The sequence below is a fragment of the Chryseobacterium sp. UNC8MFCol genome, from assembly GCF_000482305.1.
Taxonomy (GTDB): domain Bacteria; phylum Bacteroidota; class Bacteroidia; order Flavobacteriales; family Weeksellaceae; genus Chryseobacterium; species Chryseobacterium indologenes.
The window spans coordinates 230,686-288,356 of record NZ_AXUZ01000004.1; the positions used below are offsets into that span (position 1 = coordinate 230,686).

Annotated in this window: 47 protein-coding genes and 1 pseudogene (2 of these 48 only partly in view); 19 read left to right on the forward strand and 29 right to left on the reverse strand. The window is 37.5% G+C overall.

Features of this window, described 5'->3' with window-relative positions; translation table 11 throughout:
• The 6 genes from M030_RS0104230 to M030_RS0104255 all read right to left on the reverse strand — a co-directional run.
• Nucleotides 1–299 carry the start of a LytR/AlgR family response regulator transcription factor gene (locus M030_RS0104230; protein WP_034722088.1) on the reverse strand. 403 nt of this gene lie to the left of the window's left edge, so 299 of the gene's 702 nt are visible here — the first part of the coding sequence; its start codon is at nucleotides 297–299; the stop codon falls past the left edge of the window.
• Entirely contained in the window at nucleotides 280–1,353 is a 1,074-nt protein-coding gene (locus M030_RS0104235) for a sensor histidine kinase (RefSeq protein ID WP_027372403.1), read from the reverse strand. The genes M030_RS0104230 and M030_RS0104235 overlap by 20 nt, the downstream gene beginning before the upstream one ends.
• 264 nt (nucleotides 1,354–1,617) lie before the next feature.
• On the reverse strand, nucleotides 1,618–2,001 hold the full coding sequence (locus M030_RS0104240; protein ID WP_027372404.1) for a hypothetical protein: 384 nt from the start codon (nucleotides 1,999–2,001) through the stop codon (nucleotides 1,618–1,620).
• Between the two features lie 138 nt (nucleotides 2,002–2,139).
• Nucleotides 2,140–2,643 carry a TlpA family protein disulfide reductase gene (locus M030_RS0104245; protein WP_034722145.1) on the reverse strand — a complete coding sequence of 168 codons (504 nt, stop codon included), beginning with the start codon at nucleotides 2,641–2,643 and terminating at the stop codon, nucleotides 2,140–2,142.
• A gap of 1 nt (nucleotide 2,644) precedes the next feature.
• On the reverse strand, nucleotides 2,645–3,073 hold the full coding sequence (locus M030_RS0104250; RefSeq protein WP_027372406.1) for a rhodanese-like domain-containing protein: 429 nt from the start codon (nucleotides 3,071–3,073) through the stop codon (nucleotides 2,645–2,647).
• 75 nt (nucleotides 3,074–3,148) lie between these two features.
• Nucleotides 3,149–3,421 (reverse strand): hypothetical protein, encoded by a 273-nt coding sequence (locus tag M030_RS0104255; RefSeq protein ID WP_027372407.1) that lies wholly within the window; start codon nucleotides 3,419–3,421, stop codon nucleotides 3,149–3,151.
• A 196-nt stretch (nucleotides 3,422–3,617) separates the two neighbouring features.
• On the opposite strand from M030_RS0104255, the gene M030_RS0104260 reads away from it, so the two are divergent.
• Together M030_RS0104260 and M030_RS0104265 are read left to right on the forward strand one after the other, a co-directional pair.
• Nucleotides 3,618–5,279: an FAD-binding dehydrogenase gene (locus tag M030_RS0104260; RefSeq protein WP_027372408.1), complete on the forward strand. Its 1,662-nt coding sequence runs from the start codon at nucleotides 3,618–3,620 to the stop codon at nucleotides 5,277–5,279.
• A gap of 19 nt (nucleotides 5,280–5,298) precedes the next feature.
• Nucleotides 5,299–6,102, forward strand: coding sequence for an SDR family oxidoreductase (locus M030_RS0104265; RefSeq protein ID WP_027372409.1), 804 nt, complete (start codon nucleotides 5,299–5,301; stop codon nucleotides 6,100–6,102).
• A 93-nt stretch (nucleotides 6,103–6,195) separates the two neighbouring features.
• On the opposite strand, the gene M030_RS0104270 is transcribed toward M030_RS0104265, so the two are convergent.
• The 6 genes from M030_RS0104270 to M030_RS0104300 form a co-directional block, all read right to left on the reverse strand.
• On the reverse strand, nucleotides 6,196–7,002 hold the full coding sequence (locus M030_RS0104270) for a phosphatase PAP2 family protein (protein ID WP_027372410.1): 807 nt from the start codon (nucleotides 7,000–7,002) through the stop codon (nucleotides 6,196–6,198).
• Between the two features lie 33 nt (nucleotides 7,003–7,035).
• Complete coding sequence (locus M030_RS0104275; protein ID WP_027372411.1) at nucleotides 7,036–9,453, reverse strand: TonB-dependent receptor domain-containing protein; 2,418 nt, start codon at nucleotides 9,451–9,453, stop codon at nucleotides 7,036–7,038.
• Nucleotides 9,454–9,491: 38 nt separating this feature from the next.
• Nucleotides 9,492–10,244 (reverse strand): membrane protein, encoded by a 753-nt coding sequence (locus M030_RS0104280; RefSeq protein ID WP_027372412.1) that lies wholly within the window; start codon nucleotides 10,242–10,244, stop codon nucleotides 9,492–9,494.
• Between the two features lie 126 nt (nucleotides 10,245–10,370).
• On the reverse strand, nucleotides 10,371–11,663 hold the full coding sequence (locus tag M030_RS0104290) for a sensor histidine kinase (RefSeq protein WP_228375183.1): 1,293 nt from the start codon (nucleotides 11,661–11,663) through the stop codon (nucleotides 10,371–10,373).
• 18 nt (nucleotides 11,664–11,681) lie between these two features.
• Entirely contained in the window at nucleotides 11,682–12,356 is a 675-nt protein-coding gene (locus tag M030_RS0104295) for a response regulator transcription factor (RefSeq protein WP_027372414.1), read from the reverse strand.
• Nucleotides 12,357–12,440: 84 nt separating this feature from the next.
• Nucleotides 12,441–13,430: an aldo/keto reductase gene (locus tag M030_RS0104300; protein WP_027372415.1), complete on the reverse strand. Its 990-nt coding sequence runs from the start codon at nucleotides 13,428–13,430 to the stop codon at nucleotides 12,441–12,443.
• A 202-nt stretch (nucleotides 13,431–13,632) separates the two neighbouring features.
• Here M030_RS0104300 and M030_RS23730 point away from each other — a divergent pair, with 202 nt between their 5' ends.
• The 3 genes from M030_RS23730 to M030_RS0104325 all read left to right on the forward strand — a co-directional run bounded on the left by M030_RS23730 (nucleotide 13,633) and on the right by M030_RS0104325 (nucleotide 17,963).
• The gene (locus M030_RS23730; protein ID WP_034722089.1) at nucleotides 13,633–14,916 is read left to right on the forward strand and encodes an NAD(P)/FAD-dependent oxidoreductase; all 1,284 of its coding nucleotides are present in this window, start codon (nucleotides 13,633–13,635) and stop codon (nucleotides 14,914–14,916) included.
• Nucleotides 14,917–14,950: 34 nt separating this feature from the next.
• A complete protein-coding gene (locus M030_RS23735) occupies nucleotides 14,951–15,943 on the forward strand; it encodes an SDR family oxidoreductase (protein ID WP_034722090.1) in 993 nt (330 codons plus the stop codon).
• 172 nt (nucleotides 15,944–16,115) lie between these two features.
• Complete coding sequence (locus M030_RS0104325; protein WP_027372416.1) at nucleotides 16,116–17,963, forward strand: chloride channel protein; 1,848 nt, start codon at nucleotides 16,116–16,118, stop codon at nucleotides 17,961–17,963.
• Nucleotides 17,964–18,075: 112 nt separating this feature from the next.
• On the opposite strand, the gene M030_RS0104330 is transcribed toward M030_RS0104325, so the two are convergent.
• From M030_RS0104330 to M030_RS0104340, 3 genes are all read right to left on the reverse strand, one after another.
• Complete coding sequence (locus M030_RS0104330; protein WP_027372417.1) at nucleotides 18,076–19,023, reverse strand: aldo/keto reductase; 948 nt, start codon at nucleotides 19,021–19,023, stop codon at nucleotides 18,076–18,078.
• 182 nt (nucleotides 19,024–19,205) lie between these two features.
• Nucleotides 19,206–21,032, reverse strand: a complete 1,827-nt coding sequence (locus M030_RS0104335; RefSeq protein ID WP_027372418.1) for a hypothetical protein — start codon at nucleotides 21,030–21,032, stop codon at nucleotides 19,206–19,208.
• 306 nt (nucleotides 21,033–21,338) lie between these two features.
• A complete protein-coding gene (locus tag M030_RS0104340) occupies nucleotides 21,339–22,307 on the reverse strand; it encodes a hypothetical protein (protein WP_027372419.1) in 969 nt (322 codons plus the stop codon).
• A 146-nt stretch (nucleotides 22,308–22,453) separates the two neighbouring features.
• Between M030_RS0104340 and M030_RS0104345 the strand changes: the two genes are divergently transcribed.
• Nucleotides 22,454–22,954, forward strand: coding sequence for a hypothetical protein (locus tag M030_RS0104345; RefSeq protein WP_027372420.1), 501 nt, complete (start codon nucleotides 22,454–22,456; stop codon nucleotides 22,952–22,954).
• A gap of 55 nt (nucleotides 22,955–23,009) precedes the next feature.
• Here M030_RS0104345 and M030_RS0104350 read toward each other — a convergent pair whose 3' ends face one another.
• From M030_RS0104350 to M030_RS0104360, 3 genes are all read right to left on the reverse strand, one after another.
• Nucleotides 23,010–24,041 carry a threonine aldolase family protein gene (locus M030_RS0104350; RefSeq protein WP_027372421.1) on the reverse strand — a complete coding sequence of 344 codons (1,032 nt, stop codon included), beginning with the start codon at nucleotides 24,039–24,041 and terminating at the stop codon, nucleotides 23,010–23,012.
• A 96-nt stretch (nucleotides 24,042–24,137) separates the two neighbouring features.
• A complete protein-coding gene (locus M030_RS0104355; RefSeq protein ID WP_027372422.1) occupies nucleotides 24,138–24,569 on the reverse strand; it encodes a hypothetical protein in 432 nt (143 codons plus the stop codon).
• 85 nt (nucleotides 24,570–24,654) lie between these two features.
• A complete protein-coding gene (locus M030_RS0104360) occupies nucleotides 24,655–27,666 on the reverse strand; it encodes a zinc-dependent metalloprotease (RefSeq protein ID WP_027372423.1) in 3,012 nt (1,003 codons plus the stop codon).
• Between the two features lie 236 nt (nucleotides 27,667–27,902).
• On the opposite strand from M030_RS0104360, the gene M030_RS0104365 reads away from it, so the two are divergent.
• The 3 genes and pseudogenes from M030_RS0104365 to M030_RS26045 form a co-directional block, all read left to right on the forward strand.
• Entirely contained in the window at nucleotides 27,903–28,556 is a 654-nt protein-coding gene (locus tag M030_RS0104365) for a metal-dependent transcriptional regulator (RefSeq protein ID WP_027372424.1), read from the forward strand.
• A gap of 526 nt (nucleotides 28,557–29,082) precedes the next feature.
• Complete coding sequence (locus M030_RS0104370; RefSeq protein WP_027372425.1) at nucleotides 29,083–29,814, forward strand: subclass B1 metallo-beta-lactamase IND-15; 732 nt, start codon at nucleotides 29,083–29,085, stop codon at nucleotides 29,812–29,814.
• Nucleotides 29,815–30,845: 1,031 nt separating this feature from the next.
• Nucleotides 30,846–30,953, forward strand: a pseudogene (locus tag M030_RS26045) (hypothetical protein); the annotation flags it as partial.
• A 140-nt stretch (nucleotides 30,954–31,093) separates the two neighbouring features.
• Here M030_RS26045 and M030_RS0104380 read toward each other — a convergent pair.
• Nucleotides 31,094–31,996, reverse strand: coding sequence for a TssN family type VI secretion system protein (locus tag M030_RS0104380; protein WP_027372427.1), 903 nt, complete (start codon nucleotides 31,994–31,996; stop codon nucleotides 31,094–31,096).
• Nucleotides 31,997–32,050: 54 nt separating this feature from the next.
• The gene (locus M030_RS0104385; protein WP_227533075.1) at nucleotides 32,051–32,968 is read right to left on the reverse strand and encodes a type VI secretion system baseplate subunit TssG; all 918 of its coding nucleotides are present in this window, start codon (nucleotides 32,966–32,968) and stop codon (nucleotides 32,051–32,053) included.
• Nucleotides 32,969–33,463: 495 nt separating this feature from the next.
• Between M030_RS0104385 and M030_RS0104390 the strand changes: the two genes are divergently transcribed.
• The 6 genes from M030_RS0104390 to M030_RS23740 all read left to right on the forward strand — a co-directional run bounded on the left by M030_RS0104390 (nucleotide 33,464) and on the right by M030_RS23740 (nucleotide 39,950).
• Nucleotides 33,464–34,255: a S1/P1 nuclease gene (locus M030_RS0104390; RefSeq protein WP_027372429.1), complete on the forward strand. Its 792-nt coding sequence runs from the start codon at nucleotides 33,464–33,466 to the stop codon at nucleotides 34,253–34,255.
• A gap of 323 nt (nucleotides 34,256–34,578) precedes the next feature.
• On the forward strand, nucleotides 34,579–35,445 hold the full coding sequence (locus tag M030_RS0104395) for an RNA polymerase sigma factor RpoD/SigA (RefSeq protein ID WP_002979276.1): 867 nt from the start codon (nucleotides 34,579–34,581) through the stop codon (nucleotides 35,443–35,445).
• A 187-nt stretch (nucleotides 35,446–35,632) separates the two neighbouring features.
• On the forward strand, nucleotides 35,633–36,226 hold the full coding sequence (locus M030_RS0104400) for a hypothetical protein (RefSeq protein ID WP_027372430.1): 594 nt from the start codon (nucleotides 35,633–35,635) through the stop codon (nucleotides 36,224–36,226).
• Between the two features lie 8 nt (nucleotides 36,227–36,234).
• Nucleotides 36,235–36,735: a GNAT family N-acetyltransferase gene (locus M030_RS0104405; RefSeq protein WP_027372431.1), complete on the forward strand. Its 501-nt coding sequence runs from the start codon at nucleotides 36,235–36,237 to the stop codon at nucleotides 36,733–36,735.
• 23 nt (nucleotides 36,736–36,758) lie between these two features.
• Nucleotides 36,759–37,877, forward strand: a complete 1,119-nt coding sequence (locus M030_RS0104410; RefSeq protein ID WP_027372432.1) for an FAD-dependent monooxygenase — start codon at nucleotides 36,759–36,761, stop codon at nucleotides 37,875–37,877.
• A 39-nt stretch (nucleotides 37,878–37,916) separates the two neighbouring features.
• Nucleotides 37,917–39,950: an alpha/beta hydrolase family protein gene (locus M030_RS23740; RefSeq protein ID WP_051584889.1), complete on the forward strand. Its 2,034-nt coding sequence runs from the start codon at nucleotides 37,917–37,919 to the stop codon at nucleotides 39,948–39,950.
• 101 nt (nucleotides 39,951–40,051) lie between these two features.
• On the opposite strand, the gene M030_RS0104420 is transcribed toward M030_RS23740, so the two are convergent.
• The 9 genes from M030_RS0104420 to M030_RS0104460 all read right to left on the reverse strand — a co-directional run bounded on the left by M030_RS0104420 (nucleotide 40,052) and on the right by M030_RS0104460 (nucleotide 53,831).
• Nucleotides 40,052–42,814, reverse strand: coding sequence for a multicopper oxidase domain-containing protein (locus M030_RS0104420; RefSeq protein ID WP_027372433.1), 2,763 nt, complete (start codon nucleotides 42,812–42,814; stop codon nucleotides 40,052–40,054).
• Nucleotides 42,815–42,903: 89 nt separating this feature from the next.
• Nucleotides 42,904–43,377 carry a DUF3347 domain-containing protein gene (locus tag M030_RS0104425; RefSeq protein ID WP_027372434.1) on the reverse strand — a complete coding sequence of 158 codons (474 nt, stop codon included), beginning with the start codon at nucleotides 43,375–43,377 and terminating at the stop codon, nucleotides 42,904–42,906.
• Between the two features lie 119 nt (nucleotides 43,378–43,496).
• Complete coding sequence (locus tag M030_RS0104430) at nucleotides 43,497–43,877, reverse strand: HYC_CC_PP family protein (RefSeq protein ID WP_027372435.1); 381 nt, start codon at nucleotides 43,875–43,877, stop codon at nucleotides 43,497–43,499.
• Nucleotides 43,878–44,098: 221 nt separating this feature from the next.
• On the reverse strand, nucleotides 44,099–44,506 hold the full coding sequence (locus M030_RS0104435) for a GNAT family N-acetyltransferase (protein WP_027372436.1): 408 nt from the start codon (nucleotides 44,504–44,506) through the stop codon (nucleotides 44,099–44,101).
• A 245-nt stretch (nucleotides 44,507–44,751) separates the two neighbouring features.
• Nucleotides 44,752–46,989: a TonB-dependent receptor plug domain-containing protein gene (locus M030_RS0104440; protein WP_027372437.1), complete on the reverse strand. Its 2,238-nt coding sequence runs from the start codon at nucleotides 46,987–46,989 to the stop codon at nucleotides 44,752–44,754.
• Between the two features lie 43 nt (nucleotides 46,990–47,032).
• Nucleotides 47,033–47,842: a 3-deoxy-8-phosphooctulonate synthase gene (kdsA, locus tag M030_RS0104445; protein WP_027372438.1), complete on the reverse strand. Its 810-nt coding sequence runs from the start codon at nucleotides 47,840–47,842 to the stop codon at nucleotides 47,033–47,035.
• 304 nt (nucleotides 47,843–48,146) lie between these two features.
• Entirely contained in the window at nucleotides 48,147–48,674 is a 528-nt protein-coding gene (locus M030_RS0104450) for a DUF1697 domain-containing protein (protein WP_027372439.1), read from the reverse strand.
• A gap of 87 nt (nucleotides 48,675–48,761) precedes the next feature.
• Nucleotides 48,762–50,255 carry a hypothetical protein gene (locus M030_RS0104455; protein WP_027372440.1) on the reverse strand — a complete coding sequence of 498 codons (1,494 nt, stop codon included), beginning with the start codon at nucleotides 50,253–50,255 and terminating at the stop codon, nucleotides 48,762–48,764.
• Between the two features lie 90 nt (nucleotides 50,256–50,345).
• Complete coding sequence (locus tag M030_RS0104460; RefSeq protein WP_027372441.1) at nucleotides 50,346–53,831, reverse strand: DUF2723 domain-containing protein; 3,486 nt, start codon at nucleotides 53,829–53,831, stop codon at nucleotides 50,346–50,348.
• 222 nt (nucleotides 53,832–54,053) lie between these two features.
• Between M030_RS0104460 and M030_RS0104465 the strand changes: the two genes are divergently transcribed.
• From M030_RS0104465 to M030_RS0104480, 4 genes are all read left to right on the forward strand, one after another.
• The gene (locus M030_RS0104465) at nucleotides 54,054–55,091 is read left to right on the forward strand and encodes a PLP-dependent cysteine synthase family protein (RefSeq protein ID WP_027372442.1); all 1,038 of its coding nucleotides are present in this window, start codon (nucleotides 54,054–54,056) and stop codon (nucleotides 55,089–55,091) included.
• A gap of 83 nt (nucleotides 55,092–55,174) precedes the next feature.
• A complete protein-coding gene (locus M030_RS0104470) occupies nucleotides 55,175–56,446 on the forward strand; it encodes an aminotransferase class I/II-fold pyridoxal phosphate-dependent enzyme (protein ID WP_027372443.1) in 1,272 nt (423 codons plus the stop codon).
• A 76-nt stretch (nucleotides 56,447–56,522) separates the two neighbouring features.
• Nucleotides 56,523–57,401 carry a DMT family transporter gene (locus tag M030_RS0104475; RefSeq protein ID WP_027372444.1) on the forward strand — a complete coding sequence of 293 codons (879 nt, stop codon included), beginning with the start codon at nucleotides 56,523–56,525 and terminating at the stop codon, nucleotides 57,399–57,401.
• Nucleotides 57,402–57,411: 10 nt separating this feature from the next.
• Nucleotides 57,412–57,671 carry the 5' end (the start) of a hypothetical protein gene (locus tag M030_RS0104480; protein WP_027372445.1) on the forward strand. It continues 481 nt past the right edge of the window, so the window shows 260 of its 741 coding nt (coding positions 1–260); the start codon lies at nucleotides 57,412–57,414; the stop codon falls past the right edge of the window.

A 57,671-nucleotide genomic window follows, 5' to 3' on the forward strand; every position in this document is an offset into this window, starting at 1 on the left:
ATATCTAACTCATAGCCTTCTACGGCATACTGATGATATGCTGTTGTAACAATAACAAACGGCGGATTTTTTAACTTCCTCAAAAAGTCAAATCCTTTTACTACAGGAAGATGAAGATCCAGGAACATAAGATCTACCTCATGAATACTCAAAAGACTGCTGGCATATACAGCATCTGCGCATTTGCCAACCAGATTAAGTTCCTTATCTCTGGAGATAAAATTTTCCAGGATCTCTGCAGCGATAGGCTCATCTTCAACAATGATGCAGTTGTATTTTTTATATTCTGAATGTATCATGGAAATCAATCATTAATTGTATACTATATCTGTCAGTTGTATCCTGAACAATAAGACTATGCTTAGGATAAAGCAGCTCAAGTTGCCTTCGGATATTTTTTAATCCTATTTGGGTAGAATCCTCATGAGATCGTTCTTCTTTGGAATTTTCTACGCTGTAGACAAGAATTCCTTTTTCCAGCTGAATACTGATATTGATAAATGATGCTCCAAGGCTTTCTGATACACCATGTTTAAAGGCATTTTCTACAAACTGGATCAGTATCAGCGGGGAAATTTCCTGAGAAGGATCATCAATTTTTTCCCTAAAGTTTACCCTAAGGTCGCGATGACGAATTTTTTGAATCTGGATAAAATCTTTAATATTTTCTACATCTTTTTCTATAGAAATACTTTTTTCAGCCGCTTCATAGATATTGTACCGCATCACTTTTGAAAGCTGTAAAATGGCATCAGGAGTTTCATCAGCCTTCTTCATAGCCATTCCATATATATTATTGAGGGTATTAAACAAAAAATGTGGATTAATCTGAGCTTTTAACATCGTCAGTTCCTGATCAAGTTTCTCCGATTTCAATTGAGAAAGCTGTTGTTTCAAAACATTTTTCTGCCTTGTGATTTCAACTCCAAAAACAAGCCCTACCATAAAGATCAGATCCATAAAAGAATTAAAAGCCACAAGCCCATTGATATACCCGGATAATTCTTTTCCATCCTGGGTTTCAACAACACCATAAATGTAAGGATACATGATATAATGGGCAAAGAACCGATGGGCAAATACAGCCGATATAACAATAAGAATGTACAGAATGTATTTGAAAAAACTTTTAAAATGCCCATTCTCATAGACATAAAGCAAAGAATAAGCAAGCGGAACTTTTATAAAAAGATACCCCAGCTCCAGCATCAAGGTATTCTGAAGTCTTATTGGCCAATTGACATCAGGAAACTGATACCTTGACCAGTAAAAATCAAGATAAACTTCCAGAATATAATACAATATCCAAAAAAGCAAATGAACACGGAGTTTGGATTTTCCGATCGTTTTCAAAGGTATACTAATTTAAATGTACAAAGTAATATCGTTCAATCAAATATAATCATATAAAGTCTACAAAATAAAGATAATCATCTATGAGTGAAATGTTTTATTACTCCTTAATGGTTTGGATGTAAAACTATTTAAAAACCACAAGCCTTATAGGTTTTTGAAACCTATGAGATTAAGAAAGTATAGGATGAAAATTTTCGGTTTTCAAAACTTTTGTGATGTTGTGGTTTATTTTCCCACAGTACAAATAAGCTCTTACTACATCTATACCCTGTTTTTCAAACTAATTTCAGGATAGATAAGATTGAAAAAACAAAAAATAAGCAGGATGTTAAATTCAATACCGTTGATGCCTCCTCCTACCACAAACCAGCCATTCTGCCAATGAATAAGATAGATTCCCAGCATAAAGATAAGTATATTAGAAAACGCCACAGGTTTGATATACCGGTCAAACCAAAGCAACGGAACAGATAAAAGATGGGTAAGCTTTACTGTCCAGGCGAGATACAGCCCGAAAGGGCTAAAACCTATCGTATCCAGATAAAGGTGTCCAAAATTATGAACATCACCACTGAAGATAGAAATCACACTATGCATCAGTAAAATCGCTGACAGCGCAATACGGAGATAGAAATTCTTTGTCATAGCATCAAAAATATGAGATACCCGAGACAGAAATTCCATCTTGTATATCAACGTCATTTATTGATATATAAATGTACTTTTATGGCATTATAAAGTAAAAAAAGTGGCAACAATTACCACTTTTTCTATTGAATATATTTAATTCCGGTTCAGATTTTTCTTTAAAAAGTCTTGGAGATCTTTTCCGTGAATATTTTTAGCCATGATAGTTCCTTCTCCATCGATAATAACATTAAAAGGAAGCTCATCTACTTCGTACAACTTTGCTACGGGACTTTTCCAAAATTTTAAATCGCTGACCTGTATCCATTTGATCCCAAAACGATCAATGGATTTTTGCCAGCTCTCTTTGTTTCTGTCTAAGGAAACACCGAGAATTTCAAACCGGTTGTTTTTGACCTGGTCTGCGTATGTTTCATACAAGGTTTTTAGTTCAGGCTGTTCTTCAACACAGGGAGCACACCAGGTTGCCCAAAAATCGATCAATACAAGCTTTCCTTTTAATGATGAAAGCAGGAACGGGTTGCCATCAACTTTGGACATTGCAATTTCAGGAGCTCTCTTTCCTATTTCAATTTTATTTTGAGAAAAAATATTCCCTGAAAACAGGACACCCAATAATATTATAAAACGGATTTTCATATTAATCATTTGTTGGATACTCTTTATCTAGCCAGTCTGTTTTAATATTTTTTGGAAGGTTTAGTAGTTTGGCATTCTTAAAGCCCATTTCCATCAGCAGATTAAATGCAGGGCGTATATTCGGGCACTTTACAAAAGGACAGCAGCCACAATAAATAACGACTTCTCTGTCTTTAGGAATATTATTAAGATAATTTTTTAATTTTTCGAGATTTTCAGGCTCATGAGTGGGGCCGATATCCACAGAACCTTTGATAATTGCTTCAGGCCCTACAGAAATAATCACCAGGTCTTTCGTTTTATTTTTTACAATACGGGAAGCCAGTAATGCCGGGTCCATCAGCTGACTGTCTTTCCATGGGTCCTGTTTTTGCTGAGCCTGACTTAACATGGAGCATACAAAACATGCCACAATAAACAAATACTTCATAGTTTTCTTTTTCACAAAGATAGAAAAAGTGAAAAGTAGGGAACGTGAAAATCTTATTTTTCCTTTATATTTTAACTACACGTGATTTTTTTTAACACTGATATGAAGAACGTTTGATGCTCCGGGTTCGATAATGAGTTGAGTCCCCAGACCTCTTTCACTTTCTCGTCCCCGGATTGCTGACCCCGTTGTCAATGTTAATCTTCCATTGAAAACAGGATGAGGAGGCACCAGAGAAATCTCGATTTCCTCTTCTCCCACCTGCAATAGAATAGACTCTGTTTCAATGGGTTGCTTTGTTCCGTCTTTTTTGATAGCCCACGCCTGATATTGTTTTATTTCCTCCATCTTATTGATTTCCGGCAAAGATAAAAAAAAGCTATGTATTCGGTAGCCAGTACATCATACTCATCGTTAACATATTCAGTAAACTACTGCTTCCGGATATGGAATGTATAGAAAGTCCAAAATAAATTGGCGGTTCAGGTGTAAATATTTTATACATTTATGTAAAGTATTGTCAAATAAAAAAACGTAACACAAAATGGAGGAAATATTCCAGCCTGACGTAATTATCATAGGAGCGGGATTGGCAGGACTGACCGCTGCTATGGAGATAACCAATGCAGGAAAAAAAGTTTTGCTGCTGGATCAGGAAACTGAACAGAATATCGGCGGGCAGGCATTCTGGTCGTTCGGAGGTCTTTTTTTAATCAATTCTCCTCAGCAGCGAAGAATGGGAATCAGGGATTCTTATCAACTGGCTTTGCAGGATTGGAAAGGAACTGCGGGTTTCGACAGGGATGAAGACTATTGGCCCCGTAAATGGGCTGAAGCTTATCTGAAATTTGCTGCCGGTGAAAAATATGCATACATTACCAGACTGGGAATCAAACTTATGTTTATGGTAGGATGGGCAGAACGTGGTGACGGAAGAGCCAATGGTCACGGAAATTCAGTACCCCGTTTCCATGTGAGCTGGGGAACCGGAACCGGAGTGATCAGGCCTTTTGTAGAAAAAGCCTATCAGGCTAAAGAAAAAGGCTTACTACAAATGAAATTCAGACATCGGGTAACTGAATTAATGCTTGAAAATGGAAAAATAGCAGGACTTAAAGGTGATATTCTGGAAAACGATTCCAAAGAAAGAGGAATGGAAACCAATAGAAATATCATTTCCTCATTCGAATATCATGCCTCTCATATTGTTATTGCTTCAGGGGGTATCGGGGCAAATCATGAATTGGTACGAAAAAACTGGCCTGAAAGATTAGGCAGCCCTCCGGAAAATATGGTCTGCGGGGTTCCGGCATATGTGGATGGAAAAATGATTGGTATTGCTGAACAGACGGGAGCTCATATCATCAATCCCGACAGAATGTGGCATTACACAGAAGGCCTCCGGAACTGGAATCCGATATGGCCGAATCACGGAATCCGGATATTGCCGGGCCCCTCTTCCCTTTGGTTTGATGCTAAGGGAAAACGGCTACCACCGCCATTTCTTCCTGGATTTGATACGCTGGGAACCTTAAAATATATTCAGGATACAGGTTTACCGTACTCGTGGTTTATTCTGACTCAAAAGATTATTAAGAAAGAATTTGCCCTTTCCGGATCAGAGCAAAATCCCGATATCACCAATAAAGACTACTCTCTTTTCCTGAAAAGGATCTTTGGAAAAAAAGCTCCGGGCCCTGTAGAAGCATTCAAAGAGCACGGAGAGGATTTTATCGTATCTGATAACCTTAAAGACCTTGTAGAAAAAATGAATCAACTGGCCGGTAATCATCTTTTACATTATGAAAAGATATTAGAACAGATTGAAGCACGGGATAGGGAGCTTGACAATAAATTTTCAAAAGATACCCAGGTGAACTATATCAGAAGCACCCGGAAGTATCTGGGAGATAAACTTGGGCGTGTAGCCGCTCCCCATAAGATTCTTTCCCCTGAAAACGGCCCTTTGATTGCCGTTCGGCTCAATATATTAACCCGTAAAACGTTAGGAGGAATTAAAACCAATCTGAATGCACAGGTATTACGGCATGATGAAAGCGTTATTGAGGGGCTTTATGCGGTAGGAGAAGCGGCAGGCTTTGGCGGAGGCGGAATGCATGGCTACCGTGCCCTGGAAGGAACATTTCTCGGAGGCTGTATATTTTCGGGAATGAAAGCCGGTCAGTATATTGCCGGATTAGAGTGAATATTTTAATAAAATGAATATGAATAAATATTTCGATGATAAGGTAATCTGGATCACCGGGGCATCATCTGGAATCGGAGAAGCATTGGTTAAAGAACTCGCGGAAAGCACCACTGCTAAGATTATACTTTCCTCAAGGAAGGAAGAACAACTTTATCATGTTGCGGGAAAAGTGAACCTGGCGGCTGAAAGATATGCTATAATTCCTCTGGACCTCATGAATTATAAAGAGATGCCTGATATCGCTGCTCAGGCATTGAAAAAATTTGGAAAGATTGATATCCTGATCAATAATGCAGGCCTGTCCCAGCGTTCTTTAGCCCTGGAAACAGATATAGAAGTAGATAAACACCTGATGGAGGTAGATTTTATCGGAACCGTGGCCCTTACAAAAGCTGTTGTACCTTACATGATCAAAAATGGCGGCGGTCAGATTGCTGTGGTTTCAAGTCTTATGGGGATTTTTGGAGCTCCGATGCGCAGTGGTTACGCCGCAGCAAAACATGCTTTACATGGTTTTTTTGATGCTCTACGTGCAGAATTGTACAGGGATAAAATTTCAATAACCATAATTTGTCCGGGATTTATACAAACCAATATTTCTATTAATGCAGTTACAGGAAATGGTTCAGAACAAGGCACAATGGATGATGCTACGCTCAATGGTATGCCACCGGATGTTTTTGCCCGAAAAATGCTAAAAGCTATTGAACAAAAAAAGAATCAAACAGTTATTGGAGGCAGAGAGATAATGGCTGTTTATCTGAAAAGGTTTTTCCCCGGGCTGCTGGCAAAAGTGGTTCGTAAGGCGAAAGTAGTATAAAAGATAACAGAGTGAAATCAGGAAGTTTAAAATCATAAATCGCCATCCGTTTATGAATGGCGACTTCTTATTGTACAGTTATTATATCCTGGTCTAAAAATTCTTTATCAATCCTATTCCTACAGTATTATTCTGATAAAATGGCATTACCATCGTGGAAGATAAGGAAGTTTTGGTTTTATTTTTTCCGCGAAGAAGACTGTCTATTTTTGGAAATAACCAGTACGCAAGTTCTGTGGAAAGAATTCCGAATCCGGCACCTGCAACAACGTCACCCACCCAGTGTTTATCATTGATAATCCGATATATACCGGTAAAAACAGCAAAAGGATATCCTGAAAGACTCAGCCAAAAATTGGTATCCTTATATTCCCTGAACATAAATTGGGCATTGGAAAATGCTATTGCTGCATGCCCCGATGGAAATGACAGCCTATTTGAACGGTCCGGTCTCTCCTCTTTAACCATATACTTTAAGGGAGTGGTAAATGCTGTAACAATCAACTGTGAAGAAGCATAGATAATCGTCCGGTCCCTGAAATTGTGTTTTCCCTTTACACCTGCCATATTTAATCCATATACCATAAGGCCCGGGATAAACTGAGTATAATCATCAAATCTTGTACGGGCAGGCCTGTGCTCATCGACTTCTGTTTTTGTATCCCGATTAATTTCTTTAAGACTTCTGACTGATAACCCCGCTACTCCGTAACCTATAAAGGCGGCAGGAATAATCAAACTCTTATAGTTCAGTGTATTTTTTTGAATAGCAGCAGTGGTGATACTATCTGTAGGCTGTTGAACTGCAATAGAATCATTATTGTTTTGTGCATTGACTTTACCGGCAGCTGATATCAAAACAATTACATAAATCAGCATTCTTTGACTGTGTTTTTTCATCTTATGGTATATTTATAATAATCCGAATTTATCTTAAAACTTGTAACTGTATCCCATTCTCACGACCTGGGTTTCGTAGTAATTGTTGCTCGCATACGCGAATCCCATTCCCTGAATTTTTTTTCGCATAACCATTGTATTCAATACATCAGAAGCGTTCAGAAATACCTCTCCTTTGCCTTTCTGAATGGCTTTTTTCACCCCTACATCCATTGAAAACCTTGAACTCACCCTTCCCTGCGGAATAATATCCGGTGCCAGGTATACCAACGTACACTGTGCATCCAGCCCTTGGGTAAAATGGAAAATATTATTCATTTTAATGTTCCCTGAAACAGTGGATTGTTTGTCAGCAGAAAAAGTATTGGATTCAGGATAAAGATTCGTTACTGAAAAGGCATTGATCTGGTTGCGGTAGATATTTCCATTAATATTTAGGGAATATACATCAGACACTTTTTGGTTCCATATGGCTTCCAGACCAGTATTGTAGCTTTTCCCGGCATTTTGGAAAATGGCATAGATAAGGCTGCTGCCCGGCACAATACTGGAGATCCTGGTGATTGTTCCGTTCGCAAAACGATGATATAAAGCAGAATATAAGTATCCGCTGTCCCAATTGTATTTGTAACCTGCTTCAACAGAATTGGTAAACTGAGGACGTAATGCAGGATTTCCCACCTTAATAATTTCAGCATCATCATATTTCGGGAAAATTCTTATATCGACTTCATTAGGACGGTCTACCCTTCTGTTATAAAAGATGGAAAGCTTGTTGTGATCGTTAAGTTTATAAGCCAGTCTGAAATTAGGAAATGGTTGGGTATAATTGTATCCGTCACTTTTATACGTAGGATGATCAGGATTAACATCGTATTGAATTCTTACATATTCCAGTCTAAGACCAAGTTCTGCCTCCCATTTTTCATTTTCAAATACATAATTTCCGTAGATTGCGGGGATAAATTCCCTGTAATCAGCCTTTCCTCCTGCACCGGCATCTAATACAGAATTGGTACCCGGAATGAAGTTCATATTCGTTGGAATACTTCTGTTTCTCACTTTGATACCCGTCTCAACCCTGCCATATTTCAATGGTTTTACGTAATCTATATTAAAATCATATACTTGTTCGTCAGATAATAACTTAAAGGAATCGGAGCCTGTAGAAGCCGGTAAATAATTATCATAGAAATATTTTTCATCCTCTCTATGAAATGTATAATTGAATCCCACATTCAAAAGATGCCCTGCCTCTTTAAACTTATGCTGGTAGGATGCTGTTCCCATAATGGTCGTTTTTAATTCGTCTTCCAAAAACTGCCAGAGACGAAGACGCCGGAAAAGGTTCCCGTTAAAAAAGGGCTGATCTCCACGGTCGATGATCTTTTCACTTCCATACATTCCTGAGATCGTTAAGGTATTTTGTGAATCCATTGTCCAGTCTATTCCTGCTTTAGTTGTGAAAAAATTGGTATTCCTGTTTCTTTTTAACTGAGAATTGATAATGGTCCCGTCATCATAGGTACGCGTTACAAATTCATTTTTATTGAGTGTTTCGGTATATAAATTATCAGCCTGTAAAAAGATATTTACTTTATTTTTTCTGTAATTAAGTGATAGAGAGGGATTGATTTTCGGAGTCAGTGTATATTGTGGCCTGATCGTCGGTAAATTTTCTTTTCTGATCCAGAGAGATCCTAATCCGGCTGTAAATCCTACCTTTCCGTTCCATCCGTTTTGTTTATTCTTTTTCATGATGATGTTGATAATTCCCGCATTTCCGTTCGCATCATATTTTGATGAAGGATTGTTGATAATTTCGATCTTATCAATGGAAGAAGCAGGGATATTATCAAGGCCGGTCTGACTTCCGAAGCCTGTAAGAGCGGTTTGTTTACCGTCGATTAAAACGGTTACTTTATCATTTCCTCTCAGCTGTACCTTACCGTCCTGTACTGTGATTCCGGGAAGATTCTGCATGCTCTGCAATACAGATCCGCCACTTTGGCTGATATTGTCTGCTACAGAATATGTTTTTTTATCAAGCCTGTTATCGATCTCATTCTTTTTAGAGGCTGTAAGGGTAACTTCTTGTATTTGGGTTTCGTTGGTTTGTTCCGGAGAAAGTTCAATACCCGGAACCTCCAGAAATTCAGAAAGGCTTCCTATAAAAATCTGCCGGATCGCAGTATGATATCCATTTATGGAGGTAACCAGCAGATAATGATCAGGTTTTATTCCTGTAATGGAAAACCTTCCTTCTTCATTCGTTATAGTTCCGGCCACAAATGCACTGTCTTTTTCCTTTTTCAAAATAATACTCGCATACGGTACTCCTGCTTTTTTGTTATCGGTAACCCTTCCTGAAGCTGTTACTGAAGTTGTTTGTGCTGCCGCCATACAGGATATGACACAGGTTGGAAAAAGGAGCAGTTTCTTTCGATTCATTGTAATTGTCTTTATTTTTTTAGTTCTGTCGTATAATATTATCCTTGAAATGGCAATCTTTTAGTATGTTTTTTCTGTGAGATTAGGATCATTACGGTCATTAAGGCCAGGGATATGAGTGAAGCATTCACCGTTCCCAGATCAAGGCCACCCTTAGCTAAAGACTTTGTTAAAAAATCTCCGAATGTAGCTCCGAAAGGACGGGTGAAAACAAATGCAATCCAAAACAGGATAACATGATTGATTTTTGTACCATAATGAAGGACGATCACGACCAAGATGACACATCCTGTAATAAAGGCTCCCGTCAGATATCCTAATCCGAGATTATCACTCAGAAAATCTCCGAATGCCGTTCCCAGGCTATTGGAAAACAATATAGCCACCCAATAATAAAGCTCTTTTGTACGCTCAGAAATCGGATAAACCTCCAGGTTATGGTATTTTTTATACCATAAAAACAGCGATGTTAAAAGACCCGTTACAAGAATCAGGCTTCCTGCCAGGTACCCTGCTTTCAAGGTTCTGTCTATAAAATCAGATATTTCTGTACCCAAAGTGGTTGTTCCTATGATTACCATCCAGTAGACCGCGGGAACATATTCTTTCAATTTAAATTGTAATGATAAAATAATGAGAAAAAATGATAAAGTGACAAGAATTCCCATCGTATAGCCCAGATTTAATGTCATTGAAATGAAATCTCCCAAAGTTTCTCCTAAGGTGGTGGCTACAATTTTCATGAGCCAGAACAGGGCTGTGACTGCTGCTACCTTGTTTGCCGTTCTCATCCTATTTTCGGTTTATTTTATGAATGAGGAATTACAGACAATCTGCATTCCCCGTATATTTTCAATACAAAAATGCAAACCGATTTAGAAGAAATTTTGAATTATCCGGATCCGGGTATTTTTTAACTAAAATTTAACGGAAAAGAAGTGCTGATTGTTTTCAAACCTGTAGCTTATCTCCCAGTGATGGAACTTGCAGATTTCCTGGATAATAGACAACCCCAGTCCGCTTCCGTGATGATCTGCCGACAGTTTTGAAAATCTTTTGAAAAGAAGATCCGTATTCAGTTGTTCTGTTCCGGAATTTGAAACTTCAAACACAGAATCTGTAAGGTCTATTCCAATAAAACCATTAGGCATAGTATGACGGATAGCATTGATGATCAGATTATTAATCATAATTTCGGTAAGACTGCTATTTCCGTTTACATGAATGCTGGCAATGATGTTTTCCCGGACGGCAATATTTTTCTGTTCAAAATGTTCCTGAAGAATATCAATACTTTGACGAAGCAAAGCATGGAACGAAATATTTTCGGAATTATCAAATTGATTATTATCTATTTTAGCCAGCAACAGCAGGTTTTTATTGATACGGGAACTGCGGGTGAGCGCTCTGTTCATTTCCTCCACAATCCGGTATTGTTTTTCTGTGAGATCGCTATCCTGAAGCAGTAGATCCAGTTTGTTTTTAAGAATAGCCAGTGGTGTCTGCAGTTCATGGGAAGCATTTTCAGTAAATTCTTTCTGGGTTTTATACACAGAAATATTATGCTCTATCATTTTATCAAGAGACTGGTTAAGTTCTTCAAACTCTGTGGTATCAGAAACAGGGAACTGTATTTTTGACTGGCTGTTGAGCTGGAAATTTTTCAGTTGATCCAGTGTTGCCCGAAAGGGTTTCCAGACAGAGGCTGAAAGTCTTCTGTTCAGATATAAAAGACCAATAACGATCATCACAAAGAAAAATATGGCAATCATTGCAATTACTGCAATGGTTTCATGAGTTTCTTCTATATTGGTCTGTATGGTGAAAAGATAAGGTTTGTCATGAATATATACCACTTTTCGCAGGCAACGGTAGCGTTCTTTTTTTTGCTCCGATATAAAGGGCAGAGATCTTTCATTGGTATAAACACTATCCCCTTTTATATGATCTCCCGATATTTTCTCAATATTGGTTTCAGGCTGGATGTGATTCCAGAGTTCAAGTCCATCTTCAAGCTCCTTGTCAGAAAGTTTTAGCTGGTTAAACTCATAAGCCGTTTTCTCTACAATGATCTGATTGTGCTCATCCAATTCGCTTTTCCAGATCGTATCCACCATAAAATAATACACGGGAATACTTATCATCAGGACGATAAGTACATAAATAATGAAGGGTTTGGTGGTTTTGCTTAGGAGAGGCTTCAAGGTCATTGCAGGTTTATAATTAATTTATGCTTCCCATTTATATCCCGTTCCATAGACTGTTTTAAGATAATGTCCCGAACCGGCATCATACAGCTTTTTCTTAAGATTTTTCACATGAGCATACACAAAATCATGATTATCGAGCATGTCGGCAAAATCACCGGAAAGATGTTCTGCCAAGGTACTTTTTGAGATTACTTTATTTTTATTTCCTATAAAATAGATTAAAAGATCAAATTCTTTTTTGGTCAATGCAATAAGTTCCCCATTGACAGCAACTGATTTCCCCAAAAGATCAATCTCAAGCTCATTCTGTTTGACAACATTAGAACTGCTGAATTGCTTTCTCCTGATCACCGAATATACTCTTGCCATCAATTCTGAAAGATGGAAAGGTTTAGTCAGATAATCATCTGCCCCCATTTTTAAGCCTTCTATTTTATCATCCAATGCATTTTTTGCAGAAATGATAATGACACCATCCTGTTTGTTCTGTTTTTTAAGCTCTTCTAAAATTCTGAGTCCGTTGCCATCAGGAAGCATGATATCCAACAGAATACAGTCGTAATGGAATGCCTCTATTTTATTCATCGCCTCACCAAGGCTGCCAGCTGATTCACAGAGATAACTTTCCTCAGATAAATATTCGGAAATACTTTTGGCAAGCTCTGCTTCGTCTTCAATGATGAGAATTTTCATGCCATAAATCTATCACTAAATTTTGAAGAAATTTTGAAGTCCGGAAAATAGCGATGAATAAAAGATATATTTATCCCCTCCATCTTAATCCGGAACCTGTGCTTTGCCGTAAATTAAGCCTTCAGCTTTTAACTCCTGCCAGAAACCTTTGGGAATATCCGCATGCAATGCTTTTACATTATCATGTACCTGATCACTTCGGCTCGCTCCAGGGATAATAGAAGCAAACTCATCAGCAGCAAGTACGAAATGAAGAGCTGCATCTATAATATTTGTGTTATATTTCTCTGCGATAGCCATTATTCGTGACCTCTTTTCTTCCATTCCTTTGGGGATAACATCTTTATAATTATACCGCTCTCTTCCCGCAATATACCCCGAATTGTACCCTGCTCCCGAAACCAGTTTTACTCCTGCTTTTCTGACTGCGGGAAGCAATCTGTCCACAGCATCTTCATGTTCCAGTATGGAGTATTGGGTGGCAGAAAGACATATATCAGGGTCGGCAACTTCAATACAATCCAAAATAGGTTCAATTTTATTAACTCCCATTCCCCAGGCTTTGATAATTCCCTGGTCTCTAAGCTCTGAAAGAACTTTAAATGCTCCCTCTTTCGCTTGTTTCAGAAAATACGGATACCGGTCTCCTACCTGATCTTCAGAAAGATCGTGAATATAAACGATATCAATATGATTCAGTCCCGTCCTCTGAAGACTGTCTGCTATTGATCTTTTTATAGCGTCAGCAGTATAGTCGTGCCTGAAGTCATAGTTCAAAGGATTTTTCCACATCGTAGGAGGAACTTCGGACTGAGGAACTTCATTAAACAAACGTCCTACTTTGGTTGAAAATATAAACTCGTTCCGGTCTTTACCTTTTAAAAATTCACCAAACCTTCTTTCACTCTTTGTCAGTCCGTACCACGGAGAAGTATCATAATACCTGATTCCGGCATCCCACGCAGTTGTAAGGATTTCATGGGCCTGTTCGTCGGTAATATTCTCAAAAGCGGTACCTATGGCAACGCCACCTAAGCCCAGCCTGTGTTTTGCTGTTAAAATTTCTGGTTTCATATACTCTATTTTATGGTGTTGATATATAGCTATTCTGCAAACATCATGCTGACATGTCTGCAAAAAGAAAAAACAATGTGTATAATTTACTCAGTTTAAACAATCCGGTTTTCTATGTTTATTTAATGTTAAAAGTTCTGTTTCCGGTCTATTTGGTCTTGTTCTTGAATGAATTACAGAGCATCCCTTCAATATTCACTTTATGAAAAAGCACATTGTAATTGTAGGAGGAGGATTTGCCGGAATAAATCTTATCAAATCACTCCGAAACGACAAAAGGTTTAAAATGACCCTGGTAGATAAAAATAATTATCACTTTTTTCCTCCGTTAATCTATCAGGTTGCAACCTCTTTTATAGAAGCATCCAATATCAGCTACCCTTTCAGAAAACTTTTCTCAGAAAGTAAGAATGTGAAGTTTCATATGGGAACCCTGATTAAAGTAAATCCTGAGACTAAATCCGTTGAAACAGATACAGGAACCCTTACCTATGATTATTTGGTATTGGCGCTGGGAACAGAATCTAATTTTTTCGGGATGGAAAATGTACGCCGTTGTGCATTGCCTATGAAAAGTATTGAAGAAGCTCTTTATCTCCGGAACCATATTTTACTTACCCACGAAGAGGCTGCCAGAAATAAAGATATGAACCAGGCAGAAAAATTACAGAATATCGTTATTGCCGGTGGTGGGCCTACAGGTGTAGAACTTGCCGGCATGCTTGCTGAAATGGGAAAATATATTGCAAAGAAAGAATATCCGGAAATCAAATTAAGCCTGTCCGGTATCTATCTGATTGACGCACTTCCTGCCCTCCTTTCGCCCATGAGTAAACTTGCACAGGAAGCTGCATATGAAAAATTAAAAGAACTGGGTGTAAAAATCCTTCTGAATGTTTCAGTAAAAGATTATGTGGATTCCAGGGTTATTTTAAGTGACGGAAATTCCATCGAAACAGAAACCCTGATCTGGACTTCCGGAGTCATAGCCCGAGAAGTAAAGGGAATCCCTGAGGAAAGTATCGGCAGAGGAAGAAGAATACTGGTGGATGATTATAATAAAGTACAAAATACGGAAAGTATATATGCATTAGGAGATCTTTGCCTTATGCTTTCAGAAGAAAAATTTCCTAACGGACATCCACAGCTGGCACAGGTTGCTATTCAACAGGGTAGAAATCTTGCTGCCAACTTCAAACGGATTGAAGATGAAAAAGTACTGGAACCATTTCGATACCATGATAAAGGAAGTATGGCTATTATCTCAAAATATAATGCGGTAGTAGATCTTCCGAAGCATTCCTTCAAAGGTTTTTTAGCATGGCTTACATGGCTTTTTATTCATATTATTCCTCTGGTAGGATTTGGGAATAAAGTGCAACTGGCTTTAGATTGGTTTCGTTTGTTTATCACCAACAATCCTTCCATCAGGCTCATTCTTTTCCCCAAGAGAAATACAGGAAATGGAGCCCATATGAATCCATAATATTTTTACCAATCACACTTAAATATATATTGTTATGAAAAATCAAAGAAAACCTCCTTTTTTTGGAGAAACAGTTGTCATTACCGGTGCATCCAGCGGAATCGGTAAGGCTACAGCAGAAGCATTTGCAGAGCAGGGCGCAGATCTTGTTCTGGCCGCCCGGGGTGAAGAAGCCCTTCAAGAAACCGCAGAAGTCTGCAGAAAATTAGGTGCAACGGTAATTGCTGTGCCTACCGATACTTCCGTGGCAGAAGAAGTACAGCACCTTGTCAACGAAGCTATAGAGTTTAGTGGCAAAATTGATTATTGGGTAAATAATGCCGGGGTACTGGCTTTTGGTAAATTTGAGGAAATACCTGTAGAAGTGACCGATCAGATTGTCAAAACCAACTTATTGGGATATATGCATTCGGCGCACGCAGTATTACCGGTTTTTAAAAAACAAAAAAGAGGTGTTTTATTGAATAATATTTCAATTGGAGGATGGATGCCCGCACCATACGGGACGGCTTACACTGCATCGAAATACGGAGTCCGCGGAATGGTAGAGACTCTTCAGGGAGAAGTTTCGGATTATCCGGATATTCATATCTGTGCCTTATATCCGGGATTTCAAAAATCTTCGGGAATAGAACATGCTGCCAATTATTCAGGGATAAAACTGAGTACTCCTCCCCCTTCATTTGATCCCCGCAAACTGGCTGCTTCTATTGTGGAAACGGCCAAGAATCCTAAAGATGTTTCCTATCCGGACTGGTCTGCCGTTGCCTTTAAAAATATTTATGAAATGTTTCCCGGGGTTGTCCGTTATATTTCTTCTGCAGGAATGCGGCTGGCTTTAAAGAAAGCCCATAAAGATAAAAATACAAGCGGAAATGTACTTGAACCCTCAAAAATAAATACGGGAATCAACGGAAAAACTTTATTTTCTGTTTCCTCCGGTACCTTAACATGGATCGTGGCTGGGGCAGCAGGCCTTATCGCTGCGGGATTATTATTTTCCGGTAAGCCTAAAAAAGTTGGTTAAATGATATAAAGGCTGATCACATGGACAACAAATGAGCTTACAGGTTCTCTTTTTAAGGATTCTGAAAACAGATTTGACAGACAAGTTAAGATCAGGTTGGGATTTTTTATCAGATATTTCATAAATTTACAGAGCGGTACCAATTGGGGTATGGCTATAAAATTTTTCTACGGTGAAAATTCACAACAAAAAAAAATACCTAAGTTTTCTTAAATTTAAAAGAGATTTCCAAAAATACGGACTAGAAAAAGCGCGCAGTTATGAGCTTATTTTACATTGGCTGAACAACAGATTGAGCAGAAATCAGTTTCTTGTTTTGTCCGGAATTCTTGTAGGCTGTACTGCAGGACTGGCAGGCGTTATTTTGAAAACGCTGGTCCATAACATCCATTATTTTATTACCAATAAAGTTCATTTTGAATACCAGATACTTTTTTACATTGTTTTTCCATTTTTAGGAATTGTCTTAACGACAATGATTGTTCTCACATTATTCAAAGGGCAAGATAGAAAAGGAATTGGGGCCATTCTGTACGAAATTGCGCAGAATTCAAGCATTGTAGCATCTGTAAAAATGTATTCCCAGGTGATTCAGAGTGCCATTACCGTTGGCTTGGGAGGTTCTGCCGGACTGGAAAGTCCGATCGCCGTCACCGGAGCTGCTATCGGTTCCAACTATGCACAGACCTACAGATTAAGCTATAAAGAACGTACTTTATTATTGGCTGCCGGAGCCACTGCCGGGATTGCATCTGCTTTCAATGCCCCTATTGCCGGGATAATGTTTGCTTTTGAAATCTTGCTGACAGGAGTTGTTTTTACAGACTTTATTCCTTTAGTAGTGGCTGCCGTTTGTGGAAGCCTTTTATCCAGAATTCTATTGCAGGAAGATGTTCTTTTCAGATTTTATACAAGAGAAGCTTTTAATTATAAAAATGTCCCTTATTATCTGATTTTAGGGTTGGTGACTGGGCTATATGCCCGTTATTTTGTCATCATCTCGCAGAAAGTTGAACATTTTATCAAAGGACTGAAGCTTTCAAGGATGCGTAAAGCCATGTTTGGAGGTGCCGTACTTTCTTTTCTCTGTGTACTTTTTCCTCCTTTATTCGGAGAAGGATATGATACCGTAAAGGCTTTCACCAATGGAAACACCTACTCGATTATTGAAAACAGTTTTTTCAGATATTTTGAGATCGGAGACTGGACAATTATTGTGTTTTTAGTATTGGTTTTACTTTTAAAAGCTTTTGCAACCTCTTTTACCATATTCAGTGGCGGAAATGGCGGAAACTTTGCCCCTTCTCTTTTTGCAGGCGGTACACTAGGATATCTGTTTGCATTGGTTTGCCAGCACATCGGATTTAAAGATGTTCCGGTAACCAACCTTGTTCTTGTAGGAATGGCCGGAGCCATGAGTGGTGTTTTATACGCCCCCCTGACTGCCATTTTCCTGATTGCAGAATCCAGTTTTGGATATGATCTGTTTATTCCGCTGATGATTGTTTCTGTAATGTCTTACCTCATCGGTAAATGGTTTTCACCTATTTCTCCTGAACTCAAATCGTTAGCAGACGAAGGAAAAATTTTCACCAATAAACATGATAAAAACCTTCTTTTTGCCTTGAAAACGGAGGATTTTATTGATCGATATTCACAGATTATCAATGAAAATGCCTCTATCACAGAACTATTTGAACTGGTTAAAAGCGGAAATAAAAACATCTATGCAGTCGTAGACGATAACAAAAAACTAAAAGGGATTCTAACCCTTGATGATATAAGACCTTATCTGTTTAATAAAGAAATGGATTCTTCGCAAACTGTATTTCAGATTATGAAGGCACCACCGGCCATTCTTCACCGTGAAAACAAGCCTTTGGATATTCTTCAGACTTTTGACGATACCGGAGTGTGGAATCTTCCTGTTGTAAGTGCCGGCAATGATTTTATCGGTTTTATTTCAAAATCTTCAATTCTGATGAGCTACAGGCAGTTGCTGAAAGAATATTCTGATTAATTTGCTGATCTTTTGGAATTTTCTCCGTACGATCTGCAGGTCAATACAAAAAGCAGGACCTCCGCTCGATTTGAACGGAGGTCCTGTTTTAATCTGACAATAAGTATGATACCTAATATTGACTTGCAGTCGTAAGCAGTTCAATATCTTCTTGATCTAAGACCAGTTGGGGAGCATTAAATAAGGTCTGAAGCTGTGTAGCACTGGTAGCACTTACAATAGGCGCTGTGATCAGCGGATTGGATAATAACCATGCTAAGGCAACCGTACTTTGCTGAGTCTGATGCTTTTCACTGATCGTATCTAACGCCTGTAATACCTCAAGACCTTTGACGTTAAGATATTTTCTTACTCCTTCTCCTCTGGCACTTTTTGCGAAGTCAGCTTCATCACGGTATTTACCGGTTAAGAAACCTGCAGCCAGAGACCAATACGGGAAGACGCTCAGATTAAATTGTTCTACAAGCGGGGCGTAATTTTTTTCAAAACCTTCTCTTTCCATCAGGTTATAATGTGGCTGTAAGGCTACATATTTGGGAAGATTCTCCTTTTCGGCAGCTTCAAAAGATGCCTGCAGACGTTCCGGGGAAAGATTAGAGGCTGCAATATAACGGACCTTCCCCGCTTTGATGATCTCGTCATATGCTGACAATGTTTCTTCAACGGGTGTGGTCTTATCATCAAAATGAGTATAATAAAGATCAATATGATCCGTTTGCAGTCTCTGCAGAGATTCATCAACTGATTTGAGGATATGCTTTCTGCTGATATCAAAACCGTGTTCTTTTGTTTCTGAACCGACTTTAGTTGCCAGAACGATATCTTTACGGTTAGAACGGCTCTTCATCCATTTTCCGATAATTTCTTCAGATTGCCCGCCTTTTCCGTTTACCCACCATGAATAAGTATCTGCGGTATCTACAAAATTAAATCCTGCGTCAGTAAACTGATCCAATATGTCGAAAGATTGTTTTTCATCCAGTGTCCATCCAAATACATTTCCGCCAAAATTGATTGGCGCTACTGCCAAATCGGTATTTTTTATTTTTCTTTTTTCCATAAATAATTTGTTATTATAAACTGTTAAGAAGTCTCTAAGGTAAGGATTGTCGGGCATTTCCGGGCATTCAAAATACCCATTTTACTCATAGTTATTTTAAATTATAATTATTTTTTTATGTAATACTGGTAAATATTTCATTTTTGAAATATAATATAGCAAAGCCCTCCTACCGGAGAGCTTTATTTTTCTATGAACTGATTATTTACTACCCTGTGGAATTCAATAGCCATAAGATCCGATTTACATCTTTGCAGCTGATGATACATATTCTGCAGGTCGTCTGCAAAGAAAGATGAGGTCGAAAACAAATGATCATAATATGCAATACCCTCCAATAAATTGTTCTTGAAGGTATTCCACCTTTTTGTCTGTGAATGATTGATTATAGCCGTTGAATCTGCAATTTCCCTCTTGAGATAGTCAATGTACATGCTCAGCTCTTTGATAAACATGTGAGGACGCTGACTATCAGAAAGAATATTTGTGTTTCCGTAGATATGCTGTACCATTTCAGAAAGGGACACCTCTTTATCAAAAAAGGCGATATTAGGTCCGGGACAAATGACAACGCCTTGTTTCTCGCCTTTTATTTTAATATTCTGTTCGATATAAGCGGAATTGACAAGCCCGACACACAGGCATGCTTTATCCGTAATCTCAGCTTTTCTTCTAACGAATTCAGCAGATGATAATGTTTTCTTTTCTGCCTCCAGTTGCTTCAACTTGATATCCTGATATTTTTTGGAAGCAGTACAGGTTCCTTCCAACGAGAATTCTTTGCTTAATGCAAGGAGCTTTTTGGGACATGAGCTTCCATATTTTCCTTGAGCTTCTTTCTCATTTTTCAGTTTTTCATTGGATGTTCCTTTTACCGTATTGAAGGGAACTCCCAAAGGGGAAATATTGCTGAGATAAAGGTCTTCTTCTTTTGATTGTAACAGGAGATTTCTGGTTTCAGGATCTACAGATGTTGCTTCAGGAACCAATAAAAACGGTGATCCCCATCCTATGCTGTCAACATTGTAACGGCTAAGAAGAAGCTGATGTTCCTCTGCCGTTCCTACCCCGCCCTGCACTGTAATTTTCATTGCAAGGGGTTGAGTGATTACAGGTTTTCCTTTTTGTTCCAATGCTTTTACCATCAAGATATGGGCAGACGCTATAAGATCCTGTTTTTTTTGTTTAAATTCTTCCATGATGGGCCCGAGAAGCATTCCTTCAGTAGCAAAGGCATGACCACCACAGTTTAATCCCGACTCTATTCTGTATTCTGAAACCCAAAGTCCTTTTTTAGCCAGAAAATTCCCCTGAATCATAGCCGAACGGAAATCACTTACTTTAAGAATGATTTTCTTTCTGATCACGCCATTCTCATCCGGGAAAAAATCATCGAATTCTTCTATATAACTATATAACCGGGGATTCATCCCTGCAGACAATACCATAGAAGAAGCTATTTTGCTATGGGCAAATCCACGAAGCGAAGCATGGGCATCATTGTACATGACAGGGAGTTGTTCTTTTTTCACGTAATGGTCTTTATCAACTTTCGTCATGATATTGACATCAATACTCCCGGGCTTCAGATTAGACTCGATAAAACTTTTGAGATGAGTACCCCAATTATTTTTTTGATTGATAAAAGACTGAAGATTGTTTTTTAAGTCTGAGGTATTGGGAAGCATCGCAATAAAATCTTTCAGCGCTTCTTTATTCTTGCTGATTTCCTGCTTGAAAGATTCAAATTTTTCATTGACGATATCGTCCACCATATCAAGATAGGCGGTGATTCTCTTTGCTCTGTAATCCTCTGTTTTGACAGAAATTTCAAGATAATTCAGATTAAACTTTTGATTGTAAAAGTTTTTCATTTTTTCCAGAATTTCGTCATCAATGATAGAGATCACAGATGAAATTCCATATTGGGCAACACGAATGGGGCTGTCTATCGTATAAGCCAGACCCATTACCGGGATATGGAAATTGTGTAACGGTTTAGTTGTCATTATGTTCTAATAAAAGTTTTTTTAATGCAACTAAAAATTCCTAAAACTAATTCACTGCCTAAAAATATCATTTTAAAATCAATTATGCATTGAATAATATGTATAATCAGGGAAAAATGTCAAATATCATGTGGATGTCTGCCTTCGTAGCCCTGAAATCAAATAAATAAAGTTGGAAGTGGTAAAATTTTATTTCCCACAGGTTTCACAGACGGACACATATTTTATGCATAACAAAGTGTTCAAAAAACTTTTGTGACTTTGTGGTTAAAGACTGTTTAAAAAACGGTACTTATATCATTTTTTCTAATCAATTTTAGAATCTCTCAGCCAGGGAGATTCCACACTCCAGAATATAATATTTACACCCAGATAGTTTTGTGCATAATTCACAAACTCTTCTTTGGTAAATGGCTTCTTTGTTTTCGGATTGGTATAGGTTAAGGTCGGTTCCTGAACGGCCATGGCGACCAAAGACAATTTTCCCTTGTACTGGTGAAAAAACGGATAAGAATTTTTCACTTGTGCCTTTTTATCGGGAACAATGTCCGGTCCTCCCAACCCTATATTATTTTTATGGGCAAAATCAAAGAGCCTGGACATGTACTGATGATCGTTTCCCCACTCACAAGGAAAGAAATTCACATATTGTAAAACATAAGATTGGTGAAATGTATTTCTCGCAAACTTCAGATTATCTAATTCTGCCTGAAAGTAGCGGTCGCAGCTAAAACCTGTTGTATCTCTTTTCGTATCAATATCAATCGATGTCTCCGGAAGATTGATCCCCTGGATTTTTCCGTCAAACTTTTTCGCCAGTGCACTGATCAGCTTCTGATACCTCATGCGAACCGCTTCATTCCATTGCTGGGTTACCCATCCACTTCCTGCCGGTTTATTTTCGCCGGGATTATCATATTGAGGAACCAGCCCGCCGGTATATTCTTTTTCATTTAAAATATAATCTGGAACATATCTTGCGTGAGGTTCAAAAAATCTGTCCTGAAGCTGAACAAAGAGCTTTTTATCTAAAGAAGTTAAATATTGCAGATCTTTCTCGATCGCAGAAAAGTCATAGACATCTTTTGATTTTTCCAGCATTCTCCAATGATAAACAATCTGAACACCTCCGATATCTTTTCGGGTAATCATCTTTTCTATAGTGTGAAGGTCGCCGGATGAAGTGTAAATATAGTTTTTTGGAGCCTGCCCCTTAAAAAATTGTAACCCCAAAAATAGAAATCCTAATCCTATTCTCTTTATAACCCTTTTCATACACAGATAGATTTAAAAATAAAATACTATGAATCATTTTTCATGCCTAAATCTTCCCTTGTTTTAAACTTTATAAAATTATTCCTTACTATTTAAATACTATTATTAATTTAGCACTTCAAATTTGATTTTAAATAACTAAGGATATGAAAAAATTAATTTTACTGGGCACAATTTCAGTATTGATGATCAATTGCAACAAAAAGACTGAAGCTCCGGCTCCAAAGGTTGAAACAGATACTGTTGCCGTATCAGAACCTGTAGTAGATACACTGGGACCAAAATCTTTCTGTTATGTAGGGGTTACAGGTAAAGACAGTGTTTTTGCTTCTATTGACGATAATCTGGGAACCATTACAGGAAAGCTGTCGTATAAAAATAGTGAAAAAGACAGCTCCAAGGGAGATGTGACAGGTTTTAAATCAGGAGACACCTTAAAATTAACCTATGAATTTTCCTCGGAAGGGAAAAAAAGCAAAAGGGATATTTACTTCCTGCAAAAAGACAATACGCTGACAGAGGGAATCGGCGATCATAAAGAAGAGGACGGACAATCCAAATATGCTGATGATAAAAAAGTAAGTTATAAGGACGGTCAGAAACTCACGGCAGCAGATTGTAAAGCAGTAGCTAAAGCGATAAAATAATTTTCGAAAAGTACAATAATAAAAACAGCCTTTAGTAGGCTGTTTTTTTATTTCGTTACAATTCTCTTTCGATAATCTCAATAAACCTGTTGACAGCCTCGTCACCGGTACTCCATGAAGTGATAAGACGGATGGCGGAAGATTCTTCATCTATTTTTTTCCAGACAAAAAATTCAAAGTATTCAGACAGTATCTTGATCACCTTATTGTTAATAATAGGAAAAATCTGGTTGGTGTAGGTATCTGAAAGAAACCGTACTCCTTTTTTCACCATAGCATTTTTGATTTTCATAGCCTGCCGGTTCGCATGCTTTGCCAGATCAAAATACAGATCATCCTTCATCAGTTCCATAAACTGAACTCCCAAAAGTCTTCCCTTCGCCAGTAATGCTCCTTTCTGTTTGATGTTAAATGCAAAATCCTCCTGAAGAGCCTGGTTATTGATCACAATCGCTTCCCCTATCAGAGCTCCGTTTTTGGTTCCTCCCAGGTAAAAGATATCGGTAAGTTCAGCTACCCTTTCAAGGCTGAGATCACTTGTTTCAGAAGTCAACCCATGCCCTAGTCTCGCTCCATCCATAAACAGATATAGCTTATTCTCTTTACAGAAGTCTGAAAGTTCCTCAAGCTCTTGATCCTGATAAATGGTTCCAAGTTCTGTGGAATTTGAAATATAGACCAGCTTAGGCATCACCTGATGTGGAATATTTTTATGATTTTCCAATACCGGGATGATATCGGAAGGAGTCAGCTTTCCATCTTCTTTTTCAATGCTCAGAACTTTATGTCCGGTAGCCTCAATAGCTCCTGTTTCATTATTCAGAATGTGTCCTGTAGATGCAGAGATCACACACTGATATGGTTTTAACACTGAAGAGATTACAATAAGATTAGCTTGTGTTCCACCCGACACCAGATAAACATCAGAATCAGTTTTTTTTATTTTTTCTTTGATTAATTCTTTAGCCTGTAATGAGTACTTATCTTCGCCATAGCCAGCCTGCTGCTCAAGATTACATTGTGAAAGGGTCTGTAAAATATGGGGATGACACCCTTCTGAGTAATCGTTTTTAAATGAAAATTTCATAAAGTAAAAATAAAAAAATACAAGAAGATTACCTCTACGAAAAAGAGTTAAAAATATCAGAAATAATAGTGTACCAAAACTATGATATAAGGAAATTTATTTCACAAAATCAATAGGCTGACCCACCTGATATTCCCCACGGGGTTTTATGTATATTTTATATTTTCTTTTACAGTTTTCTTTCAAAGGTTCAATATAATAAGCTTGTCCATTTTCCAGATAAGATCCTGTAAGCTTTCCTGAAGCAATGGTGAGGGTCATCAGTTTCGTGCCATCTTCGGATTTCCCTTTGAAGGTGAATATTTTTGCTTTTCGTAGTGCTTCACTGGTTTTATCAAGCATAATATATTTTGTCTCTTTGCCTTCGATATCGTACAAGGGAAAAGTCAGTTCTCCAGAAGAAGCTGTATCCAGTTTATTTTCCTGTATGAATTTTTTAGGATTAAAAGAAAATATAAACTGACGTGATTGTCCTTGTAATCCACTACAAAAGAGGACAAAACAGAATAATAACAATATATTTCTCATCCTTAAATAATTTAATATCCTTTACTTATAAGCCTTAAAAAAGGGCTATATAAATATAACCCTTTTTTACATTGCTTTTTATCAATTATTTTTTAATGACCTTTGATTGACTGATTATTGTCTTATTGATCAACAATTTCAACATATAAACTCCTGTTTTAAATTTAGAGAAATTGATCTCAGAATTGTTCATAACATTTGTTTCCATCAGTCTTCCGGATGCATCATAAATTTCGTAATGGCTAATCTTTTCATCACTATAAATATGAAGATAGTCTTTTACCGGATTCGGTACAAGGCCGATCTGTTTTTTAGCAATATCCCCTGTTGCCAACGCTGCAGTAATAATCAGAGAAACATTATTTTTACTCAACTGGAGGCAGGTTTTGCTTTGGGTAAGTTCGGCAATAGATTTATTGAGAAGGTTAGATGCAGTTCCCGTGTAAGAAATTCCCTGTACAGTGTAAGTTCCAACCGGTAAACTGGTGAAGTCGGCAGTTGTACTCTGCGCCACAATCGTATTGGTGGCTGTATTAATGGCTATATAGGTGTAGCTTAATCCGGCAGGCGTATCCATAACATTAAAGAAGCTTCCAGGTCCTTCATTGCTCACTGTTACACTAGCCCCTATTGCAGTGCCGCCCAGGTTTTTTGCCGTCATAAAATACTCAACACCTTTTTCAAGGTTTACAGAGAATGATCTGTAGTAGCTCAAGCTGGTTCCTGTTCCACTATATACGCCGTTAGAAGTAACGAAATTTGCAACATTTACCTGATTTCCTTTATACACCGTCATGATTACGGCATCAGGTGAAGGATAACTTATGGTATAGCTTCCTGTTTCCGTTACTTTAAATTTGTAAGGAATTAAACTTGTACTAGCCAGAATCTGGTACGGAGCTGTACTCGTCTGATTATAAATATATAATGGATTCGGGCTCATATTGGCCGTAGCAAAAGTGATTATTTTTGAGCTGTAAGAATCAGCAGAGGAAGTCTGCGGCTGTAGGTTTAGATTGGCCTGGGCACTTCCCTGGATAGCTGTTACCACTTTAGCATTTTCCACCATTACAGACGGGAATGCATTACAGGTTGAATTGATGGTAAAATTCGTATTCGATACATCAAAGAACTCTGCATAATTATTGATCACCGCAGTCACCTTTATTCTTGCTTTATCTGTATAAGGAAGAAACGGAATCAATACCGTAGCGGTACCATTATTAGGAACATCAGAAGCAAGAGTGTATGGGAAAGTATCACCTCCGTCTGTGGACAGAAGAATATTTACCGTATTCTTTAAGGTATTGGTCTGATTTACATCCCATGTTACATTCATATTAGTATCGTTATTCACCGTTACATTGGTGTTGGGATAGGTAACAGCTAAAGGTCCCTGGTCTGTTACGGTTACTACCACCTGATCAGAATCTGCTCCGCCGGAAACGGCACTGTTATCTCTTACCGTAAACCGCATTTTCATCGTTCTAGCTACGAGAGGTAATGCTTCTGCGGCATTGGTAGGAGGAGTATTCTGATTATTGAGTACAAACCTCATTTTTGGGAAATACCTTTCCGTGGTCGTAGTGCTTTGTTCTGATCTGAATAATGGCGCTGTAGTACTGTTTACGGCAGAATAGCCACCGACACCGTTTATCGTACTGCCAAATGCTCCCTTATCGTTGTCACTGGCTAAATCTACCTGATCCCAGGTATAAGAAAGATGAGTATCTTCTGCATCTGTTCCGATTCCTTTTAATTTGAAAGGAGTATTCTTTGGAATACTGATTGCCGTATTTCCTGCGTTGGCCACAGGAGGGGTATTGGCTACCGCTACTGCATTAAAGCAGGTAGAATATACACTCAGTGTATTGAGAATCTGGTCGATACTTTTCGCATGGAAATAATTCAGTCCGTTATTGCCGGAGTTCGTCTGATCATTGGGCGTTGTACAGTTGTTTCCGTATGCCATAATGGTAGATCCCGCACCGGGTTCTACGGCAGAATCACCATTCCAGCCCGCTGTACAGAAAGTCGGGCTTCCGGCAGATCCTCCAACGGCGTTGTATGTATGCCATGCGCCAAACTGATGGCCCATTTCATGCACAATCAGGTTCGCTGTTAAAGATTTTGGCATTGAAAGCGTCCATTGGCTCCATGCTCTTGCCTTAAAAGAAGAATTACATGGCTGTGGCCCCGCCTGTCCCTGGGCACTGCCTCCTGCTCCCGGCATAATATTAAAGGTATGTCCGATATCATAATCTGCATAAGGAAGTGTACCGTTGGTATTCATAATGTCAAATCCTGCCTGAGAATTTGCTGCAGAAGCAAAAGAAGCATTAACAGTAAAAGGGTCTGTAGCCGCATCTGTAAATAAAAGGGTTTTGTCTGTCGTTTTACTGATCAGCGTAAAAGAGATAGACAGCTCAGATTCGTAGATCTGATTTATCAGGTTCATCATCGCTACCAGCTCAGCCAGTGCCGCATCCTGATTGCTGAAAGATGAAGTAAACCCACCTGTAGTAGCCACAGCCATTCTAAATGTTTTCATCTGACCTCCATATGGAAAACCCGTGACGGATTTCTGAACATTGAGTGCATGGCCGATAGCCTCAAGACTTTTTTTGAATTCCGTTTCATCGGTACCACACTGGAAATTCTCGCCGAACATCTCTGAGGAGTTATAAATTCTATATTCTCCAGCCTGCGTTTTGTAAGGTTCAATGATAAAGTATCCTTGGGCAGTTTTGATCATTGCCGTTACTTTATCCCCGGCCAGGGTAAGTTTTATTCTCGATTGCCTGTCTTTGGAATATCCGTCAAAAGTAACAATATCCTTTAATCTTTTGTTAACAAGGTTATTCTCAGACAAAATAAATTCCTGCTGTGATCCGTCAATAAGTGTCAAAACAATAGACTGGTCAGCAATTTTCGAGGAATTCTTTTTCTTGCTTTCCACATTTCTTTTGAAATTTTCGACATTAAGTTTAAAAGTCGTTCCCGGAAGATGGGTGGCACGCAGTTCATTCGTGTTGGAAATCTGTGCATTGATCAAAAAAGAGGCACAAACCGAAAGGAAGGTAATTTTCAATTTCATTGTTGATGTTTTTTTTTTAAAGATAAATAATATATTAATACAAAATCACCAAATATTGTATAATTTATTGAAAATCAAAACAAAGACTGTATCAGTATTATTGAAATAATAGCTACTCTCCTTCTCACCACTCACTGCTATTATAAAAAAAGCAGGTTAAAAATACACTACTTCACCTTTGATTATATGATTTCAATTTTATTTTGTTAGATTTGTATTGAAAATCATCTAACATTTTGAAAACAACCCTAACAGAAGAAAATTACCTGAAAGCTTTGTTTCATTTAGTTGACAATGAAGGTAAGGTGACGATTAATGAACTCAGCAAATTTTTAAATGTAAAAATGCCGAGCGTCAATAATATGATGAAGAAATTCGCAGAAAAAAAATGGGTCATTTATGAGACCTACAAACCATTGATTGTTACTGAAAGCGGTAGACGAGAAGCTTCTCTGGTTGTTCGCAAGCACAGACTTACCGAAATGTTTCTCGTAAAGAAGATGAATTTCGGCTGGGAAAACGTCCATGAAATTGCAGAACAACTGGAACATGTGCATTCGCAAATCTTTTTTGACAAAATGGATGAAATTCTGGATTATCCTAAGTTTGATCCTCATGGGGAGCCTATTCCTGATAAAGACGGAAATATTATTGCTCAGGATCTGCAAAAACTGAGTACTTGTGAAGTTGGCGAAACAGTCGTTTTTGCCTCCGTTACTCTTTCGGATGATGCTTTTTTAAGTTACCTGAATGACAGAAAACTTCTTCTCAACACCAAAGTAAAAATCATTAAAATAGAAAGTTTCGACAAGTCTATGACGATAGAAATCGGAAATTCCAAAGAGGTCCTCAGTAAAAAAGCTACTGAAAAGATTTTGGTTAAAAAATAAAAAATACCGGTGGATGATATCTTTACATCACCGGTATTTTATTTACTTCTTCTGCTACTATTTTCTCTGCAAATCCTGTTGTTGTTTTACTGACTCTTCATAGAATGTTGATCAATACGGTCTATCTTTGCTCTTTCCGACCCAATTTTCATTGCAGGACTGGCAGTTTTACAGCTTAGCATGAAAAAGAATGAGAGACCCAAAGTAAACAAACTGAACAAAAAACAGAGATAACATCATGTTTATCAATACAAAAAAAATAATTACACGTACTATAATTTTGACTTTATTGGGTTAATTTTTCTACAATTTTTAATTATGTATTTTCATTTCCAATTAAAAATTGTCTTTAAGTAAAATCACTGCACAAAACTTCTTTTTAATCTGCTGAAGCGTTAAAAAACGGTTAAATAGCTGTAAAGAAACAAACTTGTATTTTTATTTTAATTAGGTTTGCATATCTATCTGCCAAGACTTTCAGTCGATCCGGAAAACAGCAAATTTTAATTATTTCTCCATAAAAATTATGAAAAAAAGTATTCAGCTTTTGATGATGTCAATGTTTTTAAGCCCATTGATCAATGCCCAGGTTAAAGATTTTGTAATTGAGCCGCCTGTTAAACCCAACCTGTATCTTTATAAAAGTTTCGGAGTTTTCGGGGGTAAAGAATATTCTGCCAATGCTGTATATCTTACCACTAAGAAAGGAGTGGTCTTATTTGATGTCCCATGGCAAAAGGAACAATATCAAACCCTTATGGACACTATACAAAAGCGTCATCACCTTCCTGTAATTGCTGTATTTGCCACCCACTCTCATGATGACAGAGCGGGCGATCTAAGCTTTTACAATCAAAAAGGAATTAAAACATATGCGACCGCCAAGACCAATGAACTGTTGAAAAAAGACGGAAAAGCAACCTCAACCGAAATTATAAAAACAGGAAAACCTTACAAAATTGGTGGTGAAGAATTTATGGTAGACTTTCTTGGAGAAGGACATACAGTTGATAATGTTGTTGTACGGTTCCCCAAATATAAAGTACTGGACGGAGGATGTCTTGTAAAAAGCAGGACAGCCACTGACCTGGGATATACCGGTGAAGCAAACGTAAAACAATGGCCGGAAACCATGCGAAAACTAAAAATGAAATATGCTCAGGCTACTCTGGTAATCCCGGGACACGACGAATGGAAAGGCGGTGGTCATGTACAGCATACTCTGGATCTTCTGGATAAGAATAAAAAGCCGGAATAATGTAAGACATTAAAATGGTTCGGAAAAAATCGAAAGATTTTATAAAGCCTATTATTTATACTTAAAAAATCCCGAATGAAAATTCGGGATTTTTATTTTTGTAATGTACTGTATTAATCTAGTACACTCCAGCCTCTCTTTGGATTGGTATTGGTAGAGACCTCTTGTTCGTTGACAATGATATTTTCTTTTCTCTGACCGATATAATCCAGTTCACTTAATTTAGAGAAGATCGTTTCCAAACTTCTCAACATTTGCTGGATATATAATAAAGGTTCTCCGCAATTATGGTGATCGTAGTTGGTCTCCGCTACGATAGAAAGCTGGTTCAGTAAGGTGTGAGGGGCAATTTCGCTCCATTCCAGACTGTAATTCAGCATTTCTTCCAGTTCGGCAGGAACCAGTAGCTGGGTCGAGTTATATAAATGAAGAGCCAGTCTCGCAAAAGACTCGATCAGATATACCGGCGGTTGCCATGGCGTGATATTTCTGAATTGGAAATACATATCTCCAAAGGTATTGACCATAGTAGTACATAGAAACTTAACGTTTTGGGCCAATGCCGTGTTCTGGTTCTTATGGGAAGCTTTTTGAATAATTTTAAAAGCATACTGCTGTAGGTTACCAATAGACTTCGCATAGCTGTTATAATACTCTATCAGAGCTGGATGGCTCTGAATGGAAGTACAGGGCGGGATAAAATTAGAATCTACCTGAGCAATATTCGCCCTTAGATCTACCTTTCCGATGATCAGATAATTACCTCCGGAATAACTGCTGTTTAAAGAGCTTACAGGAAGTAGTTCTATGTGGTGATTAGGTTGCGCGTTAGGATGACGGGGCGGAATTTCTTCAGGATCGATATCACCGAAAGGTACTTTATCAAAAGGATTAACAGAGATAAGGATGTAATAATCTCCGTCTGCCTGTTCCTCGTTCATGGATTTCGCCAATGACTTTACACTGATTCTTCTGTCGGTAAGCTCTATACGGTAACCTGCCATCGTCACGGCGCTGCATCTTTTGATTACAAGTTGTACATCATTGGTGGCAGTATTATGAACATCAAAAATAGTACGATCTGTGTATTCGTTGGAAATAGGCAAAAGACCGTAATTATATGTAGTAATTCCAAGTGAGTTGGAATCTCTGATCGTATCAATTAAGAAATTATCCTGATCGTTAAGGTGTCTTTGGGAAACTTTCATCCCATCCACCCAGTTGATCGCAAAATGTTTAATAGGCTGTATCATGTTAATACTTTTTAATTTTTTTGTGTTTATGCTTTTCTTACAACTCCTTCCTCTTCATGCTGAATCACTCTCTTACAGATCACCACTTCATTCTCGGAAATGCTGTTGGTAGAAATGTCCTGGTCGAAATCAATATATTTTCTGAAGCTGAAAAATGATTTTTTTGTATAGAAAATCCAGTAATAAGGCTCTCTCTCTTCGTCAGAAAGATGGATGATAGACCCCGGATTCTTATGATTGTAATCGTCTACTACTCTGTAAAACCAGTCTCCAAAAGTAACTCCTGTCGGAAGAGTTTTCGCTTTAATTCTGAATCTGTTGGAGTCTTCTAAATTTTTGCTCAGCTCAACATTCAGTACCATTAACCGGTCAAAATCTGCGCCTTCAAAATCCGGCAGCTTTTGTTCAGGAGAATATCTCCATGTTTTATAAATATCAAAAGGTATGCTGATAAACTGAATATAGCAGTAATAAAATACCATGGGAACCACAAAAATCAACATACTTGTAGCCGCCATGACAGCGTATCCCGTTCCTTTGCTCATAAAGTTGAAAAGCAGAGTAAACAGATAGCCTCCTAAGGCAATACAGGTAAGTGAAAGTATCGATTCAAACAAAATGCTCATTGCCACGGAATCAATATGTTTTTTGAAATACTTATGCAGCAGATTAACATGAATAATCCCGAAAATAAGATAAATAATCTGTGCAATAAGGTACCAGTAAGGATTAAAAAGATTGCCGGCAAACCCAAAAATTCCCGGAATGGCCAGACACAAACTGCATAGCAGGACGTATACTATAATTACTTTAATCTTGATCGCAGGTTTATTTCTCCTGATTATACCCAGTATAACCATCATTATAATTGCGATTAAAGGCATTAAAATATACCTTAAAAAAATACCTTTTACTGAAGAAATTTCCATTTGTTTCTTTTCGAATTTATACTTTGTTGGTAGTTGTAAATATAATAAAATAATTTAGAGGAAAGTAGAGTATCCAAGGCGGCTGGCATTTCTTTCATCATCCTCAAGACTGAAGGAATATTCAACCTTTTCTGTCACAAAATTCTCTTCCACATCCACTGTTACAGGAAGAAAATAATCATACAGCGCCTGAAGTACTTTTCTGAAAGGGCTTCCCGGAATATATTTCTCCATATCCTCATAAGGAATAGGCCCGATATTCACCACCCAGTTCCGCTGCCCGTCCATGTGCTTTCCACTCGGAATATACGTTACTCCCAATCTGGAATTTCCCAATAACATAGAATCGTCATTTTTCTCTATTTCATCAATAATATTCGGAGAAAAAGTAACAACTACGGGCACCTGTAAAAAGGCTGTCATACACCTTTCAAACCATTTTTTACTTCCTCTTATCTGATGAAAAAACGGCAGAATATGCATAAAGATGTATGCATTTTGCTTATCCAGCATGGTAATCAAAGGCCAAAGCTCACTTACCGTTTCCAGCAAGGCATCTGTATTACTCGTAATATCAAACTCTGATTCTTTCAGTAAGGAACTGATCTCTGTAAAAAAAACTTCCAGCTCAAAAGGACGGAAAAATTTTCTGGCGTCCTCTTCTACTCTTTTTTGTCTTCGGATTTCCCTTACAACGGTATCAACATTTTTTCTGGAGGCTCCAAGGGACGGAGGATGAAAAAGACCTTCCGGAAGATAGTCATAAATACCTTCTCTATAACTTTCTATCGTAAATACTTCCTCATCAAAACCTAAGTAACTGCTGGTAATACTTTTAATATCCTTAAGATAGGCACGGTCATTCACGCCGACTCTTTCAATAAAAATATTACTTACAGCCCGGTGGTATTTCAGCAGATTGACTGCCACAGCTTCAGCCTTGAAGTCGGTCTGGAGCTTATTGTAATTCATGTCTACAATATTATTCTCATGCATAGTGTTTCCTGTGATTATGACTTGTAAAGATAATATATCTCATAAGTTTGAAAAAATATTTTAACAATAATTTTATTCTAAAAATACTAATTTATTGATATTAGTAAGAAAATTTTTCTGCAAATACCGTAAAAATACGGAGAAAAGCCGGGTAAATCAAAGTTTATAATTTACAATTTAAAGTTCATAATCAGGTATTTAAACGAGAATATACCAACACAATATGTACATTTTAATGATCAAATAAGTTTTTGTTTAAAATCATTAAGTAGCGTTATCAATTGATTGACCCTATCTATAATTTTGAACTGCCACTTCCCTGTTTGCCCAAAAGTTCCACAAATCTGAGAATTTTCTCATGGCCGGAAGGTTAAATTTTATTAACATAATATTATAACAATAAATCGGCGATAGGTAATGCTCATTCCGAACGTGGGCCGTATCTTTGCAGACTGAAAATTGTTATTTAAAATGAAAAGTATTTATTCTAAAATTCTGATTTTAGCATTCATCGCCTCTTCACTTTATTCTTATGCGTGGGGATTAACGGGACACAGAGTTATCGCTGAAATCGCCCAGAACCACCTTTCCGGAAAAGCAAGAAGAGAAATCAGGAAGATCATGGGAAAAGAACGTCTTGCGTACTGGGCCAACTGGCCGGATTTTATCAAATCTGATACAACAGGAGTATGGAAGCAGGCTTCATCATGGCATTATGTAAACATTGATCCTCAGACTGATTTTAAAAATTTCGGAGATAATCTGAAAATGCAGGCCGGACCTAGCCTTTATACCCAGGTAAACACCCTGTCAAGCCAGATTAAAGACAAAAATACATCTGAAAAAGACAGAAAAATTGCTTTAATTTTCCTTATTCACATCATGGGAGATCTGGCACAGCCTTTACACGTAGGAAGAGCAGATGATTTAGGCGGAAATAAAATCAATGTCACTTATTTCGGAGATAAAACCAATTTGCATTCCGTTTGGGACGGAAAATTAGTAGATTCCCAGAAGTACAGTTATACGGAATATTCCAGACTTCTGGATATTAAATCGAAAGAAGAAGTAAAGCAGATTCAATCCGGAACCCTGGAAGACTGGTTATATGATTCTCATAAAATTGCCAATAAAATCTATGCACAGACACCTGACGGTTCAAAATTATCATATGACTATCAGTACAAGTTTAATGAAACGCTTGAAAGACAACTTCTATATGGAGGATTGAGACTGGCAAAAGTTTTGAACGAACTTTTTTAAATCAAAATTATTTTCAACAATTATATATATAAACGGGACTTCGGTTTCGTTTTTTTTTGCACAATCGTGAAGACTCATCAATCATAATTTTTCATAAATATGCAAACAGATGATCATAATATACCGGCAGGTGGAATAATTTTTGCTTGTATAACAGTGAAGAAAAAACACAAAACCTACTATTTATCAATGACTTAAATTGAATATTTTAGTTTTTTACTGTATTTTACATCATGCAAAATATAAAAAAGTAAATCTTGTGTAACCTTTTTACCTTTTCAAACGTATATTATATAGTAACTCTTTTTTGAGGATAAAAATAAATGAGACAATTAAAGATCACTAAGCAGGTTACCAATAGGGAAACTGCTTCATTAGACAAGTACTTGCAGGAAATTGGTAAAGTAGAACTGATCACTGCGGACGAAGAAGTAGAATTGGCACAAAGAATACGTGCTGGCGACAGAGCTGCACTTGAGAAATTAATCAAAGCCAACCTTCGTTTCGTAGTTTCCGTATCTAAACAATACCAGAATCAAGGCCTTTCTTTACCCGATTTGATTAATGAAGGTAACTTAGGATTGATGAAAGCGGCAAAAAGGTATGATGAAACTAGAGGTTTCAAATTTATCTCTTATGCAGTATGGTGGATCCGTCAATCAATTTTGCAGGCGTTGGCTGAGCAATCAAGAATTGTAAGACTTCCGTTGAACAAAATTGGTTCCATCAATAAAATTAATAAAGCATACGCTCACCTTGAACAGGAAAACGAAAGACCACCTTCTCCGGAAGAATTGGCCGAAGTTCTTGACATGAGCGAGGAGGATATCAAAGAATCTATGAAAAACTCCGGAAGACACCTGTCTATGGATGCACCTTTAGTAGAAGGTGAAGATTCTAACCTTTATGATGTATTGCGTTCAGGAGAATCACCAAGCCCGGATAAAGATCTGATGCTCGAGTCTCTGCAAATCGAGATTGAGAGAGCATTGAATACTCTGACTCCAAGAGAGGCTGATTTGGTAAGATTATACTTCGGACTGAACGGGAAACACCCAATGACTTTAGAAGAAATTGGTGAAACTTTCGATCTTACAAGAGAGAGAGTACGTCAGATCAAAGAAAAAGCGATCAAGAGATTGAAACACAACACCAGAAGTAAGATTCTGAAATCTTATTTAGGTAAATAATTTTCGCGTACAATGTAACAGGCGGAGTTTGATTTTCAAACTCCGCTTTTTTTGTAACAATATCCGAAATATAGTCAACTAATTAAAATCATAGTTCAAATAGGAACTGAAGAGAATTTAAATGCGTATTTTTAAATATTGATGCAGAATGATTTTCTATAATAAACACCATTAACAAAAACAATCTATGAAAAAAATGATCTTCGCCTCTGCCATAGCTCTTTCTTTATTTTCCTGCAGAGAAAACAAACCGGAAAATGCCGTAGAAGATAATGCCGTTGACAACGCAGAATCTTCAGTGTCAGCCTCATTTAAAAGTTATCGTGGGAATGACACAACCGTTGATAATATCTATTTTGAACTGATTAAAAATGATAAAAAGCTGACGGACCTCAACACCAAAATTGTGAAAACATTTGAGGAAACAGGAAAAGCTTTAGCTCAATATAAAAGTGTTTTAAACACCTCAGCATCATTTTATCAGGATGCTGCCCAGCAGACAAAACAGATTCAGGATACCCTGATCAGGCAGCAGATAGAACAGGAAATTCTGGCCAGCTCGGAACAGTATAATCTTAAAGTTAAAAATATTACAGATCGTATCAACCAGATTACCAAAAACAATGAAACACTTACTAACTTATATACTGCTTTTAAAATCAGAAAAACGCTTCCCGAAATTGAAAAATATCAAAATGCACATCCTTTAAAAACAGATAGTCTGGATAGCTTTATCAGCAGGCAAAACAAACTTCTGGAAGAACTAAAAAATGTAAAATAACACCTCTTATGAATTATACTACGAAATGGCTTACAGATAAAACACGTGTTGAAGAACTCGTAGATTTTTTTATTACCCACAAAACAGATTCCTATATTTCCCACAGTGAAATTATGTATGGCAGAGCTATTGATTCCGAACACTGGAATCCTGATCTGAGAGCAGTACTGAGAGCACAACTGATGGAAGATTATAACTATGATGAGACGTCAAAATTAAAGATTCTTATTGCAGAAGATGAAAACGGAAAAATTGCAGGAATGCTTGTTTTCAATGTAATCAGCAGTCCTTTTAAAAAATATGCGGTTTTAGAAGATATGCTTTTGGATCAGTCTGTGAGAGGCCAGTCTCTGGGAAGTAAATTGCTGCAGGAAGTGATTGAAGATTCCAAAAACTGGGGCATCAGCTTTATCATGCTGGAAAGTGGAGTCAACAACCATGGTGCTCATCATTTTTTTGAGAAGTATGGATTTCAGAAAGTGTCTGAAAGTTTTATGTTAACATTATAATGTAAACTTAAAAAAGTATCCTAATGAATTCAATTTCAATAATCGGAGCCGGAATCGGCGGATTGACTCTTGGGAATGTTCTCAAGCAGCATCAATACGATTTTACCATCTACGAATCTGCCCATGAAATAAAACCTGTTGGAGCCGGGATCATGATGGCAGTCAATGCAATGCAGGTTTTTGACCGGCTAGGACTAAAAGAGAAAATTGAAAGTGCAGGAAACAAAATTCACAGAATTACGATAGCCGACGAATCCTTACGGACGATTTCACAGACAGAAATTCTTGACCTGGAAAAACAATACAACTCTTGCAATGTAGCCATTCACCGCGCTGAACTTCAACGGATTCTTGCCGAAAACCTCAAAACAGAAGACATTCTTCTCAACCATTCTCTGCAAAAAATTGAAAAAAAAGAAAACTACATTATAAATTTTGAAAACGGAACCCGGATAGAAACCAAAGTTGTTTTCGGAGCAGATGGTATAAAATCCAAGGTAAGAAATCAGATTCTGAAAACCGGTACCATCAGAAGTGCAAACCAAAAGTGCTGGCGTGGTCTGGTGGATTTTGAACTGCCCGAAAAATATCATCAGGAAGCTTTTGAAATGTGGGGCAAAGGAAAACGGTTTGGCTTAGTAAAAATTTCTGACAAAAAAGTCTACTGGTATGCCTGCATTAATGAGAAAAGTTTTAGCCGACACGCAATGATTTCTGATATTTTCAGTGATTTTGATTCTTTAGTTCTGCAAATTATTGACTCTACTGCAAAGGAAAATATTATTTGTAATACTATTTCTGACCTCTCTCCCATCCCGGACTGGTATACTGAAAATCTATGCCTGATCGGAGATGCGGCCCACGCTACGACGCCCAATATGGGACAAGGTGCCTGCCAGGCGATTGAAGATGCGTACATCATCGGCAGGCTACTGGAAAAAACCGATGATTTCAATGTAATATTTGAGGAATTTCAGAAAATAAGAAGAAAAAAGGTAGATTATATCGTTAATACAAGCAGAAATATCGGAAAAATTTCTCAATGGGAAAAAGGAAATACTTTACGTAACTTCTTCATGAGATTGATTCCGGATAGCACCCAAGAAAAAATGGCCCGTAAAATTATTGAACTGGAAATGTAGTATTTATGTAAATTTAATAACCTTGAAAATAATAAAAAAATGAAAAAAATCTTTTATGCATTACTCCTCATGTTAGGGTTTCAGAGCTTACAGTCACAAGACATCCCGCTATTGGACAGGGCACTTTTTTTTGGAAATCCTGAAATTTCAGGAGGCAAACTGAGTCCTGACGGAAAATGGATTTCTTTTACAAAAGAGTATGAAGGAATCATGAACATCTGGGTAAAAAAAATTGATGAACCTTTTGAAAAAGCACGCCCCCTGACAGATAGCAAAAGGCCGTTGAACGGATACTTCTGGTCTGATGATGGGAAGTACATCCTGTACGTGAAAGACAAAAACGGTGACGAGAATATGAATATTTTTGCCGTAGATCCAATGGCAAAAGCAACCAAAGGCGTGCCCGAATCAAGAAATATCACACCTCTACAAGAGGTAGCTGCACAGATTTATATGGTCAGTAAAAAAGATCCTGATCTGCTCATGATAGGATTAAATAACCGTGATAAAGCATGGCATGACCTGTATTCTTTAAAAATTTCTACAGGGGAACTGAAAAAAATATTTGAAAATACGAACCGCATCACAAGATATAATTTTGACTGGGATGAAAAACTCAGAATAGTAAATAAAACTGATGAAAAAGGAAATACCCAGTTTCTGTATAAAGATGGAGATCAACTAACGCCGATCTATGAGACATTGGTTACAGAGGAAGCATATATTCCCAGCTGGAACGAAGATAATTCTAAATTCTATCTGGTGACAAATAAAGGAGACATCGATAAGTCTACCCTATTTTTAATGGATCCGAAGACTAAAAAGACGACCAAAATAGAAAGTGATCCCAAAGGAAAAGTAGATTTCGGTAACCTATTTATAGACCGCAACACCAGAAAAATCATTGCAACGTCTTATACCGGTGATAAGACTGAAAATTACTGGAAAGATAAAACATGGGAAGACAATTACAAATTCCTACAGAATAAATTTCCTGGAAGAGAGATAGACTTCTCCAGTTCTACAAAAGATTATTCTAAATCTTTAGTGACAGCCTGGGGAGATCAATATGCTTCAGAATCTTACTTCTTTGATGCAAAAACCAAAGAGCTGGTTTTTCAGTACACGCCAAGAGCGGAGTTAAAAAAAGTTGAAAAGTATCTTGCTCCTATGACTCCTATCACGTACAAAAGTAGTGATGGACTTGAAATTCCGGCTTATCTTACTTTACCGGCAGGATCGACGGGCAAAAATGTACCCATGGTCGTTCTCGTTCACGGAGGACCAAAAGGACCCAGAGATTATTGGGGCTACAACTCTATTGTACAGTTTTTGGCGAACAGAGGTTATGCGGTATTGCAACCAAATTTCAGAGCCAGCGGAGGTTACGGCAAAAAGTTTCAGAATGCAGGAGATTTGCAATGGGGAAAGCTGATGCAGGATGACATCACCTGGGGAGTTAAACACTTGATAGAAAAAGGAATCGCTGATAAAAACAAAGTAGTTATCATGGGTGGAAGCTATGGTGGCTATGCAACATTGGCAGGCTTAGCCTTTACCCCCGAAGTGTATGCTGCCGGAGTAGACATTGTAGGACCGAGTAATCTTTTTACTTTACTGGATTCGGTTCCTGCTTACTGGGAATCTTTCCGGGCGGCATTATACGGAATGGTAGGAGATCCTAAAACAGAAGAAGGTAAAAAACGTATGTACGAAGCAAGTCCTTTATTCAGTGTAGACAAGATCAATAAACCATTATTGATTGTACAGGGTGCCAATGATCCGAGGGTTAAACAGGCTGAGGCAGACCAGATTGTCATTGCTCTTCGTGAAAAAGGTAAAAAAGTGAACTATATTCTCGCAGATGATGAAGGCCACGGATTCCGTAAACCGGTGAACAGTATGGCCATGTATGCTGAAACTGAGAAATTCCTTTCTGAAGTTATCGGAGGAAGATATCAGAAAGATATGCCGGAAAATGTGGCAAAGCGACTGAAAGAAATGACCGTCGACATAAAGTCTGTTACCTATACCCCGGCAAAAGACACCAAAGAACAAAAAGTTTCAAAGTAAGACTCAAATGTATAAAACAAAGCCACTTCATTGCTGAAGTGGCTTTAATTTTTCAAACAAGATGTATGCAAAAGATGTTTGAAACTTATTGTACTATAAATTTAATAGGTTAAGGTAACACCTGCTCCCCAGCCCATTTCATTATCATAATTTCCCGAAAGTGATAACCACTTTTGTACGATATACCTCAATCCGGTTGAAAACTCTCCGTCCGAATTCACACTGAAATTCCCCCTTAACCTTCTTGAAAGCGGAATATCTTCCCGGCTCAGTTCCAGCAATACTTTTCCATTTTGGTCTACACTTGCATCAGCAGTAATCAACATAGGTAATACATACTGCATCCCGACTATAAAGGCAAACTTATTTTTTGAAGCTTTCTGTTGTCCAAACCATGTTTTCTTTCCGTTGAAGCTCATTCCCATACCTTCAGCCATCTGCCTTTCCATAATTTCGTGGTTTTTTTGAACCCTGAATCCGGCATATGGAAGCGCCCACTGGAATTTTCCTAAAAATCTACCCACTTTTGCACTTCCTTCAAAATGATCAAAGTTCCAGTTTGAATGAAATTCATTAAGATTGGCCCATCTTGGTCCGAACATCGTCATGGTTTCAGCATGTATTTTATTGCTTGCTACATCCAGCATCGCCATTGAGCTGATCATCTGGTTATCTTTCATAAAATTCTTCCAGGCCAGTTTCCTGTTTGGAAGCTGTGGATTGGGTTTTGAATTTTCATAACTGAATATTCTTCCCATTCCTGCCATCATATGGTATAAAATATGGCAGTGAAAAAACCAGTCTCCATCCTGGTTAGCCGCAAACTCAATCGTTACGGTTTCCATTGGCATAATATCTACTACATTTTTCAACGGAGAATAGTCTCCTTTTGAATTGATAAGCCTGAAATCATGACCGTGAAGGTGCATCGGGTGGCGCATCATGGAGTTATTATACAATTTGATTCTTAAAATCTCTCCTTTTTTAATTAAAATCTTATCCGTTTCAGTTACTGTTTTATTATCAAGGGTCCAAAGATAATGGTTCATATTTCCTTCCAGGGTAAACTTCATTTCACGAAGGCTGTCGGTAGGAAGTATTGTTTTTTCAGGAGATTTTAAAATATTGTAAGAAAGCCTTTTGATGGTTTTCTCTTCTTTCATATCCATCCCTGAGTGCTGAGAATGATCTTCTATCTTGTCTTCCCTGGTTTTTACACCCATCATTTCATTCATATGTTTCATGGTGGTTTTTCTTTGATTTTCAGATAATTCCGGATACATTACCTCGTTCATGTCCATCATCTGATTTCCCATTGTCATATTCATCGGCTTCATATTTCCGCTCATTTCCATCATGCCGTTCATCATTTTCATGCCTTCGAAAAGCATCAGCCTCGGTAAATTGGGGGCTTCCACTTTCTCTCCGGAGCCCAGCCAAAGGGAAGCATGACCGATTCTGTCTTCTGATGTAGCACGGAATTCAAAGCTTTTATTTTCCGGAATGGTAACTTCAATATCATAGGTTTCTGAAACCCCGACAATCAGTCGGTCCACCTCTATCGGAACCACATCATTTCCGTCATTTCCAACTACCTTTATTTTTCCTCCGCCATAATTTAGCCAGAAATAGGTTGATGAACCTCCATTGGCGATTCTTAACCTCACTTTATCACCGGCTTTCAGATTGGAATAATCTGAACTTGGAACTCCGTTAATCAGGAATTTATCGTAGTATACATCACTTACATCCATTGCTTCCATTCTTTTCCATTCATTCAGGGCTTTGGTTCCCAAATTCCCGGACTTGATTGCCTCCCAATAACTTTGCACAGCATTTTTCTTTACAGCATACCAGTCTGTATTGGCCATATGAAGTCTTCTGGCAATCTGCATGGGATCATCATCACTCCAGTCTCCCAACAATACAGGAATCTCTGCATTATATTCAGTTTTCGGTTCCCCTTCTCGTTTCTTGAATACCAAAATACCATTCATCCCTATTTGCTCCTGAAGGGCCTCGTGAGAATGATACCAATAGGTTCCGTTTTGAGAAATTTTAAACTTATATAGATGGGTTTCACCCGGCTTTACAGGTTTTGTGGTTAAGTAAGGAACTCCGTCATGTTCATTGGGCAAAATAACTCCATGCCAGTGAAGTCCGGTATTTTCCTTGAGCATATTGTGCAGATAAATTTCTGCGGTATCTCCTTCTGTAAAGTATAAAGTCGGGGCCTGAAGTTTACCGTTAATCGCCAATGCTCTGCGATTTTTACCTGTAAAATTGACAATCGTGTCTTTGACATATAAATCATAACGAACGGTCTTTCCTCCAAAGGTTACCTTACCGTTCTCTGAATTTCTTTTCAAAGCTCCACTTTCATTGGGTTGCTTCTCTGCAGCAACATGATTATGGTTTTCTTTTTCAACCAGTTCCATTCCGCACTTAGGGCATTTTCCCGGTTTATCCGAAATTACTTCGGGATGCATACAACAGGTGTAAGCCGTTTGAGATAAAATTTCAGTCTGGCCGGTTAATGTAGTGCCCTGGACCGATTTTATTTTTCTTATGGCATTTGTCTTTTTAGCTTCTTCAGGCTTCTTTGCCTTTTTAATATCAGCCTTGGTTTTATGGTTTTGGGGTTCTGTCGGCTTTATTTTTCCCTCTGATTTAGGAATCGGTTGAGCAGGTACTGATTGTACTGCAACAGTTTTTTTCACCAAAGACATTCCACATTTAGGGCAGTCTCCAGGTTTTGAAGAGACCACTTCGGAATGCATCGGGCAAGTATAATACGTCTTCGTTGCTTGAGCAAAAGTAAAAACAGAGAATAAAAGTAACAGAAACATTATTATCTTTTTCATAATATTTCGAACTTTTTAAAAGCTGCATAGATTAAAGTAACATTTACATTAACCCATGCAACTGTTTGTTATGTAAATAAATACGGTATTTATTTAATTTCTGACTTTACGCTTCCGCATGAAAGCATGGATTTACCATAGTATGGATTAGCAATCTGCTTTTCATTACTCAACCAGCTTGCATCAGCCATTGGGCAATATTGTACATATACAGGTTTTTCAGACAGCTTAAATTGTTTTGTCAACGCGATCATATTATCAGAAAGATTCATAAAATTTTCTCTCTGAGCTGTAACAGTTCTGGCTTCGGAAATTGAAGACGCATCTTTTCTAAGAATGTTAAGATTACCTTCCGAGACCTGTTTATAATCAATAGTTGAAGCGGTTTTGATAAACTCTGTAGCGGCTTTTGAAGTTTTATCTGCATCATCTGAAGCTAATGCTGCTTTAATAGCAATATAGTTCTGATACAATTTGGAAACCTGGGCATCTTTTTTAGACTGCGCTGAAAGTGAAATAACTGAGAATAAAGATAATGCTGCTGTAATGATATACTTTTTCATTGTTGTAAATTTTAGAATTAATTTTTTAAATAGAGAATAATTAAGCACAAAGGAATATGCGCCAGAACATGTCGTCATTGTACCGATATGATGTTCATACCAACAACGACTGACGAATTCTAAATTCTAAAATTACAATGATTGATGTAGATAGGTACCGGCCGGAATTCCGGCGGTGCATTGATCTGGATCTGAGTGAATTTGGTAGCTGAAAAAGACCTATCAATAAAAGCAAACTGGTGCTTCACCGGGACTTCTGAAATCTGCCCTAAAAACTCAAGATGTAGCAGATCTGATTTTTGGGAATCATCAACTTTTACAATTTTGATTTCTGTTTTGCAGCATTCCTTTTTATTTTTAACGCCACATTTTCCACAGATATCATCTACTTTCTGACTTACAGAAACCAATTCTTTCATGCAATAGTGAATGCTAAAAGCCGCTCCGGAAGAAAACCCGAAGTAGAAAATAGAAAACAATATGGCAAGAATCTTTTTCATTGGTAGGACAAAGTTAAAAATATCAGTGAGATCATTGTTATAAAATTTGGTAATGTTGTTACAAAATTCAGGAAACAGAATAAAACTTCAATTTTAACAGACTCAGGATTTGGTACATCAGTTTTAATAAATTTACAAACAGTTTCATGATAAGAACAAAAAATTTTCAGAAATTAACTTTTCAATAATTCCATTGGCTCCTCAATTACCGCTTTTTCATTTTAATAGTCTCTTTGGATTATAAACGCTTCTGAAATTCTTTTCATCCCAATTTTATCGTAGAAATTTAATGCATCTTCTGAAGAATGGAGAATTATTTTACATTCTTTTCCTGCATGTTCTCTTGTTATTTCAATTAATCTTTTTCCAATATTTAAATGCCTAAATTCTTTGTTCACACAAATATCAGATAGGTAACAACAATAGCTAAAATCGCATAATGACCGGGCAATACCTACTAATTTATTTTCTGACCAGGCAGATACAACAAGATTTGCATTATCAAACATTTTCTGTAAACGAAGGTCATCATTCATATTGCTAATTGGTAAATAATCGGACATGAAAAACAGATCTTTAATTGTCTTAATTTCTATCTTTTCGTTTATTTTAAATATAATATTGCTCATATCATTTTTACTAACCTTCAAATTTACATATTCCATCAATATAATATATACCTTTACATTTATAAATTAACTATTTTAAAATCAATCAATTGTTGTTATTATAATGTACATCTTCAAAAATAGGAGTTGTCTATATCAGAAAAACCATAGTTATAAAATTCCGGGCAAATAAAATCCTCTGAATTGTTTTTCAGAGGATCTTTTTATGTTTTATCTACCCGCAGATAATTCTGATTAAGTAAACTTTACAGTTTAAATTCTAACTTCACATTAAAGAAACGTCCTGTAAGGCGAACCGGAACAGGATACATATAATTGGTATTGTAATCTGTTACCCATTGGTTGGCAACTGTATTATTAATATTAAATGCATTGAAAACCTGAACTCCTAATGTCAGCTCCTGGAAATTTCCCCAGAAACCGGACGCTTTATTTTTATTTTTCGGATCGATAAATACTTTCGTTAGCCCGATATCTACCCTTTTGTAAGCAGGTAATGTCTTCTGATAAGTATATGCAGAATTAAAGTCAGGTTGCCCGTTGCTGTCAAACATTACAGGAGCTCCCGTAGGTAATCCCATTGCATAGACCAGTGTAAGGTTAACTCTCATTGATGGAAACTGCGGCATATAATCCTGATAGAACATTGCAAACCTGAAACGCTGATCGGTTGGTCTCGGAATATTTCCTTTTCCATCAATATTCTCATATACTCTGGCATAACTGGCAGATAACCAGGAATCTACCCCGGGAACAAACTCTCCGAATAAACGGGTATCAATTCCATAGGCGTATCCTTTAGAATTATTCTGTCCTGAATACCGGATTCTTACATTATCCATATAATAAGGAATCAGGTTATCCATCTTTTTATAATAAAGTTCTGTGGTAAGCTTAAATGGACGGTCATACATCTGAAACTCATAATCATTGGCAAGAATCAACTGTATGGAACGCTGTGATTTTATATTGGAATTGAAGTTCCCATCCAGGTCTTTAATTTCCTTATAAAAAGGCGCCTGATAATAAATTCCTCCTGAAAGCTTAAATAACATATCGCTATCCCAGTCCGGTTTTATGGCAAACTGAACTCTTGGGGAAAAAATGGTTTCTTTATTGAAACTCCAGTTGGCTACACGTACCCCGGCATTCACAAATACCTTGCTGGCTCCCCAGTAAAACTTCTGGGAATATTGTGCATAAGCAGACAGTCTTGTAGGTTCAATATTGTTTCTTCCTGCAATATAATAAGCCAGCTTGATGTCTCCGGTGGCACCTGTTCTCGGATCGATAACTTCCGGTCTCGGAAGGCTGTATCCTGCAGAATCAATTAATTTCCATTCATTGGTAAAGTCTTTCAGATTTTCTTTTTCATATTTAAATCCGACTTCAATATCAGTATTTACATTAGGTGAAAATTTTGCCCTGAACTGTGTTCCGTAGGTTCTTACAAACAGATCATTCCGGGCATGTTCTATCTGTCCACCGGTATCAAATGATGAAACCGGTTCTTTGGTTACAGGATCAAAAGTCTGCAGTTCGTATCCGGATTGTATCGAATAGTATTCTCTTTCCCTGTTCTGATAAGCGAACGCATCCAATGTAAGTTTCCAGTTATCCGCCGGCTTATAATTCATTGAAAACGTTCCCATCATATTTTTGTACTTGTCATTTTCTTTACCATCATACCCGATATTAACAGTAATGGGCTGCTGAAGGCTTCCAAATGTAACACTTTTGTACTTGGGAATCATCTCATAATCATTCTTAGAGTAATAGCCTATGAATGACATGGAGAGTTTATCACTGACATGGTAATTAAGGTAAGACTGAAAATCCCAATAGGTAGGATTAAAGTCTGTATCTTCCTTTAATGTATTGAGAACAAGGTTGGTATTTCTATATCTTCCTGAGAATAAAGCGGTAAACTTTTTGTTTTTTGACGCAAGGCCTGTTGTAAGTCTTCCTCCGATTAAACTCGCTTCTCCTGAAACCTCAAATTTTTCAGGTTCACGGTAATAGATATTTAAAGCAGAAGACATTTTATCACCATATCTGGCTTCAAATCCTCCTGCTGAGAAATTCACTGTTGAGACCATATCCGGATTAATGATACTCATCCCCTCCTGTTGAGAGTTTCTGATCAGGAAAGGTCGGTAGATTTCAATATCATTAATGTAGATAAGGTTTTCATCGTAGTTTCCACCACGTACCATATATTGGGATGAAAGCTCAGTATTGGAGTTTACAGAAGGTAAGGTTTTGATAAGACCTTCAATTCCTCCACTGATAGAAGCCACTGCTTTGGCCTCTTTTGCTGAAATTTTCACGTTGGTAAGGTCGTTGGTTCTTCCTGTCGTTTTTTTCTGGAATACAACTTCCTCTATATCGGTCACTTTAGTGGTTACCGTATCTTTTTTTCTCTGCTGAGAAAAGAACAGTACGGGAACCAAAAGGCTAAGCGGTAAAACTAGTTTTTTCAAAAGAAATATTTTAGAATTTCTAAAATTAATGTTTTTTTAACAATTACAAAATCGATTCTCTAATTCTCGTTAATTTTTGTAATAAATCTTCTAATAAATCTAATCTTAACATGTTGGCACCATCAGAAAGTGCTGTTTCAGGGGTAGGATGTGTTTCAATGAAAAGTCCGTCTGCCCCCACTGCAATTCCCGCTTTAGCAATCGTTTCAATAAGTTCCGGTCTTCCTCCGGTAACCCCGGAGTTCTGGTTGGGTTGTTGTAAAGAATGCGTAACATCCAGAATGACAGGTGCATATTCTCTCATGGTAGGAATTCCTCTATAATCTACAATCAGGTCTGTATATCCGAAAGAATTCCCTCTCTCGATAATGGCAACTTTCTGATTATCTGAATCTGTTACTTTCTGAACGGCAAATTTCATGGCTTCCGGGGAAAGGAATTGTCCTTTTTTCAACGTTACACATTTTCCGGTTTTTGCTGCTGCAACCAAAAGGTCTGTCTGGCGTACTAAGAATGCCGGAATCTGAAGAACATCTACATATTGTGCTGCCAATGCCGCATGCCCATTTTCATGAATATCCGTTGTAGTAGGAATATTGAAGGTTTCACCAACTTTTTTAAGAATTTCAAGAGATTTTTCTTCACCAATGGACGTAAAAGAGTCCACGCGGCTTCTGTTGGCCTTTTTGAAACTTCCTTTGAAAATATAGGGAATATTATATTTGTCTGTGATGGTAATAACTTTCTCTGCAATTCTCAATGCCATATCTTCTCCCTCAATAATACAAGGTCCTGCAATAAGAAAAAAGTTTTTTGAATCTTTGTGCGAAATATTATCTAAATACTGAATCATTTTGTTGTAATTAAAAAGTTCAGTAAAAATACTGAGAAAGTTTTAGAAATGGAAATTATTTGAGAAGAGATCGGATGTAAGGTTGCGGCTTGCAAAAGGCAGCTACCCTATTTTGCTTCTGAGACTACACTCCTAGTGTAATGACCAAGATTACGGATAACTTTTATAGAGTCTGCGTTATCTGCAAGAGCAAAAACAGGGTAAAATATAAGGTCTGAATCATGATGAAATAGCCGATGGAATTTTGATAAAAAAGAACAGGCTAAAGCCCGTTACCATTGACTTTTTATATTGTAGATAAGAACTACCCCATCTTTTTCAAGACCTTTTCAAATGTATTGATATTCCTGCTGGTAAACTGATCTTTGAGATTTTTCTTTCCGAGCACCTTTCCAAAAGTTGAATCCAGTGTATTTCCTTTCGGAACCTGCCAGTAAAACACATTGTCAACGATTTCCGCCTGCTCGTTGTCTGCCTGTGCGGCTTTTTGAAACTCTTCCATCAAAACATTTTCTACTCCCGGGATCCCGACAAAAGCATAAATATGGGCATCATCTTTCTTTTCGAAAGGTATACCGTTCCAGAAATTTTGGGTTTCTTCTTTAGATTTTACAAATAAAAAGGCTTCATAGGCAAAGTGTTCCGACATTGCTTTTTCAAGGATTGATTTTAACTCATCAGCATTTTTGTCGGAAGAGAAAACAATATTCCCGGAAGCCAGCACCGAGCTCACTTCTTTCATTCCCGCTTCTTTAAAAACCTGGCATACATCTGCCATTTTCATATTGGTTCCCTTTACATTAACGCCGCGGAGGAAAGCACAGTATTTCATAAGTTTGAGAGATTTGAGTTTTGGTTAGAGAGTATTAGTGAGAGAATTCCTCAATAATCACTTTTGACTTTAATACTCTTTAGTTTTTTAATCAATTCTAATATATAGATTATAGTCTGTTCCCGAAGGTTTCAGATGGTAAATTTTTTCCAGCATTTTATAGTCACTGTGCAGGTGATCTTTTACCCTGAACTCCTTTAATATTCTATAATGGGTCTGATAATAAAGAGCATCAGCGGTGTTTCCTTCGTACAGGTTTTTATAGGAGAGAAGGTACTTTGGTTTTCTGGTTTTTACCGTATTGATCCAATAATTCTTTTTGTCTTTTTTGATTTCTTCCTGAACCTGTTTATCTACCAATCCTACCTCATCAATGGTTTTTAATCCTGAAAAGTAAGGTACATAGCCGGCTGGTTCCAGTAAAATCCATTGGTTTTTGTCCTTTTCATATTGGTTTAAAAATACTCCGATTGTTCTGCGGTAATTCCATTCTCCGTTTCCGGTTGCAATGGCATGAATGGTCTGAAAAGCCAGCATAGGAAGAATATAAAATATAGCCAGTAATGAAAGCCATAGATTTCTTTTCTCTTTCTGTTCCAGCACAAATATCAGTACAGGTACAAAAAGGAGAAGCTGGGGAACCCAGTAATACCAGTCGAATAAACTCTTTTGCGAGATAAAAATAATCTGCTTTGCCCATCCGAAAATGAAAATTATCCATAGGAAATAATTCCTGTTTTGTCTCTGTCTTACTAAGTAAATAAAACAAAGTAATTCAAAAATCAATACGATAATGGTTACCGGATTAAAATTGCCCGGAACTTTCAACATTCCCCAGAAGTTTCCGAAACTTATCAGGAAGTAATCTATGTTTTGCTGAAAGGTAAAGCTCTGCTCATACAAGAGTTTCTTTGCAGTAATGGTATTATTCACAAGTTCTCCGAAGTAGAACCAGTTAAAAGCAACGGTAAGTAAAACGCCCCAGATCCCGCCAAAGACGTAATTCCATCTTATTTTTTTGTTCCAGAATACATCTACAAGAAATACGATTCCTAAAAAGATGACCGTATCAATCCTGGTGAACATAATGAGAACCGGAAAAAGGGTCAAAACCCATTTTTTCCCTTTATGAAAGCCATAATACAAGAGACACATTTCCAGAAAAAACAAAATTCCGTATTCCATTCCGAGGATGGAAATTTTAATGGACGGTGGAAGGATTCCTATTAAAAATATAAAAACAGCCTTTTGTAAAGGATTTTTAAGAACCAAATGAGACAACAGTAATGTGCCTATGGTGAAAAGTACTGAATTGAAAATTAAGAGTGGCTCAATAAAGTTTTCTTTGCCAAAAACCAGATTGAAGAGATAAGACACAAAAACATACAAATGAGTAGTAGAAGCCGATATTTTAGTATCACCATTGAAGCCTATTACTCCGTAATCCAATAGATTCTGGGCAACTCTCCAGGTGATAAAAGCATCTTCCTGAATATAATGTGTTAATAAAAAAAGAAGTTTAACAACAACTGTAAAAATTACAGCATAAATTGGGAACTTTTTGTTCTTTGTGTCAACCATTATGTATTTTTAAGTTTCACAAATATAATCTTAAAATTCAGTATTCCCAATAATAAAAAAACGGAACCGAAGTTCCGTTTTAAAAGTCTTTTATTGTGTTGCTTTGATTATTGCTGAAGTAATCTGATTTTCTTTTTCTTTTGAATAGGTAGAATCAAAAGGCTCCATGACATCAAACATATATTGGTAGAAAGGGGTGATTTTCTGAACCTCTTCAGATTCTTTCATAGCTTTCTCTTTGCCCATCTGCTGCAGATCTTTTACAAAAGCATTGAACTTTTTATCAATCGGCTCGATGGATTTAACCAGATAAGCATACGCTTTTTCTTTCTGTCCGATTCTGGTATAAGCATCGGTAACGGCTGCTACAACCAGAGAATATTCCATCGGTTTCGTTCTCATTTGTCTTCTCAGGTAGCTTTGATCTGATTTTGAAAGGCTGAAATAATAGTCGTACTCTTCAAAAATTCCTTTTTTAAGTACTTCTGCCAACTGAAGACCTTTCTGCTCCTGACCTGCGATAATATATCCTGATACAATAGAGCTTAGCGAGCGTGGATCATTATATTTCTCAGCCGGAATTTCTTTTGCAGCAAGATCCAATAATTCCAACGCTTTTGCCTTCTGTCCGCTTAATGCCAACGCAGAAGCAGCTCTGCTTGCTGACATTCTGTAGCTGATAATATTTGATGTAGCCGTTTCGTCAAAATGGGCATTTAGATCTTTAAAGTTCCCCCATCTGAAGTTTTTCACCACATTATAAAGAGAATTGGCATCTACTCTTCCCATATCTCCATCAGCAGTCTGAGGGGTATGAATTGGAATCAGTCTGTAACTGAAACCGTCAAACTGAAGATATTCATTAAGGTAGAAAATATTTTCGCTGTCATAAATTCCTCCTGAAGAGAAGTTAATAGGACGCTTCCAGTCAAAGTTTGCCAACATATCCAGTAAGATCAGATTGTTTTTGTACAATGTGTTTCCTTTGTAAGTAATCATAATCTGATTCACTACATTCGGAAGATCCGCCTGATTGATGATTCCCGCTTTTAAAGCATTTTCTTTATTAACAGGAAGAATAAATTTGTTGACAGGAAGAATGTTATATTTTTCATATTTCTCTTCTCCGAAATACATCTTCAAAAGCTGATCTTTTTCAGGAGATTTGAATTTGATAAAATCAATAGCTTGTTTCAGTGTCAGAGAGTCTTGGGTAAGATATTTTCTGAATGACTGGAATTCTGTTTCAGGAGCTCCCTGCTCTTTCAGCATAGAAAAAACGCCTTCCCAATCCTCTTTTTTCATCATATAGATCTGGTCGTTGACGCCATCTCTATAATCTTCATGAGTCAGCTGACTTGGAATTCCCATCGCGTTATAGGTTCTTCTCTTCACCTGATCTAAGTTCCATGGTGTAGAGGCCAGTGTAAAGTTAACCACCTTTACATCATCTCTGAACCTTTCCGTTTCCTGGATGGCCCAAACCGGATAAGTATCATTATCTCCGTAAACGAATAAAATATCATTTTTCGGCAATGATTTCAGTACAGAATAGGCATAATCATAAGCGGTATATCTGTTACTTCTGTCATGTACATTGTAATTCTGGAAGCCCATCATAAATGGAATTCCTAAAAGTACAACACCTAAAGCGATATTCGCCCCGTTGGATTTTATTTTCGATTGAAGGAACCATAGAATAGCTCCTGCCCCCAATCCGATCCAGATCGCAAATGCATAGAAGGAACCTACCATTGCATAATCTCTTTCTCTTGGTTCAAATGGTTTTACCCCTGTATAGAAAATAATTCCGACACTTGTTATAATGAACAATGATAATAGGGCGTAGAATCTTCCAAAATCTCTGTTCAACTGGAAAAAGAATCCTATTAAACCTAAAATTAAAGGAAGGAAGAAGAATTTTACCGTACTTTCATTTTTAAATTTAGCAGGCATTTTATCCTGATTTCCTACAATCACATTATCAATAAAAGGAATACCGGAAATCCAGTTTCCGTTGGTACTTTCCATATTCCCTTCCAGGTCGTTTTGTCTACCTACGAAGTTCCACATCAGGTATCTTACAAAATAATATCCGTTCTGGAAAGAAATGAAATAATCCATATTCTGAAGCAATGAAGGCTTCTGAACATTGATCAGGTTATAAGGTTTTACTTTCAAATAGTCTGCTGCCGTAATCGACTTGTCTTCATACTTTGCTCGCAATTCATCAAAAATCTGCTTAGCCTGTGGATTATCTGCCACATCTTCATTAGCATAATTGAATGTAAAATCAGGAGCTCCATACATTGAAATATAATTAGCCATTACACTCTTATCCTCATTAAACATTCTAGGCATCAGGCTTATCTGAGACTTGCTGAATACATAATTGAAACGGTCTCCTGTTTTTCTATACGTTCCGGTTTTCTCATCTTTTTCATAGATTTCACCGGTTTTCTGTGTTTTAAAACTTCCGTCTTCATTCTTTTCGATTCCGTTTGCATCAAGGAATGCCGTGTAATTCTGCCCGTAAATAGTCGGCCAGTCACCATACTGTTCCCTGTTGTAATAATCCAGCATACCAATTGCCGTATCCGGGTCATTAAGGTTCATCGGCGGATTAGCATTGGCTCTGATAGGAATCACCATCCAGCAAGAAAAACCAATAATCATAAATACCACTGACAAAGCCGCGGTCTGATAAAGTTTTTTCTTAGCTTTTCTCGCATATTTAATAATAAAATAACAGATCGCAGTCATCAGAATAAACGCTGCAATTGTTCCTGAGTGGAAAGGGAGTCCGAGACCGTTGACAAAGAAAATTTCCAGTCTTCCGAACATGGTCATAATTAAAGGGAAGATAATTTTAAAAACAACAATCAAAATTCCCAATGTAATAAGGTTGGCCCAGATGAAGTTCTTCCAGGTAAACTTATAATTTCTTGCATAGTATACAAGACATACCATAGGAGTTGCCAGCATACACATCATGTGTACCCCAACCGAAAGTCCCAAAACAAAGAAAATAAGAATAATCCATCTTTCACTGTCTGCTGCCTGATACTCATTTTCCCATTTCGTAATTAACCAGACCAAAAGAGCGATGAACATTGAAGCCATCGAATAAACCTCTCCCTCTACTGCAGAGAACCAGAATGTATCCGAAAATGTGAAGCACAATGCTCCCACTGCTCCGGCAAATAAAATAGAGATTTCCTGATGTTTCGTAATTTCTTCGAAATCTTTGTTTAAAAGTCTTCTCACCAAATGAGTGATCGTCCAAAACAAAAATAAAATAGTCAGCGCGCTGAACAATGCAGACATCGCGTTGATTACGATGGAATAATGTTCGCCATCTCCTAATGCAAACATGGCTGCCACAGCACCCACAATCTGGAATAATGCTGCCCCGGGAGCGTGCGTTACTTCAAGTTTTACTGCAGAAGAAATGTACTCGCCACAATCCCAGAAACTGAAATTGGGTTCTATTGTGGACAAGTACGTGAAAAACGCAATGACGAAAATCACCCATCCTAAAACGGTGTTCCATTGCCTAAAAGTCCAATTTTTCATAGTATTAAATCAATTATGCGAAAATAGGGCTTTTATATTATTTTATGTTGGTTTTAACAAAATTTAAAAAATTGGCGTGGAATTTGCGATTATACTCGTGCTAAAACTATAAACCTGAAAATAAATTTTTACAAAACGGGCGTCTAGAAATCAAACAAAAGTTTAGTAATTATTTATTTTTTTGTATTTTTGCAGTCAGATTTTTATTGAAAATAACAAATAATGAGTAATGTTTACGATAATATCCTTGGCCTAATAGGACACACTCCTATGGTGAAGCTAAATACTGTCACAAAAGATATTCCAGCAACCGTTTATGCCAAGTTAGAATCATATAATCCTGGACATTCCACCAAAGATCGAATCGCTCTTCATATTATAGAAAACGCAGAGAAAAAAGGCTTATTAAAAGAAGACTCTGTAGTTGTAGAAACTACTTCAGGAAACACTGGGTTTTCTATTGCGATGGTATGTATCATCAAGGGATATAAATGTATTCTCGCTGTTAGCGACAAAACCAAACCGGAAAAAATTGCCTATCTGAAGGCATTGGGAGCTACTGTATACATATGTCCTGCGAATGTACCGGCGGATGATCCGAGATCATACTATGAAGTGGCTAAAAGGATCGCACAGGAAACACCGAATTCCATTTATATCAACCAGTACTTTAATGAGCTCAATATTGACGCCCATTATCAGACTACAGGTCCTGAAATCTGGGAACAAACAGAAGGAAAGATCACTCACCTTTTTGCTTGTACCGGAACAGGAGGAACACTATCGGGTTCAGCGAAATTTTTGAAGGAAAAAAATCCGGATATTAAGATTATCGGAGTTGATGCAGATGGATCAATATTGAAAAGCTATCACGAAACAGGAGAAATTCATAAGGAAGATGTACATCCTTATCAGATTGAAGGAATGGGAAAAAACCTGATTCCAGCCGCTCTTCTTTTCGACAAGGTAGATGAGTTTGTAAGAGTAAATGATGAAATGTCTGCGTACAGAACCCGTGAAATTGCTTTGAAAGAGGCTATTATGGGAGGTTATACAACCGGAGCCGTAACGCAAGGACTTATACAATATGCACAGTCTCATGAATTGACTGAAAATGATGTAGTCATTTTAATATATCCTGATCATGGCTCAAGATACATCACCAAAGTATACAGTGATAAATGGATGGCCGAACAGGGATTTGTCAACAACTGTGTTCACAATTACGACGAAGTTTTCAAAACAGAGTTTATCAAATAAGAACAAATAAAATCACGATATAAATAAAGCCTTTTGCGTGTTCTACAAAAAAGGCTTTTTTACTTAAAAATTACGAAACAATGTTGGATATTTTTGAAAGAATAAAAGAAAATCCAGGACCACTTGGACAATTTGCAGATTATGGAGAAGGATATTTTATCTTCCCTAGATTGGAAGGTCCTATCGGCCCTAGAATGCAGTTTCAGGGTAGAGAAGTAATTTTCTGGAGTGCCAATGATTATTTAGGATTATGTAACCATCCTGAAGTAATAGAAGCGGATGCAAAAGCGGCTGCAGAATATGGAATGTTTTATCCGATGGGAGCAAGAGCGATGTCCGGAGAGACAGATCAGCACCTTCAGTTGGAAAGAGAATTGGCAGATTTTGTACAAAAAGAATCAGCATACTTACTGAATTTCGGTTATCAGGGGATGGTTTCTACCATTGATGCTCTGGTAAGCAGAAATGATGTCATTGTTTATGATATGGATTCTCATGCCTGCATCGTAGATGGAGTGAGACTTCATTCAGGTAAAAGATTTACCTATAAGCACAATGACATGGAAAGCCTTGAGAAAAACCTTCAGAGAGCAACGAAAGTAGCGGAAGAAACAGGAGGAGGAATCCTTGTGATCACGGAAGGAGTTTTCGGAATGAGAGGACAGCAAGGTAAGATCAAAGAAATTTGTGACCTTAAATCAAAATATCAGTTCAGACTTTTAGTAGATGACGCCCACGGATTCGGAACACTTGGTAAAACAGGTGCCGGAGTTGGTGAAGAACAGGGCTGTAATGATCAGATTGATGTCTACTTCTCTACTTTTGCAAAGTCAATGGCCGGTTTCGGAGCCTTCCTTGCAGGAGATAAAGAGATCATCAGATATCTGAAATTCAACCTGAGATCACAAATTTTTGCGAAGTCTCTTACAATGCCGATGGTAATCGGAGGTTTGAAAAGACTGGAACTTTTAAGATCCAGACCTGAGATCAAAGCTAAGCTTTGGGAAAATGTAGACAAATTACAGAATGGGTTAAAGGAAAGAGGATTTAATATTGGAGATACCAATACGTGTGTGACTCCGGTCATGATGCAGGGAACTCCGGTAGAGGCTACTCTTCTTGTAAAAGATTTAAGAGAAAACTTCGGGATCTTCACATCGGTCGTTGTATACCCTGTGATTCCGAAAGGAATGATTCTTTTAAGATTAATTCCTACAGCTTCTCATACCGATGCCGAGATTAATGAAACACTGGCAGCCTTTGAAGCGATTCACGATAAATTAGTAAGTGGTTACTATAAAGAGCAGGAGCAATTATTACTGCAGGAACAGGGATTAAGTTTTAAACCGATTTAATTCATCACCATACAAAAAACCACTGATTGATTCAGTGGTTTTTTTATTTTAAAAACTATAAAAGCTATTAAAACAAATGAAACTTAGAGGGTATATACTGGGCGTTTTATCAGCCGTTTCTTATGGATTGATTCCTATTTTTATCCTGCCCATCAAGCAGGCTCATTTTTCGATGGATATTACACTGTTTTACAGATTTTTCTTTTCAGCACTGATGTTGGGTGGATATCTGATTTATTCCAGACAAAATTTCAGGATCAATAAAAAAGAGGCTTTGATCTTGGCTATTTTGGGAATATGCTATGCCCTTTCCTCTGAATTTTTGTTTTTAGGATACGATTTTCTTACCCCCGGAATTGCCTCCACAGTTCTGTTTATCTACCCTATCATTGTAGCGTTGATCATGTTCTTTTTTTATAAGGAGAGGCTTACCAAATTATCTGTAGGGTCATTGCTTCTTGCCTTTATAGGGGTTATCATTTTATGTTTAAAAGGCAACGGATTCGAAATTAATTTTGCCGGACTCGGGATTGTCATGCTCAGCTCATTATTTTATGCGCTGTATATGGTGATTGTCAATAAATCCCATCTTAAAGTTTCAGGGTTTAAGCTGACTTTCTATTCAATGCTTTTTACCTCCCTGTTTTTTATGACCAAATCTTTTATAGGCCATGAATCATTTGTTATTCCTTCAACCACTATCTTTTTTAACTTTCTTATTTTTGCTTTTCTTACTACAGTGATATCCAGCTTATGTCTGGTATATGCTATTAAAAATATCGGTTCTACACCGGTAGCTGTTTTGGGAGCACTGGAGCCTGTAGTGGCGGTCATGGTAAGTGTATGTATGTTTAACGAAAAATTCACCTTCAATCTGTTGATCGGGATCACCCTTATTTTACTGGGAGTTATCCTGAATGTTATTTCTGATCGTAAAAATACGGCTCATGCTTAAATAGTAAACTATGCAGAGATTACAGCAAATAACGAAGGAGCAACTATATCTCTATTTAAAAAATCAATCAGAAAATTTCTATTCTGTCGTTTCTTCAGCACTTGATTTTACAATTTTCGGAGAACAGTCTTCAGATGATGAGGATCTTTCCGAATTTCTTGAAATGCTGGATAAAGAAACTGCAGAAAAAATAAGAGCAGTATCTTCACAACCCGATGAAGGCAATCTTCATACAATTGTTCTGGCACAAAATGAAAGTTCGACCACTCT

Coding starts and splice junctions, on each gene's coding strand:
- M030_RS0104420 (WP_027372433.1), bottom strand. CDS start 42,814: ATGAAAAAGATAATAATGTTTCTGTTACTTTTATTCTCTGTTTTTACT.
- M030_RS0104250 (WP_027372406.1), bottom strand. CDS start 3,073: ATGAAGTATTTGTTTATTGTGGCATGTTTTGTATGCTCCATGTTAAGT.
- M030_RS0104410 (WP_027372432.1), top strand. CDS start 36,759: ATGAATTCAATTTCAATAATCGGAGCCGGAATCGGCGGATTGACTCTT.
- M030_RS0104430 (WP_027372435.1), bottom strand. CDS start 43,877: ATGAAAAAGATTCTTGCCATATTGTTTTCTATTTTCTACTTCGGGTTT.
- M030_RS0104400 (WP_027372430.1), top strand. CDS start 35,633: ATGAAAAAAATGATCTTCGCCTCTGCCATAGCTCTTTCTTTATTTTCC.
- M030_RS0104355 (WP_027372422.1), bottom strand. CDS start 24,569: ATGAGAAATATATTGTTATTATTCTGTTTTGTCCTCTTTTGTAGTGGA.
- M030_RS0104265 (WP_027372409.1), top strand. CDS start 5,299: ATGAATAAATATTTCGATGATAAGGTAATCTGGATCACCGGGGCATCA.
- M030_RS23730 (WP_034722089.1), top strand. CDS start 13,633: ATGAAAAAGCACATTGTAATTGTAGGAGGAGGATTTGCCGGAATAAAT.
- M030_RS0104340 (WP_027372419.1), bottom strand. CDS start 22,307: ATGAAAAGGGTTATAAAGAGAATAGGATTAGGATTTCTATTTTTGGGG.
- M030_RS0104245 (WP_034722145.1), bottom strand. CDS start 2,643: ATGAAAATCCGTTTTATAATATTATTGGGTGTCCTGTTTTCAGGGAAT.
- M030_RS0104300 (WP_027372415.1), bottom strand. CDS start 13,430: ATGAAACCAGAAATTTTAACAGCAAAACACAGGCTGGGCTTAGGTGGC.
- M030_RS0104335 (WP_027372418.1), bottom strand. CDS start 21,032: ATGACAACTAAACCGTTACACAATTTCCATATCCCGGTAATGGGTCTG.
- M030_RS0104275 (WP_027372411.1), bottom strand. CDS start 9,453: ATGAATCGAAAGAAACTGCTCCTTTTTCCAACCTGTGTCATATCCTGT.
- M030_RS23740 (WP_051584889.1), top strand. CDS start 37,917: ATGAAAAAAATCTTTTATGCATTACTCCTCATGTTAGGGTTTCAGAGC.
- M030_RS0104465 (WP_027372442.1), top strand. CDS start 54,054: ATGAGTAATGTTTACGATAATATCCTTGGCCTAATAGGACACACTCCT.
- M030_RS0104360 (WP_027372423.1), bottom strand. CDS start 27,666: ATGAAATTGAAAATTACCTTCCTTTCGGTTTGTGCCTCTTTTTTGATC.
- M030_RS0104330 (WP_027372417.1), bottom strand. CDS start 19,023: ATGGAAAAAAGAAAAATAAAAAATACCGATTTGGCAGTAGCGCCAATC.
- M030_RS0104435 (WP_027372436.1), bottom strand. CDS start 44,506: ATGAGCAATATTATATTTAAAATAAACGAAAAGATAGAAATTAAGACA.
- M030_RS0104240 (WP_027372404.1), bottom strand. CDS start 2,001: ATGACAAAGAATTTCTATCTCCGTATTGCGCTGTCAGCGATTTTACTG.
- M030_RS0104380 (WP_027372427.1), bottom strand. CDS start 31,996: ATGGAAATTTCTTCAGTAAAAGGTATTTTTTTAAGGTATATTTTAATG.
- M030_RS0104290 (WP_228375183.1), bottom strand. CDS start 11,663: ATGACCTTGAAGCCTCTCCTAAGCAAAACCACCAAACCCTTCATTATT.
- M030_RS0104270 (WP_027372410.1), bottom strand. CDS start 7,002: ATGAAAAAACACAGTCAAAGAATGCTGATTTATGTAATTGTTTTGATA.
- M030_RS0104455 (WP_027372440.1), bottom strand. CDS start 50,255: ATGGTTGACACAAAGAACAAAAAGTTCCCAATTTATGCTGTAATTTTT.
- M030_RS0104345 (WP_027372420.1), top strand. CDS start 22,454: ATGAAAAAATTAATTTTACTGGGCACAATTTCAGTATTGATGATCAAT.
- M030_RS0104260 (WP_027372408.1), top strand. CDS start 3,618: ATGGAGGAAATATTCCAGCCTGACGTAATTATCATAGGAGCGGGATTG.
- kdsA (WP_027372438.1), bottom strand. CDS start 47,842: ATGATTCAGTATTTAGATAATATTTCGCACAAAGATTCAAAAAACTTT.
- M030_RS0104460 (WP_027372441.1), bottom strand. CDS start 53,831: ATGAAAAATTGGACTTTTAGGCAATGGAACACCGTTTTAGGATGGGTG.
- M030_RS0104425 (WP_027372434.1), bottom strand. CDS start 43,377: ATGAAAAAGTATATCATTACAGCAGCATTATCTTTATTCTCAGTTATT.
- M030_RS0104350 (WP_027372421.1), bottom strand. CDS start 24,041: ATGAAATTTTCATTTAAAAACGATTACTCAGAAGGGTGTCATCCCCAT.
- M030_RS0104280 (WP_027372412.1), bottom strand. CDS start 10,244: ATGAGAACGGCAAACAAGGTAGCAGCAGTCACAGCCCTGTTCTGGCTC.
- M030_RS0104370 (WP_027372425.1), top strand. CDS start 29,083: ATGAAAAAAAGTATTCAGCTTTTGATGATGTCAATGTTTTTAAGCCCA.
- M030_RS0104405 (WP_027372431.1), top strand. CDS start 36,235: ATGAATTATACTACGAAATGGCTTACAGATAAAACACGTGTTGAAGAA.
- M030_RS0104395 (WP_002979276.1), top strand. CDS start 34,579: ATGAGACAATTAAAGATCACTAAGCAGGTTACCAATAGGGAAACTGCT.
- M030_RS0104255 (WP_027372407.1), bottom strand. CDS start 3,421: ATGGAGGAAATAAAACAATATCAGGCGTGGGCTATCAAAAAAGACGGA.
- M030_RS0104450 (WP_027372439.1), bottom strand. CDS start 48,674: ATGAAATACTGTGCTTTCCTCCGCGGCGTTAATGTAAAGGGAACCAAT.
- M030_RS23735 (WP_034722090.1), top strand. CDS start 14,951: ATGAAAAATCAAAGAAAACCTCCTTTTTTTGGAGAAACAGTTGTCATT.
- M030_RS0104475 (WP_027372444.1), top strand. CDS start 56,523: ATGAAACTTAGAGGGTATATACTGGGCGTTTTATCAGCCGTTTCTTAT.
- M030_RS0104295 (WP_027372414.1), bottom strand. CDS start 12,356: ATGAAAATTCTCATCATTGAAGACGAAGCAGAGCTTGCCAAAAGTATT.
- M030_RS0104385 (WP_227533075.1), bottom strand. CDS start 32,968: ATGAATTACAATAAGCTCCAGACCGACTTCAAGGCTGAAGCTGTGGCA.
- M030_RS0104390 (WP_027372429.1), top strand. CDS start 33,464: ATGAAAAGTATTTATTCTAAAATTCTGATTTTAGCATTCATCGCCTCT.